The following is a 57,671-nucleotide window of genomic DNA, read 5'->3' on the forward strand; positions in this document are numbered from 1 at the left end:
TGGAACATCCACAGGAACTGATCGACAGCGCCCAGTACCACTGCGACCTGCGCGGCGAATACCTGCCACCGGCCAGCTATAGCCTCGTGGAACAAGTGGAAGGACGCGGCGTTTTCTCTTTCTGCATGTGCCCCGGCGGCATCATCGCGCCGGCAGCCACCGATCCGGGTGAACTGGTAGTCAACGGCTGGTCACCCTCCAAACGGAACAACCCCTACGCTAATTCGGGTATGGTGGTTACCGTTGATGAATCAGACTTCGCGCCTTTTGCCCACCATGGCCCGCTCGCAGCCATGTATTATCAGCAGGCGGTGGAACAACAGGCTTTCCTCGCCGGCGGCGGTCACTTCGTAGCGCCGGCACAACGCATGACCGACTTCGTTAAAGGCAAAGTATCTGCTACACTGCCGGAATGCTCTTACCTGCCCGGTGTAAACAGCACAGACCTCCGCACGGTCCTACCCGCAGCGGTACACCAACGCCTCGCAGGCGCTTTCAAAGCATTCGGCCGTAAAATAAAAGGCTACTATACAGAAAATGCCATCCTCGTGGCCACGGAATCTCGTACCTCCTCACCGGTGAGGATCCCCCGTAACAATGATACACTCGAACATCCGCAACTGACAGGGCTGTATCCCTGCGGTGAAGGCGCCGGTTATGCAGGCGGTATCGTGTCTGCCGCCATGGACGGGGAACGTGTGGCCGCTATGATTGCCTCCAAACTGCAGTAGTCATCATGATGAAAAGCGCGGCGGATTATTCCCGAATAATTGCTAAATTTTCATCATGAACCTACTTGAAGTTAAACACCTGAAAAAATACTATGCCACCCACAAAGCTGTGGATGATATCAGCTTCGAGATCCCCCAAGGCAGCATATTCGGCTTACTAGGTCCCAACGGGGCCGGGAAAACCACGCTGCTACGCATGATCACCGGCATATTCTACCCCGATGAAGGCTCCATTGTACTCAACGGACATCCCTTCGATCCCCAACGCGATACACAGCTGATCGGCTACATGCCGGAAGAAAGAGGGCTGTACAAAAAAATGAAAGTAGGCGAACAAACCCTCTACCTCGCCCGTCTCAAAGGTCTCAGCGAAAAAGAGGCCACAGCGAAAATCAAAAAATGGTTCGATAAATTCGAGATCAACTCCTGGTGGAACAAGCGGGTGGACGAACTCAGTAAAGGCATGCAACAAAAAGTACAGTTTATCTCTACCATCATGCATGACCCTAAACTGCTGATCCTCGATGAACCTTTCTCCGGGCTGGACCCCATCAACTCCAACCTCATCAAACAGGAGATCTTTAACCTCGCCCAGCAAGGTACTACCATCATCTTCTCCACACACCGCATGGAACAGGTGGAGGAAATATGCGATCATATCATGCTGGTCAACAAAGGGCATAAAATACTCGATGGCAGCGTCAAACAAATCAAACAGGACTTTAAACAGGGTCTCTTCCGTATAGGCCTGGGCGTAATGCCTAACGCAGCCCAGATGGCCACCTATCACTTCAAAATTGTGGAAGTGCATGAAAATGCCTTCACGGTAAAAATGAATGAAGACAGCACCACTAATGATATCCTGCTGCACTTCATTCAGCAGAACATTCCCGTGACCTATTTTGAAGAAATATTACCTTCTATCAACGAAGTATTTATCACCCAGGTACAACAAACAGAAAAAGCGCCTGTAACAGCGGCGCAACAACCTGCCTGATCACCCCAGCACCTCGACTATGAACAAGATATGGCTTATCATTAAAAGAGAATTTTTCACCCGCGTCCGGAAACGTTCGTTCCTGATCGTAACACTACTGGTACCGGTGGCTTTCGCTGCCATGATCATCATCCCCATCCTGATGGCGGTAACCGGCAACGAAAGCAAACGTATTGCGGTAGTGGATAAAAGCGGCATTTTTACCAATAAACTGCCCGATAAAAAAGGCATCTACTTCAAATACCTGCCAGAGGCCAATATCGACAGCCTTAAACGCAATTATATTGCGCAGGATTATTCCGGCATTCTCTACATCCCGGAAATTGATATCAACCGGCCAGCCGGATTGGAATACTACAGTAAAGGCCAGGCGGGCATCTCCCTGGAATCAGCGATCAACAATGATATCAACAGCGCCATCGAAAGAAAACGGATGGAGCTGGCCGGCATCGATAAATCCAAGCTGGACGAGCTTCGCTCCAATATCACCGTGGAATTCAAAAGCGGCGATGACGGGAAAAAAGGCAACGCGTGGGTAGCCTATGGCGTAGGTTATGCCAGCGGCTTTATTATCTACATTGTATTGCTGTTGTTCGGCACCTCTGTGATGCGCGGCGTAATGGAAGAAAAAGTAAGCCGTATTGCGGAAGTAATGATTTCCAGCGTAAAACCATTCCAGCTGATGATGGGTAAAATTGTGGGCATCGCCGCCGTGGGACTGCTGCAGTTTCTCATCTGGGGCGTACTGATCAGCGCCATTTATATGATCATACCGCTGTTCTTATCACCGGAAAGCATCCAGGCCGCCAGTCAGGGTAATATGATGGCCCAGGGTAATAATGCCGAAGCGGCGGAAGCCTTCCGCCGTGTAGCCGATGTAGTAGGTAGTATCAACTGGGGGTTATTGTTGTCCTGCTTTGTATTTTATTTCCTCGGCGGTTATCTTTTCTATTCGTCCCTGTTTGCCGCTATCGGCAGCCTGGCCAATGAAGATGCCTCCGATGTACAGCAGCTCACATTCCCTATCACAGTACCTATCATCATTGGTATTATGATTATGATGAAAGCCGTGCATGCTCCGGATAGCTCACTGGCCGTATGGGGCAGTATTATTCCGTTTACTTCGCCGATGGTGATGATGGCACGCCTGCCTTACGGCGTACCAGGTACTGTACCTTACTGGCAACTGGGATTATCTTTTGCCTTGCTGATCGGTGGTTTTATCCTGACAACCTGGGCAGCCGGAAAGATATACCGCACGGGCATCCTGATGTATGGTAAAAAAATTACGCTGAAAGAAGCGATGAAATGGATTGTGAAGAAAGGATAATGACATTTACGGATTTTTTGATTTACGGATTTTGGAATTTAAAATGCAGCGAAGATCACACTATATAACATGTTCTTCGCTGCATTTTAAATTCCAAAATCCGTAAATCAAAAAATCTCTAAATATAATTGTCGCCGCACCGTCTGGAACTCTGTCCAGATATCCGCCACTACTTCAGCGGCTGGTTTAATATCATGAATCAACGCGCTTACCTGGCCTATTTCCAGCTCCCCTTCATCCAGGTTGCCTTCAAACATGCCTGTCTTGGCACGGGCGCGTCCCAGCAGCGTTTGCAGCGTAGCTGGATCAGCCCCTTTATCTTCCGCTATTTTAATAGCTTCATAAAAAGGATTTTTGATCAGCCGTACCGGAGTGAGTTTTTTAAGACTCAGCATGGTATCGCCTTCTTTGGCGTTGATCACCGCTTGTTTAAAATTGATATGGGAAGATGCTTCGGGGGTTGCTACAAAACGGCTGCCTACCTGTACACCCGATGCCCCAAGGGCAAACGCCGCAGCCATAGCTTTTCCGGAAGCAATACCGCCTGCGGCGATGACCGGTATCTGCACTTTCTCACACACTGCCGGTATCAGCACCATCGAAGTAGTTTCCTCCCGGCCGTTGTGGCCACCCGCTTCAAAACCCTCTGCTACTACGGCATCTACGCCGGCAGCTTCACTTTTTTGCGCGAAAGCGGAACTGGATACCACATGCACAACTTTAATACCCGCCGCTTTTAACACCGGTGTCCAGGTTTTGGGATTACCCGCAGAAGTAAACACGATGGGTACTTTTTCTTCCACGATGATGTTCATCAACTGCTCAATATCCGGGTACAGCAGGGGCACATTCACCCCAAAAGGCTTGTTGGTAGCAGCTTTACAACGCTGTATATGATGCTTCAGTACTTCAGGATACATACTGCCTGCGCCAATAAGGCCCAGTCCGCCTGCATTACTCACGGCACTGGCTAAACGCCATCCGCTGGCCCAGATCATGCCGGCCTGTATGATAGGGTATTGTATCCCAAACAAAGTAGAAATCCGGTTCATGCAACGAATATAACATCTTTAACCCAGATCGATCTCTGTGTTATCGCCGATATTCAGGCTTTGGCTAAGTCCCCGGATATTGGCGTCGCTGCCTATCAGTGAAGATTTCAGCACCACTTCATACAGGTTGCTGAAAGACCCGATGATAGAATCTTTGACGATGGAGTAATTGATAACGGTATTATCGCCTACGGCCACATTGGGACCGATGATGGAGTTTTTAATATTACAACCTTCTCCTATACTTACCGGCGGAATGATAATGGTGTTCTCATATGGTAACACCGGATTACTGGCCAGTTTATATTTCTTCAGCAGAATGGCATTTGTTTCCAGCAGGGTGTCTTTACGACCGCAGTCAAACCAGTTAATGACCTTAAATGCATTAAAACGGACACCATGTTCGATCATGCATTCCAGCGCATCGGTGAGCTGAAATTCATCATGCGATTTAATATGATTATCGAGGTTGGCCTGCAAACATTCATACAGCTGCGCACTCTCCTTGATCTTATACAGTCCTACCAAAGCCAGGTTGGACTTGGGGATCTGTGGTTTTTCCACTACCCGGGTAATTTGTCCGGCTTCATTCAGTTCAGCTACGCCGAAGTTACGCGGATCATCTACCTTTTTCAGTCCCAATACGGAATAAGGCGAAGCAATCACTTCTTTAAAATCACATTCACAGATGGTATCGCCCAATACAATCAGCACTTCATCATTGGCTACCACTTCACGGGTCAGCAGGATAGCGTGCCCAGTGCCTTCCCGGCTGTTTTGCTGCACAAAGTGACAGGTCAGCTGCGGGTATTTTTTTTCAACGTAGTGCTGAATTTTTTCACCCAGATAACCTACTACGAAAACGAATTCCGTAATGCCCGCTTCTACCAGCTGATCCACAATAATGCTTAATATGGTCCTGCCGGCTAAAGGGATGAGTGCTTTGGGTTGTGTATATGTATGTGGCCTGAGTTTAGTACCTGCTCCAGCCACCGGTATTATTGCCTTCATGTACGTTGTAGTTAGGATAAGCTCCGAATGCCGCGAAAATAGGACAAATTATGAAGATTTACTGCTTTTGCGATCGATGGATATACGAATTTTAACATGTAAAAACCGAAAATTTGCCAATATGGGAATCCGGAAATCTATGAATTGCATTTGATCAGGAGTTATTTTAAATTTGCACCAAATTTTAAGGCATCATGCAAAGAGACCAGCAAATATTTGATATTATCCGCCAGGAATTGGAGCGTCAGCGCCATGGCATTGAATTGATCGCATCTGAAAACTTTACCAGCTTGCAGGTAATGCAGGCCATGGGTAATGTGATGACGAATAAATATGCCGAAGGCTACCCTGGCAAAAGATACTACGCAGGCTGCGAAATCGTGGACCAGAGCGAGCAACTGGCTATTGACAGGGCTAAACAAATATTTGGTGCGGCTTATGCCAACGTACAACCACACTCCGGCGCACAGGCCAATGCTGCTGTTATGCTGGCTATCCTGCAACCCGGTGATAAAATCCTTGGCCTGGACCTGAGCATGGGCGGCCACCTCACCCACGGTTCCGCTGTAAACTACTCCGGTAAACTGTATGAACCTCATTTCTACGGTGTTAACAGAGAAACCGGCCTCGTAGAATACGATAAAATGGAAGAAATCGCCAACCGCGAAAAACCCAAACTGATTGTTTGTGGCGCTTCCGCTTACAGCCGCGACTGGGATTATAAACGTATCCGCGAAATCGCTGACCAGGTAGGCGCTTTCGTACTGGCTGATATTGCACACCCCGCCGGCCTCATCGCCAAAGGACTGCTCAATTCACCATTTGAACATTGCCATTTCGTTACCACTACTACCCATAAAACACTGCGTGGTCCCCGCGGCGGTATGATCATGATGGGTAAAGATTTCGAAAATCCGTTTGGCCTGAAAACACCAAAAGGTGAAATCCGCCTCATGAGCTCCCTCATTGATACCGCTGTATTCCCTGGTATCCAGGGCGGTCCGCTCGAACACGTGATCGCAGCCAAAGCAGTGTCCTTCTTCGAGATCCTGTCTGACGAATACGATGTATACGCCAAACAAATGCTGAAAAACTCACAGTCTATGGCGAAAAGCTTCGTTAACAGAGGTTATCAGATCATCAGCGGCGGTACAGACAACCACCTCATGCTGATTGACCTGCGCAACAAAAACATCTCCGGTAAAAAAGCAGAACAAACACTGGTAAAAGCAGAAATCACCGCCAATAAAAACATGGTGCCTTTTGATGATAAATCTGCCTTCATCACTTCCGGTATCCGTGTAGGTGTTCCTGCCATCACCACCCGTGGCCTGAAAGAAGGTCATATGGAGCAAATCGTTGACTGGATCGATCAACTGCTCATGGATGCGGATAACGACGCCCTGATCGCTAAAATCAAAGGCGAAGTGCATGGTTTCATGCAGCAGTTCCCACTGTATCCTGAAATGTAGTCTCACGCAAAGGCGCAAAGCAGCAAAGACGCAAAGATTATATAAGCGAATATAAGAAAGCAAAGGAGCGAAGATCAACTATTGGTCTTCGCTCCTTTGCTTTCTTAATAACCCTAATAAAAATCTTTGCGCCTTTGCTGCTTTGCGCCTTTGCGAGAACCCTCCGCAAATTTTTTTTTGTTTTATTCCCGGAATTTGTACTTTTATAGTGTACTAGGTAAGTAGTACACTAAAACACATTCCATGATTAACATCCAATCCCTGAAATTCAGCTACCGCCAAAACAGGCCCCTGTTCGAGGATCTCAGTCTCCATCTGGAAGCCGGCCATATATATGGCCTCCTCGGTAAAAATGGCGCCGGTAAGTCCACCCTGCTCAAACAGATAGCCGGACTGCTGTTCCCCGACGGGGGGTCCTGTGAGGTAATGGGTTATAAAGCCTCCCGAAGACAGCCGGCCTTCCTCCGGGAAATATTCCTGGTACCGGAAGAATTCTACCTGCCCAAGGTGAGCATTCGTCATTATGTAATTGCCAATGCTCCTTTTTATCCACGTTTCGATGAGCAGGCCTTTTACAGCTACCTGAAAGAATTTGCCATCCCGCAGAACCAACAGCTGACTAACATGTCTTATGGTCAGAAGAAAAAAGTAATCATCAGTTTCGCCCTGGCCACCAACACCAAAGTACTGATCATGGACGAGCCTACCAACGGCCTCGATATCCCCTCCAAGAGCCAGTTCCGTAAAGTGATGGCCGCTGCTGTTACAGACGATAAGTGTATGGTTATCTCCACCCACCAGGTAAGGGATCTCGATAACCTCATCGATAGCATCGTCATCATCGACGATCACAAAATCATTTTTAACCAGGACGTAGGCACGGTAACGGATAAACTGAGTTTTAAAATGCTGGCCCAGCTGGACGACCGCATGCCGGTATTGTATGCAGACAGCAGCCTGCGCGGGCATGCCGTTATCCTGAAAAATGAAGGCACAGAACAAAGCAAAATAGACATGGAATTGTTGTTCAACGCCATCCTCTCCAACCGCCAACCCATTCAAGAACTTTTTAACTGATCAAACACATGCAACCTAATAACGTCCTGGATTTCCCCCGCCTGGGCTATTATTTCCGCCATCATCTGCTGGCATCCTGGAAAACATACCTGCTGGGTATTCTGTCTATCTTTGGCTTGCTGATGGCTATCCCCACGCTGATGCTGGTGACCGACAACGCCCCCCATCAACTCGACGATGTGATCGGCTTCTATTATTTTGGTCTTTTTTTCGGCGGGCTTTTATTTACCAGCATGGCTTTCAGCGATTTCTCCGCCAAAGAAAAAGGTATTCATTTTATGATGCTGCCAGCTTCGCAGTTTGAAAAATTTATTACTGTTTTCCTGATCACCACCATTGGTTACCTGGTAGTATTTCACCTCGCCGCCTATGCTGCACTGGTGTTCATGCAACAGACCTGCATCATACGGAACGGGACCCCGTTAGAAATGAACTGGCAGTTCGCCGAGGGAGGCACCATCTATATTTATTTCGCTTATATATTTCTGCATGCCGTATTTATGCTGGGCGCCGTATCCTTTTCACGCCTGGCTTTCATTAAAACGCTGGTCACCCTGCTGCTCTGCCTGTTGGGATTATACCTGCTGAATACCCTCTTTGTATGGATACTGTTTGGCAGCGCTACCGACCAGCCTTTTCAAAACCTGCCCTTTGCCCTGGTAGGCACCCGTGGCGGTAAGTTTGGTACCGATGTGTATGTTATTTCAGAAAAGATGATATATGGCTATGCCTTCATTGCCAAATATCTGCTGGCGCCCTGTATCTGGACCATTGCCTATTTCCGGTTAAAAGACAAGGAAATCTAAAACTTTGCGAGATGGAATTCAAAGACTCACAAGCCATATACCTGCAGATAGCAGATTACATATGTGAACAAGTGCTGTTGAACAAATGGCAGCCGGAAGAGCGTATCCCATCCGTCAGGGAACTGGCCGTTCAGCTGGAAGTCAACCCTAACACCGTTATGCGCACCTGTGAACTGCTGCAACAACAGGAAATCATCTACAATAAAAGAGGTATCGGTTATTTTATCAGTAACGATGCTGTGAAAAAAATCAGGCAGTTTAAAAAAGATTCGTTTATCACCAACGAACTACCCAGCCTGTTCCGCAGCATGTACCTGCTTGAAATTGATATAGATGAACTGAAACCGTATTACGAAAAATTCAAAAAATCTAATTTCAAATAACATGAAAACCAGCAAAAAACTATTCTTCGGCTTCCTGGGTCTGCTCGTGTTATGGATGCTGGGCACCGATATTGTGCTGCGTGCCAATTACAGCAAAGGCATTACCAACTCCAATATGGGAGGCCATAAAACAGTTCCGCTTGTCACCATGACACTGCAACCGTTCCAGGTTATCAAAATAGCGTCTGTCAGCGGCAAACCTATTAACGATACGTTGTTTGAAACACGCGTAGAGCAAATAGGCACACCCCGTAACGGCGCTACCAACAAGACTGAAATCCGCAGTACATGGGCCACCGGCGGCATCAATTTCAAACCCGGTAATCAATACACGCTCGTCAAATCAACGGACGATAGTATATTGATCAGTTACACTGCCGATACCCTGGTACTCACGCTGATCAAATCCGGTAAGCTGGATCTGCAGGCGCCTGCCCTTAAAGCCATTATCGCACCATCTGCCCACCTGTGGATCAACGATATAAAGGCTCCTTCGCTGACCGTTGTTACCGGCCCGTATGTAGAAACCCATTTCAACAAAACACAAATTGGCACCTTTTCTTTCGCCGGTGGTCAACAAAATTCGCTCTACATCGAGGATTCAAAAATGGATAGTGTGAACATCACGCTGGGTAAAGAGAGCAGCCTGAACTTTAATGGCGACTATCAACGCGGAAGTATACAGGTAGACAGTCTCCGGGAAATCCATCTTTCCGACAAAGTACTGCAAAAAATAAAATCCATCAGATAACTAACGTTAAAGATTATACGTTTTTACGACTTTACAGTTTCATACTCCGGGGAAGATTTTCCACTCATCCTCTTTTGTCATCACTATAGCTCAGGACTTTCGTCCCGGGTATTAAAATAAAAAACGTCCTGATATTCATCAGGACGTTCTTGTATGTAGTCATAAAACAACATCAGAATTGTGTGGCCAGGTAAGCCATGGTACCCATGCCTATTTCAATGGCTCTTTCGTCTACATCGAAGGTAGGCGTATGTACACCGGAGGTAATACCTCTTTCCTTATTGCCAGTTCCCAGGCGGAAAAAGCAGGCCGGTACAATCTGCGAATAGAAAGCAAAATCTTCTGCTCCCATGCGCAGTTCAGTATCTTCCACATGCTCCTTGCCGAGGAAATCCTCCGCCAGGTGCCGTGCCTTGGCCGTTACCGCTTCATTGTTGTACAACGTAGGATAACCCACCAATATATCTATTTCAATTTCCGCACCTGTCGCTTCCGCAATACCGGCCGCCTGTTTACGGATCAGGTCATGCGCTTTAAAACGCCAGGTTTCGTCCATCGCCCGGAAAGTTCCCATCAGTTTCACTTCGCTGGGGATCACATTGGTGGTGAAGCCGCCGTTGAAAGCGCAGATAGACAATACAGAAGGTGAAAACGGATTGTTGTTGCGGGAAATCACCTGTTGCAGGCTCACTACCAGCTGAGAAGCCACCAGGATGGTATCTACCGTCAGGTGTGGCTGCGCGGCGTGCCCGCCTTTACTTTTAATAGTGACATAGATTTCATCTGCACTGGCCATATACTTGCCGGCACAGAATCCCAGCTGACCGGTTTCCATGGAAGGATGCACATGCAGTCCCAGGATCGCGTCCGGGCGTGGGTTTTCCAGCGCGCCTTCTTCAATCATGATACTGGCTCCGCCGGGATGTTTCTCTTCCCCGGGCTGAAATAGTATTTTAACAGTGCCTTCCAGTTCTTCTTTCAGCTCATGCAATATTTTGGTAGCGCCCAGTACCACGGTAGTGTGTACATCGTGGCCGCAGGCGTGCATAATGCCGTTATTCAAAGATTTGTACGACACATCGTTGGCCTCGGTGATCGGCAGCGCATCCATGTCTGCCCGGAGTGCGATAGTTTTGGAAGCAGGATTTTTGCCTTCAATAAGGGCAATAATACCGGTGCCGGCGATGCCGGCTTTATAAGGCACGCCAAATTTATCCAGTTGCTGCTGAATAAATTCGGAGGTTTTATGTTCCTGAAAAGATAATTCGGGATGGGAGTGAATATGACGCCTGATATCTATAAACGCAGGTGCATAGGCTTTTGCCAGCTCTTTAATACGGTTCTTCATTCGACAGTTCTTTATCCGGTGACACGTTGATGATGGCTGGAACGACAAATACGCCGCCAGAGAAGAGGTTGGACAGCTTGTCGCGCAACTCGCTGGCTTCTTCGCGGGTTTTGAAATCGCCTACGCGCACTTTAAAATAGGGGGCCTGGTAATCCAGGTAAGTCCGGTAATCGTTGTACAACTGCATAACCCGGGCTTTAGCTTCATTGGCATCGCCGCGTTTGTTGGTGGAGATCACCTGTACCCGGAAACCGGACTGGTTGCGGATAGCGAGGGTGTTGATGTAGATCTGTTTTTTGATCAGCACGTCCAACCGGCTGTCTTTGATCACCTTTACCGAACCATTACCGGACATCGTGTAATCCTGTCCCATGGCCCAGCTACTTCCCAACAGGCAGCAAACCAGGATGAATAGTTTTTGCATGAATACTGTATAATTAAAAATTAATAATCTGCATGAGCCGTGTCCTCACCGCCTTCCTTCATAATATTAACGCTGGCGCTGGCCCCTATGCGGGTGGCGCCGGCATCTATCAGCTCCTTCGCAAAGGCAAAGGTACGAATACCGCCGGATGCTTTGATCTGGATATTATCGGGCAGGTTGGCTCTCATCAGTTTCACGGCTTCTACGGTAGCGCCCTTTTCTGCATATCCGGTGGAAGTTTTCATAAAATCAACCCCGTATTTGCTGTAGAGCTGGCAACATTTGACGATCTCTTCTTCCAATAATATGCCACTTTCAATGATCACCTTGATCACTTTTTTCTTCTCCCGAACGATATACATCAGGTTGGCGATCTCTTTTTCCAGGTATTCCCAATCGTTGTTTTTAAGTGCAGAGATATTGATCACCATATCCAGCTCGTCGGCGCCATCTACAATAGCCAGTACCGCTTCAGCTACCTTGGCTTCAATAGCGGAATAACCGAAGGGGAATCCGATCACGGTGGCCACTTTGGTATTGGTAGCGCCCAGGAACTGTTTGGCTACTTTCACATAAGGAGGGGGCACACAGGCTGCCGCAAAATCGTATTCCACACATTCCATGCACAGCTTTTTTATATCCTCAAGCGTAGTGGCAGGCTTTAAAATCGTATGGTCAATGTATCTGTTTATCTTCATGAGATTTGCATAAAGTCGAAGCCAAAAATAAACAATTACCAGTTGAGAACCGGCAAAAATAAAGCGGATTACGTATTTCACATTAAAGAATGCTACATCCGTAATCCGCTTCGATATGTTGTAAAATCAACTATTACAGGTCTTTACCGTGGCAGTTTTTGAATTTCTTGCCACTACCGCAGGGGCAGAGATCATTGCGGCCCACTTTCGGGCCTACTCTTACCGGCTCCTGTTTTTCTTCCGGTATTTCATATTCAGGAGCAGCCTGATGACCGTTGTGCTGTTCCACGATATCTTCATGAGAAGCGCGCATACGGCTCATATCAGTCTTCTCTTCATAACCTTCGCGGATCTGCTCTTCCTGGGGAGCGCCGTCCTGGTCCTGGCTGCCGGGGATACCGCACTTGCACAGGAAGGAAACGATATCACGGCTGGTTTCACCATCCATCTGTTTAAACAGTTTGAAGGCTTCCAGTTTATAGATCAGCAACGGATCTTTTTGTTCGTACACGGCGCCCTGAACAGATTGTTTCAGTTCGTCCATGGCACGCAGGTGTTCTTTCCAGGCTTCATCGATGAGTGCCAGGGTGATGCTGCGTTCCAGCGCATTCACCGTTTCATGGCCTTTGGTTTCTACGATCTTTTTCAGGTTGGCCAGTACATTGATACCTTTTTTACCATCCGTAAACGGAATGGAGATATTTTCGATCTGGTGTCCTTGTTCCTGGTAGATACGTTCTATCACCGGCAGGGTGTTGTCGGTAATGAGTTTTACTTTGGCCTGGTACCCTTCGGTGGCCTGGTGGTACAGTCTGGAGGCCAGTGTAGGCACATCTGTACGGGCCAGTTCATCCTGGGATACGTTAGGCTCCATACCGAAGTTGAGGATGGAATCCATCTCAAATGCTTCGTAGTCGCCGGTTTCTTTGTGAGAAACCACCATATTTTCCGCTACGTCGAAGAAGGCGTTGTCGATATCGATCGCCAGGCGTTCGCCGAACAGGGCGTGGTTACGTTTAGCGTAGATAACGGTACGCTGTTTATTCATTACGTCATCGTATTCGAGCAGGCGTTTACGAATGCCGAAGTTGTTTTCTTCCACTTTTTTCTGGGCTCTTTCGATGGAACGGGTGATCATGCTATGCTGAATCACTTCACCTTCTTTGTAACCCATACGGTCCATCAGGCCAGCGATACGGTCGGAACCGAACATACGCATCAGGTCATCTTCCAGGGATACGAAGAACTGGGAAGAACCCGGATCACCCTGACGACCGGCACGGCCACGCAGCTGTCTGTCCACACGGCGGCTTTCATGTCTTTCCGTACCGATGATAGCCAGACCACCCGCATCTTTTACGCCGGGGCCCAGTTTAATGTCGGTACCACGACCGGCCATGTTGGTAGCGATGGTAACTGCGCCGGCCAGACCTGCTTCTGCTACGATCTGTGCTTCACGGGCGTGCTGTTTCGCGTTCAATACGTTATGCGGCACTTTCTCGAAAGTCAGCATTTTGCTCAGCAGCTCGGATACTTCTACGGAGGTAGTACCTACCAGTACCGGGCGGCCTTTCGACTGCATTTGCTTGATTTCTTCGATAACAGCCTTATACTTATCTCTTTTGGTTTTGTATACCAGGTCTTCCGCGTCACCACGGGAGATAGGCAGGTTGGTGGGGATGGTTACCACATCCAGTTTGTAGATTTCCCAGAACTCGCCCGCCTCTGTAGAAGCCGTACCGGTCATACCGGCCAGCTTGTGATACATACGGAAATAGTTCTGCAGGGTGATGGTAGCGAAGGTTTGGGTGGCGGCTTCCACTTTCACGTTTTCCTTGGCTTCAATCGCCTGGTGCAGACCGTCGGAGTAACGGCGGCCATCCAGGATACGGCCGGTTTGTTCGTCTACGATCTTCACTTTACCCTCCATTACCACATATTCCACGTCTTTATCGAACAGGGTATATGCTTTCAGCAGTTGTTGCACGGAGTGGATACGGTCTGACTTCTGGGCGTAGTCCTGCAGCATGGCTTCCTTGCGCTGCAGTTTTTCTTCCGGCGTTACTGCCATTTTTTCAATTTCCGCCAGTTCGGACCCTACATCCGGCATCACGAAGAAGTTAGGATCTTCGCCGCCTTGTGTGATCAGGCCGATACCTTTTTCAGTCAGGTCAACGCTGTTTTGTTTTTCTTCTATCGCGAAGAACAGGCCTTCGTCTACTTTTGGCATTTCGCGTTGCTGGTCTGCCAGGTAGTAGTTTTCAGCTTTCTGTAATAATACTTTGATACCGGGTTCGCTGAGGTATTTGATCAGCGCACTGCTTTTCGGTAAGCCTCTCCAGGCGCGCATCAGGGCCAGACCTCCGGTTTTCGGGTCGTCTTTACCTTCAGCAATCAGTTTTTTAGCTTCCTGGAGGTACTGGGTTACCGCTTTTTTCTGCATGTCTACCAGGTACTGGATGCGGGGTTTCAGGGCGTGGAACTCCTGTTCCTCACCGCGGGGAATAGGACCGGAGATGATGAGCGGAGTACGCGCATCGTCAATCAGTACGCTATCCACCTCATCCACCATGGCGAAGTGGTGTTTGCGTTGCACCATTTCATCCGGGCTGTGTACCATGTTATCACGGAGGTAGTCGAAACCGAATTCGTTGTTGGTACCGTAGGTGATATCTGCCAGGTAGGCATTACGGCGGTCCGGTGTATTGGGTTGGTGTTTATCGATACAGTCTACGGTGATGTCGAGGAATTCAAACAGGGGGCCGTTCCATTCGGAGTCACGGCGTGCCAGGTAGTCGTTCACGGTTACAATGTGCACCCCCTGGCCTGCGAGGGCGTTGAGGTAGGCGGGGAGGGTAGATACCAGTGTTTTACCTTCACCGGTGGCCATTTCAGCGATTTTACCCTGGTGCAGTACTGTACCACCAATCAGCTGTACATCGTAATGTACCATGTTCCAGGTCACTTCAGTGCCGGCGGCTTTCCAGGTATTTTTCCAGGTAGCCTTGTCACCGTCGATGGTTACATAATCATTTCTCACAGCCAGCTGGCGGTCCAGGTTGGTCGCAGTAACCGTGAGGGTAGGATTGGTGGAAAAACGGCGGGCCGTTTCTTTTACCACGGCAAAAGCTTCTGGCAGAATGGCTTTGAGCACCACTTCCAGTTGTTTGTCGCGGTCTTTTTTCAGGATATCTATTTCCTGGTAAATGGCATCTTTTTCAGTTATATCAACTACGGCTTCAGCCGCTTCTTTTTTTTCTGCTATTTCTTTGTCGATGGCCGCCAGATGGGCGCTGATGCGTTCGCGGAATTCCTGGGTTTTATGACGCAGATCGTCGATAGGCAGGGATTGCAGCTTTCCGTACTCTTCATTGATCTGCTGCACTATTGGAGTGACAGATTTGATATCTCTGTCTGATTTATTTCCTCCAAAAAGTTTTGTTAAAAAACCTAACATGTTAAATGTTTAATTACGAATTACAATTAGTTTCTACCATCTCCCCGCCCCCGCTGAAGCTATGTCAGTTGGTTTTTTCCTTTCAACCAGCCTGTGGCACGGAAGCTGCGGGCGGAGTGTTGGATAGACGGAGAGTATCAGTTACTCAAATATTATGCTTGGCAAGCAGAACTGTCAAGCTGTCAGTTTTGTTGTAGCCGCTTGGTCAAGAGGGGTAAAATTAGGAATAAATTCGGGGAAATGAAGGGTTTTAAACGGGAATTCCGGGGATAAATTGAGAATAACGGACTTACAGGGAGTATATAGGGAAACTCCCTGCAAATCCGTCACATAAAGGGTTTTATCTTTCGCGATAGACCAGGTCCACAATTTTGCCCAGGCCGGTATGAATGGCGGTAAGCTGCATTTGTTCGTTTCTGGCAGGGATGCTGTAAATACGGATAGTACCATTTTCTGTATCCGGTTTAGCCGGATCATAGCTACCCACTATCAGGGAGTTGGACAGGTTAATGTAAAAATCTTTCCCATAGGAACTGAACAACGGGCATTTTAACACACTTATTTTTTCTCCGCCCAAATCAGCCATCAGGAAAGCTTTTTTGACAAAAGGGTCATATTCGTATATACGGCCACCAGCGGCATACAGCACGTAACCCAGCTGGTTACTGACAGCGAAGACCGTCGCCTTATCCAGTTCCGGCGCATTGATCATTTCCATGCTGAAAACCTGTTTGATACCACTGGCGATATTGATAACATAGGTGTAAAACTTGCCGGCTTTATCTTTCAGAATAGCATAAACATCTCCCGTGTTATAGTTGGTATAGGACATGTATACCATATCTTTCCCGGTATTATAGGAAAATGCGGTGCCCTCTACCAGGCTGCTGCAATTGGTACCAAACATCGGGTCATGAGCCACAAACCGCTGTTTGTCCTGGTCGTACAACAGTGCTGAATAATAACCGCAAGCCACAAAAGGCGCTGCTTTAAACGGCGTTTTTTCTTCATTGACATAATTGATCGGCGTGCCAAAAGCCGAAGCGCCCATTGTCATATTCCGGTGAAAGACGCGGTTATCCGCTATAATATAATCCACGCCGGTGGCAGGTTGCTGATTGTGAAAATAATCCGGTTTAAAATCTGTGCCTACCGGCGCCATTATTTCATACCGGATATTGTAGGTGTTTTTCCAGGTAAAACTTTCCCCGTCAATTCGCTCCAGTCCTTCGCCGGAAAGGAGATATAACTGGTTGTTATTACCCGAACGATAGGCAAATGTCAGCCGTTTCGGTTGATGACGCACGGGCATCCCGGCGTTGGTGAAAGCCAGTACGTCCTTGATCAGCCGGTCTTCATTTCCCAGGCGGCTCACCATATCCAGGCGGGTTTCACCCTTTACATCGCAAAGCGCCACCCAGCCCTGGTAAACAGCCGACTGCACGACGAGTTTAAAGCGCTTAAACCATTCTACACCGGTCTGTTTATCTTTTACGCCATAATAACAATCATATGGCGCCGGTCTTAACTTCAGGGGCAGCGCCAGATTCCGGCTCTTTCCGATCACCACCAGCGGGTCTTCCTGGGGCAGGCGGGCAGTGTTTACTACCGCTGCCTCCCAACGATAAGTGTAACGGCTGGTGTCAACACTTTCCTCCGTGGCAAACAACTGCGGCGTTATACGAAGCGTATCCCCGTACAACACTGCATATTCGTTATTGATGTTGGTGATACTATCCACCTGGTTAATAGCATGATAGTCGTAGTTACCCTGGTCTTTATAGCAGGCGGTAAAACAAAGGCTCAGGAAAACCCCGCCCAATAACGTTTGAATATGTTTAGTTTTCATTCTATTCATTTTTACTGCATGTATTTACCTAATTTCATCAGTGTACCGTCATCTTCCTGTACAGGCGTACCGGCAGCTTCCATGTCTTTCAGGTATGTTTTCAGGTAGTTGGCATAGAACCTGGTTGCGCCGGGATCAGCACTCCCTATTTTGTTGTACAGGTCCTGTATGGATAACTCCAGCAGCTCGCCCATCAGCAACATTTTTTTGGAGGTAAATGGTCCGTAAAAATCCTCGTACCATCCCTTATCCGGTATATTCAGTTTATTATCTACAATAATCACATGCCTCAGCAGTGAGGTAAACCGGTTATTGTTTTTGTCTTTTACCAATAGCTGCAGGCGGGTTTGGAAGTCGTTGTTGGGCTCCAGTTGCAGGGTAATGGAAAAAGTGCGTTTAGACATGTCCTCCGTTTTGTGCATGACCACCGGGAGATAACAGCTAACACTGTCTGCCGGAACCGCCAGTTTAGCCGGCAGCTCAAAATGTTTGTGAAGTACGGCGGCATTGGCAGCGGTATCAACCACCCGGTAGCTCACGTTTCTTTCGCGGCCTGCAGGTTTTCCCAGCGCTGCGATTTTCAGATACATCGTAGTATCCGTTGTACGGGGCGTGTAGGCAAACGTAACGATCGTAGTATCGTAAGTAACATAATCCCTTACCACAGAAAAATAAATATCATCACTCGTGGTATAGGTGGGTATTTCCGCTTTGCGGCAGGATGCCATGAGTAGCAACATGGCTGCTGTTCCGGCGATATATCGAAGGTGGCTGATCATAACAAATAGATTAAACTAGTTTCTGAATCGGGATTCATCCAACGGAATAGGCAGTACATACTTTTCTTTACCCATCGTAATGGTTCCGCTACCGGTACCACCGGGAATACTGGCAGTAGCATTCCGTTTGTAATAGAAAAACATTTGTCCTTCTCCATAAAACTCCCGTTTGTAATCTTTGAGTAATTCTGCTGTAATGCCGGCAGTAGCCGGTGCATCGCCGATACCGCGGCCACGGCGTACAGCATTCAGGTATTCCAGGCCTGATGCCGGGTCGGGTGCACTTTCAGCAGCAATGAAATACATCTCCGACATACGGATCAACGGTATCAGGTTACGGAAACGGAGATTGGTATTCTCCACATCGGCATATTTGAAAAAACAGCGATAATTTTTAAGGTTGGAACCGGGCACCAGCCAGGTATTACCATAGCGGTAATCGTTGGTATTACTTTCAAACTCGCTGGTCAGGCGGCCCTGAACGGCCGTCAGAATTTCTGCATCGGACAGCGACGGGTCGAAATACGACTTGTATTTATTAATTCGTCTGCTATCCTGCAACGCAAACAGCAGTTCGGGAGCAAACACCCTGTCGGCATTACGGGCATCCTGCACAGCGCCCAGCTTCACGAAAGGCAATATAGCGCCGGCCCTCGTTATTACATCAGTAGCATTTTTCAACGCGCTGATTTTATCTCCCCGGTATAAACATACCCGCGCCTTCAATCCTTTAACGGCAAAATAGTTCAACCGGAGGTTACGAAAACTCCAGGCGATCCCTTCATCACTGGTTGCGTTCCCCAGGGTATAACCATCCTTTATCAGGTCATCGGTCAACAAAGCCTCTGCGGCATCGAGGTCAGCCAGCACTTTTCCGATGAAAACATTTCCTCTGAGATAATCCTCATAATTGGTGGTAAAGGAACTATAATAAGGCAGGCTGAGCGCTGTTGAATCCAGCTTGTAAACGGGGCCGAATAAACGAAACAGGTCAAAGTGGATCATCGCCCTTAACGCCAGTGCTTCCCCTTTTACCCATGCATAATGCTTGCCTGTAAACACTTCTTTTTTCTGGTCGATGACCGACAAAATTTTGTTGACATTGGCCACCATCTTATACATATTACCCCAGGTATTGCCGAAAAGCGTCTGTATTTCCGGATCGGGATATTGATAGGATGCGATTTTGTAATATTTATGGCCGCCGCCAACGTTATACCGCTGACCAAGAATTTCGACCATTTGCATGGTGACCTGTCCGCCATAAGTGGCGCTGTCCGTCATATTCAGGTACACGCCGTTCAGCGCGCTTAAAAAACCGGTTTCATTTTCCAGCAGAGTGGTTTCAATTACCTTGTCGCGGGGCTTTACATCCAGCCATTTTTTGCAGGAAGAACCGGTAACAGCCGCCAGTATTAATATGCCAAAGAGTATGCGCTTTTTCATTTTTTTCTTTCATTGGGTTATTAGAATCCGGCACTTACAGAGAAAGAGACCGTATTGGCAAATGGATAATCTATACCACGCTCCCGTTTGATGCTGGAAATGCGGAAGATATCGTTCATATAGGCATTCAATCGCAGATAGGACATACGCCAGCGTTTTATCACGCCATTGGTAAATTCATATCCCATGTTGATAGATTCGCCGGCCAACACATTCTCACGTTGCACAAAGCGGGAGGTCATGGGTGGAATAGCTGCCTGTAATGCACCCGGATTAACGACCAACTGAATGGCCCTGTATCTGGCGATGTCGCCCGGCTGTTTCCACCGATCATACAAAGCGCGGCGGTCCTGGTTCAGCAGGATTTCGTTGGAGTTAATATTCTCCACCTTGTCATAGAGTGCATTGTTAAATACATCGGCGCCCAAACGATACCGGAGATAAATACCCAGGGTAAAACCTTTGTAGCTGAAATTGGTACCGGCAATGCCTTCCAGCTTCGGACGGGAATCACCTACTACCACTTCGTCATCTGCATCATAATTAAATGTCAGGGAACCATCTTTTTTAATCAGTACTTCCTTTCCGGTACCGGGGTCAATACCTGCGGAACGCACCGCCCAGATAGCCGTAGGGCTACCGCCATCATAATAACGCTCCAGATTTTTGCTGCGGTTCTGTTTATTGAGGGCATCCAGCCTGTTGGCCATATTATCGAAGCGGGCATTTTCCCGCTTCGCGGAGAAGTTAATGCTCCAGTTGATCCGCTCCTGTGGTTTATACCAGGGCGAAACGCTGAACATAAAATTATAACCATTGCCTACCTGCTTGCCCAGATTGGTTAGATAGACGCTGGTACCCACCGAAGACGGCAGGTTGATCTGCGCTACCAGCGGATCGGTAATACGATTATACACATCAATATTCAACCTTAACCGGTTGTCCAGTAATATCACATCCGCTCCAATATTTTTGTCGAGCGTTTTCTGCCACAACAGGTTCGGATTGCCAAAGCCATCGATGATGGCCCCTATACCAAAATCGTTGACCGTATTGGTATTATAACGGTAAGTAGTAAACGATTGATAGGTAGAGAAGTTCTGGTTACCCGGCGTACCGATAGAACCTCTTAATTTCAGGAAATTAATCCAGCTTACTTCCTGTAGCATCGCCTCTTTATGCAGGTTCCAGGATAAACCTACAGACCAGGAAGTGGTGAAGAAATTATTGGAACCAAATACGGAAGAACCGTCCAGGCGATAGTTTACATCAGCCATATAGCGTCCATCCAACATATACCCGGCATTCAGATAGGCGCTGGTACTACGGGTGGTAGCTTCTATGGAAGAAGATTTACCTCCGGCCGGATAACCGGCGGCAAAGGCTGGTGAAGATATTCCCGGTGGTAAACCAATTACGCCGTAGCCATCACCGGTATTGCGGAACTGTTGAAGTTTCCAGCCTCCTACAGCATTGATCTGATGGCGCTCATTGATCAGTTTACCATAAATGGCAGTCAGTTCACCGTCATAGTTTAAAGTGGCAGTCCGGTTAGAAGTGAAACTCCCTCTTTCTGTGGGCACTTTTTTCGCAAACATAGTGTTACGGGCATCTGTAAAGATCTCCTGTTTGCTATCCTCTTTTGTAATGCCCAAACGGCCTCTTACCCGGAAATCGCGGTTCATTTCCCATTCCGCCATAAAGTTGTTGACAACGGAGAAATTGCGCGTCGCGTCAAAATTGCCCAGGGAAGCGTTCCACAACGGATTGGTGGTAGTGTCTGCACCTGTTGCCCCATTGACCCTTCTTTCGAGATAAGGTTGCAGATTGCCGTTTTCATCACGCTTGCGATAATAGGGGCTGGCTTGTGCAAACGCCTGAAAAGAGCCATAGGTCGATTCATTGGCGGTAAAGAAGTTGATAGAAAGGTTATTATTAAAGCTAAGCCTGTTTTTACGGTATACCAGCTTAATGTTGGCGCCACCGATATCACGGCCGGAGCCCTTCATCACACCGTTGATTTTTTTATAATTAAGGCCGGCGCTATAACGCATCTGGTTATCACCTCCTTCTATATAAAGGGAATGCCCGGTAGTGAATCCGGTGCGCAGTGGTTCGCTGAGCCAGTAGGTATTTACGCCCCTTTGTACTTCCGCCAACCGCTCGTTATACGCCTGATCAAGCTCTTTTTGTCTTACCTGGTCCGTAGTCCAACCCTGAAGCATGCTAAATCTCCCGGATACCCGTTCAAACTCCAGCTTTTCCGCCGCATCCATGAGGTTATAATCGTGCAGGTCGGGAATAGTTACGCTGTTATCGGTAGTATAGTATACCCGCAGTTCACCTGGTTTTGGTTTTTTGGTTTCAATAACGATTACCCCGTTGGCCGCTTTGGAACCGTAGATAGCAGTAGATGCCGCATCTTTCAGGATGGTCACGCTTTCCACGCGGTTGATGTCCAGGTCGATGATGGTACGCAGGTTGGTTTCAAAACCATCGAGGATAAACAGCGGTTGGTTAGGATCTGTACCAAATTGTTCTTTCAACCCGAGCACGCTGGTTTTGCCGCGTATCTCCAGGTTGGGCATCACGTTGGGGTTGGACCCCATCAGGTTATTTTCAAATACGGTAAAGGAAGGATCGAGGGAGCGAAGGCTCTGTACGATGTTCTGGTTACCGATTTGTTTCAGTTCTTTAGCGGTGTACGTAGAAGCAGAACCGGTGAAACTTTCTTTGGTACGTTCATAGATACCCGTTACCACCACCTCTTTGATCTTTGAAGCGTCTTCATCGAGCACAATGCTGGAAGCGCCGTTCACCGGCATTTCCACGGTTTTATAGCCTACGAAGCTAACCACCAGTATGTCTTTCGGACTAACTGCAATGTCAAATTTTCCGGCAGCATCCGTATGGGTACCGTGTGCTTTGCCTTTCACGCGGACGGTAACGCCGGGTATCTGTTGCATATTACCCTTGCTGTCGCGTAAGGATACCCTGCCGCGTACGCGGATGTTCTGTTCCTGTTGCTCCTGGCGGATAACAACAGCAGCGGACAAAGCTTTGCCGGGAGTGCTTTTCACAATTACCTGGTTGCCCACCACCGCATATTGCACACCATCATTAAAGAGATTGTGCAATACATTTTTCAGCACCACGCCGTTAGCCTGTATGCTCACGACCTGGGCTTTGTTGATCTGGCTGCCATCGTACACGAAGTTCAGATTGGTTTGTTTTTCGATCTCTGACAGTACTACAGCTATAGGTTGGTTGTTGGCTTTCACAGTTACTTTCCGGTTCAGCGGGAAGGTATCCTGTGCTCTTACCGGCCATGCCGACAGGAGAATAGCAGCCATGACCAGGGGGCGGGACATACGCATCCCGCAACGGGTAATACCCCGTAGATAATTTTTACTCATGGTTAAGGCGTTTTAGCTTTTAGCTAAAGCATTTTGGTTGGTAATAATGGTGTTGATGTGCTAGCGTCTTGCGGGCAAGTGCACATATATTGTGTCGTTCAGTTGTTCAAATTGATAATCATATAAAGCAGTCAGTGTTTGTAATATATCGGGTAATGTTTTGTTGTTGAAGTTGGCATTCAGCTTGCGTTCGCGGCTGATATTAGTATCCAGTACCATGGTTACCCCATAAGCGGCGGAGAGGGCCTCGCATACTGCCTGCAGGGAAGTATCGGAAAATTGCAGTTCCCGGGTGCGCCATGCCAGCTGGTTGTTACTGGCGGAGGTATCCACCTTTATTTCCCCGGTATTGATGTTGCAGGAAGCTCCCTGGCCCGCCTGCAGGCGGAGGGAATGTTGCTGATGTGCCACGGCGACGCTGCCGGACAGCACATACACCTGTATAGTAGTATTGATCGCCTTCACATTGAAGGAGGTACCCAGCACACGGATTTGTGCCGGGCCGCTCTTGACAGTAAAGGGATACGTAGGATTAGTGGCGATGTCAAAAAATGCTTCTCCCGCTATCAGCTCCACTTGCCGCTCTTTTCCTTTGAAAGCAACCGGGTATTTGACTGCTGCATGTTTGTTCAGGTACACTTTGGAACCGTCCGCCAGTAATACAGAATCCGGCTGGCCGGTGGTGGTTTTGGAGATCCACTGTATCCGTTGACGGGAATATTGCCACCAGCCGGCAGCGACGGCCATCAGCAATACAGCAGCAGCGGCCGGCCACCAGCGACGGCGACTGCCAGCCGGAAGCGGCGCCACCGGAATGGCAGCAGGAGTTTGGTCCAGCAGTTGCAGGAACCGTGCAGTAGCAGCCGCCGCATCTGCTTCTTCAAAAAAAGCAGCATGGGGCGCCTGTTCCCATAACAGGCTTACCTGCCGGTATAATTCGGCGTGACTGGCATCTTCCGCCAGCCAGGCAGTCAGCTGGGCCTGCAGTGCAGGGTCCTCCGGTGATTGCAGGCACGAGAGGATAAATGAATAATGATCGGTTGGTTTGGTCATCTTACGAAAAAGGACGCACTTTAAGCTGAGACAAACCAGCAAAAACCTACCCCCAAAAGAAATTTAAAAATTTTGAGATTTTGAGATCTTTAAATTGAGAAAAGCCACAGTACGAGCTTTAGCCTGTCTGAAGACAGCAATGGTTTTTCCGGACGGTCCAGTAATGCTGCTTTGAGTTGACGGAGAGCGATGGTCATCTGATTTTCCACCGTTTTGACTGACAGTTCCAATTCCCTTGCTATTTCTGCATTTTTAAGCCCCTGGTAGCGGCTTAATTTGAAGACGCGCCGGCACTGCTCCGGCAAACGCTCCACGGCATAGTGTATTCGTTCACGCAACTCCTGTTCTTCCAGGAAGGTGCAAAGATAGCTTTCTTCCTGCAAATGCCGGATAGCATCGTGATGATTTTCGAGCAGGCGATGACGTTGTAAATGATTGATACATTGGTTAATGACAGCCCTGTACAGGTAGCTTTTCAGCGCAGCAGCATGTTCCAGGGCAAACTCTTTCTCCCATAGACGGAGAAAAACGTCCTGGACCACCTCTTCGGCCTGCTCTCTTTCTCCCAGGTATTTCCGGGCGGTGGCGAACAATAAAGGGTAAAAATGCTCATATACCCGGGCAAACACCGCACGGTCTCTGGATTGCAAGCCCTGCAACACCTCTTCGCTGTATAACCCGCTAATCATATAAAAGTAAATGTCAGAAAGGCATAAGTGGGAGCTAAGATAACCTATTACAGGGCGAAAAGGAAATTTTCAAAAAAAATGCCGTTCCCGTACCCAAAAGATTAAAATATGCAAATACTTTTTATAAATTTAATGGCTTTTAAGCCGTTATTATTAATTTATAAATTTCCACGTTATGACGAACCAGATACAGCCGGTGAGCTGTTTGTCCGTGATTGTAATGTCAGGGCTCTCCTCCGGAGCGCTACCGTTTTCCACTCCGACCAGTGATAGCCGGGAATGCTTTGATGACCGCCATTACAACCGGTCATTCACGCTTCACTGCTAACATCAGATCCGGGAAACATGCATGCAGATTAAATGTTATGGACGGTACCGGAATATTGTCTGTTGCTGCTATCTTGCCTGTTAATCCGGCGCAGCCCAGGCACAAACGCGATTTGAAACTAAAACCAAGAACCTAAACAATATTTTGAAGATGAACCGTAAGTTAAGAATGGGGATGATCGGCGGTGGAAAAGATGCCTTTATTGGCGCTATTCACCGTATTGCCGCCAATATGGACGGCCTTATAGAGCTGGTAGCCGGTGCGCTCAGCATCAACAATGAAGTAGCCGTGGAATCCGGTAAAATGCTGTTCCTTGATCCGGAACGCACCTACCTCGACTTTAAAACCATGCTTCAGAAAGAAGCCGCCATGCCGGCCGATAAACGTCTCGATTTCGTGACGATCGTGACCCCTAACTTCGCTCACTTTGAACCCGCCATGATGGCGCTGGACCTGGGCTTTAACGTGGTGATCGAAAAACCGATCACCTTCTCCCTGGAGGAAGCCAAACAACTGCAGGCGAAGGTAGAAGCTACTGGTCTCACCCTGCTGCTCACCCACACCTACACCGGCTACCCTATGGTAAAACAGGCCCGCCAGATGGTGAAAGACGGCGCATTGGGCAAAATCCGCAAAGTATGGGTAGAATACCCCCAGGGCTGGCTCAGCAAACTGAGTGAGCGGGAAGGCAACGCCCAGGCTGCCTGGAGAACAGATCCTAAAAAATCCGGTAAAGCCGGCGCTATGGGCGATATCGGTACCCATGCCGCTAACCTGGCTGAATATATCAGCGGTGCTAAAATTGAAAAACTGTGCGCCGACCTGAATATCATGGTTCCAGGCCGCGCCCTGGACGACGATGGCGCTGTATTGCTCCGCTTCGACAATGGCGCTGCAGGCGTACTGATGGCCTCCCAGGTAGCTGCCGGCGAGGAAAACGCCCTGAAAATCCGCCTATACGGAGAAAAAGGCGGCCTCGAATGGGCACAACAAGAACCCAATACCCTGCTGGTAAAATGGCTCGACAAACCCACTGAAATTTATCGCGCTGGTGGTGGTTACACTTTCCAGTCCAGCTACATGACCCACAACACCCGTACTCCGGGCGGGCATCCGGAAGGATACCTGGAAGCATTCGGTAACCTGTACCGCAACTTCGCTCAAACCCTCTCCGCCAAAATTGACGGCGTACAGCCGTCACCGGAGTCGCTCGACTTCCCCAGTGTGGCAGACGGCGTACGGGGTATGGCGTTTATCGACAATGTGGTACGCTCTGCACAAAGCGACACCAAATGGACTAACTTCGACATTTAATATACCATCTCTAACAAGCACGATTATATGAAAACGATCAAAGGTCCTGGTATATTCCTGGCGCAATTCATGGGAGATGAAGCGCCTTTCAACAGTCTGAAAAGCATCTGCGAATGGGCTGCCTCCATCGGTTTCAAAGGCGTACAGATCCCCAGCTGGGACCCGCGCCTGATAGACCTGCAAAAGGCGGCAGAAAGTAAAACCTACGCAGACGAGATAAAAGGCATCGTGAACGCTGCCGGCCTGGAAATCACGGAACTGAGCACGCACCTGCAAGGGCAGCTGGTAGCCGTGAATCCTGCTTTCTCTGAGATGTTTGACGGCTTTGCACCCGCACAATACCACAACAATATACAGGCACGTACAGAATGGGCCGTTAACCAGCTGAAATACGCTGCCAAAGCCAGCCGCAACCTGGGCCTTAATGCACACGCCACTTTCAGCGGCGCGCTGCTCTGGGCCCCCGCCATGTACCCCTGGCCACAACGGCCGGCAGGGCTGGTGGAAGCCGGCTTTGCAGAACTGGCCAAACGGTGGCTGCCTATCCTCAACGAGTTCGACGCCAATGGAGTAGACCTCTGTTACGAAATACATCCGGGTGAGGACCTGCATGACGGCGCCAGCTACGAACGTTTCCTGGAAGCTACCGGCAACCATGCCCGGGCTTGCCTCCTGTACGATCCCAGCCACTTTGTGCTGCAATGCCTCAACTACCTGGAATATATCGATATTTACCACGAGCGAATAAAAGCCTTCCACGTAAAAGACGCGGAATTTAATCCTACCGGACGCTCCGGCGTATACGGCGGATTCCAGGCCTGGATAGACCGTCCCGGCAGGTTCCGTTCCCTCGGCGATGGACAGGTGGACTTTAAATCCGTATTCAGTAAACTCACCCAATACGATTTTGCCGGTTGGGCCGTTATGGAATGGGAATGCTGTATGAAACATCCGGAAGACGGTGCCCGTGAAGGTGCTCCGTTTATTAAAAACCACATCATCCGCGTCACCGAAAAAGCCTTCGACGACTTCGCCGGCGCCGCTACTGATGACGCGTTCAACAAACGGATCATCGGGATTTAGGGATTTACGGATTTTGGGATTTACGGATTTACGGATTTTGGGGATTGGGGGATTTAACCTGATGCACAGGTCAATATCAATAAGACAAGCTATCAGATGAATGTGCAAAACATATTCATCTACCGAAAAAAATAACACAGACGGTAAACATAAATAACAAACACCGGTCAAATCAATAAATAACAAAATAAAAAAATAACAAAATGAAAAAGAGGTATCTGGCACCGTTTGTAATGAGCGCGCTGTTTTTTGCAGCTTGCGGCGGAGGTGATAAAAAAGCAGAAACAACTGACAAAACCACCCACGAAAACAGTGCCGTAGACAATTCCATGGTATCTCCGGGTGCAGACAAACCGGCCAGCAAAGGAGAACAATTAATGGCGCAGAGCGATTGCAAAACCTGCCACAAAGAGGAAATAAAAGTGATTGGGCCCGCGCTGAAAGACATCGCAGGCAAATATCCCAACACTCCTGAAAACGTGGATAAACTGTCTGATAAAATCATCAAAGGCGGTTCCGGTAACTGGGGTGAAGTGGCCATGCTCCCGCATCCAAATATCTCTAAAGACGATGCAAAGGAAATGGTACAGTACATCCTGTCCATCGGAAAATAATGGCTTTTCCATCATCATTCAATCATAGTAAATGAAAAAAATCATCATCGGAGCCTTTATGCTCGGTGCTATCACCAGCGCCACTGCGGTAAAGGCCCAGAAAGTAAATAGCCTCTCTGCCAAAGAGAAAAAAGAAGGATGGCAGCTGCTGTTCGATGGTAAAACCACCACCGGATGGCATACCTACCTGAAAGATGCTGTCAGCCCCGCCTGGAAGGTGGTAGATGGCGCACTCGAGTTTGATGTAGACGCCAAAAAAGCCGGCGCTCCCGGCGGTGACATCGTTACCAACGGCGAATACGAAAACTACGAGCTGAGTATCGATTGGAAAATCTCCGAAGGCGGTAACAGCGGCATCATCTTCAGCGTACATGAAGATCCTGAATTCTCCGCTACTTATCTCACCGGTCCTGAAATGCAGGTGCTCGATGATGATAAACATCCCGACGGTAAAATCAATAAACACAATGCCGGCGACCTCTATGATCTGATCAAATCTTCCCAAAAAGCGGTTAAACCCGTGGGAGAATGGAATACCGCCAAAATTGTGAAAAAAGATGGTCATCTTACCCTCTGGCTCAACGGCGTAAAAACCGTGGAAACAACCATGGGTACCCCTGAATGGGATGCACTGGTAGCCAACAGTAAGTTTAAAGGCTGGAAAGGCTTCGGTAAATACGCCAAAGGCCATATAGCCCTCCAGGACCACGGCAACAAAGTATGGTACCGTAATATCAAAATAAAAGTGCTGTAATCTTTTCGAATACGATTTTTTCAGACAAAGACGTAAGGCAGCAAAGAAAAAATTACTTTTTCCCTGTCATGCGTCTTTGTTGCTTTTTGGATGCTAATCACCACGAACATGAAGACAATTACCGTGTTTATTACACTGCTGCTGGCAGCCACCCTCTGTGCGCAGGCCGGCAAAAAACCGAAAGTCAAAAAAGTATTGGTCTTTTCCAAAACCAAAGGCTTCCGGCATGACTGTATTCCCGTTGCCAAAGCGGCTATCATGCAACTGGGCAAAGATAACGGCTTTGAAGTGGATACCACCGAAGATGCCAGCGCCTTTACCAGCGCTAACCTGAAAAAATACGCCGCCGTTATTTTCAGTTGCACTACCGGCGATGTGCTGGACAGCGCCCAACAGGTGGCCTTCCAGGGTTACATCCACAAAGGCGGTGGCTGGATGGGCATACACGCCGCCACCGATACGGAATACGACTGGCCATGGTACAACAAACTGGCCGGCGCCTGGTTTTTCAGTCATCCGAAACAACAACAAGCCACCCTTCGCATCACCGATCATAACCATCCCGCTACCCGTCATCTGCCGGATGAATGGGTCCGCAAAGATGAATGGTATAACTTCAAAGACCTGAACCCCGACGTGCATGTGCTCATCAAAATAGATGAATCCACCTATGAAGGCGGTAAGAACGGCGATAACCACCCTATGTGCTGGTATCATGACTTTGAAGGCGGCCGCGCTTTCTATACCGAAATGGGCCATACCAAAGAATCTTATCAGGACCCGGCATACCTGCAACACCTGCTGGGCGGGATTCAATATACTATGGGTATCAAAAATGCTAACTAAGACACAATGAAAAAAATCATTTCCCTCTTCCTGTTGCTGGCGCTGATTGTCACGGCAGGTTGTAACAAATCGCGCCCCGGACAACCCAAAGTGCTGGTATTTACCAAAACCACCGCCTTCCGTCACGCTTCCATTCCGGCCGGCATCGCCGCCATTCAGAAGCTGGGCCAGGAAAACGGCTTTGTAGTAGACACCACAGAAAACGCCGACCGCTTTAATGAAGACTCCCTGCAGCAATATGCTGCCGTGATCTTCCTGAACACTACCGGCGATGTGCTTTCCACCGCACAGGAAGCCGATTTTGAAAGATATATCCAGGCCGGCGGCGGTTATGTAGGCATACACGCCGCTACCGATACAGAATACGAATGGGGCTGGTACAACCACCTCGCCGGCGCCTATTTCCTGAGCCATCCTGCCGGTACACATAAAGCAACCGTGAACGTGGTGAATAAATCATTCCCCGCTACCGCCGGACTGCCCGACAAATTTGAGCACACCGACGAATGGTATAACTTCAAAAAAAGAGATACCACCACCACCGTGCTCATGAAAGTAGATGAAAAAACATATGAAGGTGGTACTATGAACAATGACCACCCGGTAAGCTGGTATCATGAATACGACGGCGGACGCGCCTTCTACACGGCGCTGGGGCATACCAACGAATGTTACACCGACAGCCTGTTCCTCAAACATGTACTGGGCGGTATCCAATACGCCATCGGTAAAAACCTGGTGCTGGATTATAGCAAAGCCACCACGCTACGCACGCCGGATGAAAACCGTTTCACCAAAAACGTACTTACCTCCGGTCAGTTTTTTGAACCTACCGAAATGACCATCCTGCCGACCCTCGATATCCTTGTGGCACAACGGCGCGGAGAACTGATGTTATACAAACAGGCGGATAAAACCCTTACCCAGGTTGGTTTTCTGAAGGTGTATCATAAAACGGACGTTCCTAATGTGAATGCAGAAGAAGGTTTCCTTGGCCTTGCTGCCGATCCGGATTATAAAGACAATCATTTTATCTATGTGATGTATTCTCCCATAGATACTTCTGTCAACCGCTTGTCCCGCTTTAAGTTTGAAAACAACCAGCTGGACATGTCTTCTGAAAAAGTGATCCTGCAGTTTTATTCCCAGCGCAACATCTGCTGCCATACCGGCGGCTCTATTGCCTTCGGACCGGATAAACTGTTGTATGTATCCACCGGTGACAACACTACTCCTTTTGATGAAGCAGGACAACCCTACGTGAGCAAAGGTTACGGTCCTACAGACGACCGCCCCGGCCACGAACAATACGATGGCCGCCGATCTTCCGCTAATACCAATGACCTGCGCGGTAAAATCCTGCGTATCAAAGTAGCCGCCGACGGCAGTTACAGCATCCCTGAAGGAAACCTTTTCCCGAAAGGCACCGCCAACACCCGCCCGGAAATATACGCCATGGGTACCCGCAACCCCTACCGTATCTCCATTGACAGGAAGACCGGTTTTCTCTATTGGGGTGAAGTTGGTCCGGATGCCAATGCCGATGATCCGAACCGTGGACCGCGTGGATACGATGAAGTAAACCAGGCTAAAAAGCCCGGTAACTATGGTTATCCCCTGTTCATCGCCGACAACAAACCGTACCACGCCTATAACTACGCCACAGGCGAAGCTGGTCCGGCCTATGACCCGAAAAAACCGATCAACAACTCCCGTAATAATACCGGTCTGAAAGAACTACCACCAGCAGTACCCGCCTTTATCTGGTACCCCTACGGCAAGTCCGATGAATTCCCCATCGTGGGCAGTGGTGGCCGTAATGCAGAAGCAGGCCCGGTTTACTACAGTGAATTTTATCCGAAAGAAACCCGTTTCCCGGATTATTACAATGGTAAACTATTCATCTACGACTGGATCCGTGGCTGGATCATGGCGGTTACCATGGATAAAAACGGAGATTTCTCCAAGATGGAACGTTTTATGCCCGGTACCAAACTCAATGCGCCTATTGACATGGAAATGGGTCCTGATGGCCGTTTGTACGTACTGGAATACGGTAATGGCTGGTTCAGCAAAAACCCGGATGCCGCACTCGCCCGTATCGATTACAACGGTGGCAACCGCGCACCCAAAGCTGAAATACACACCACCCAACTGACCGGCGCCCTGCCGTTTAAAGTGAAGCTCTCCGCTGAAGGCTCTGTAGATCCCGATGGCGACAAACTCACTTACCTCTGGTATTTCGGCAATGGTACCAAAAAAGAAACCACTGAACCTTCCGTGGAAGTAACTTACACTACCGCCGGCGAATACAACGCCTATGTAGAAGTACAGGATGGCAAAGGTGGCAGCACCAGGAGTAAAGAGATAGCGCTGTATGCAGGCAATGAAACGCCGCAGGTGACGATCGCGCTGCAAGGCAACCAGATGTTCTACTTCCCCGGCAAACAAGTTCGTTATACCGTTAACGTTAGCGACAAGGAAGATGGTAACAGCGCCGACGGCAAACTGGATGCCAGCAATATCTTCGTTAAGGCCGATTATATCCAGGGCAGCGATAAAGCCGCCTCTCCACAGGGTCACCAGATTATTACCGGCGCCATCGCAGGAAAAAATATCATGGAGGTATCCGACTGTAAGACCTGTCACAAACCCGATGAAAAATCCATCGGCCCATCTTTCAAACAGATCACGGAGAAATATAAAAACGATCCCGCAGCACCGGATGCCTTAGCTAAAAAGATCATCAACGGCGGCGGCGGCGTATGGGGCGAAACAGCCATGTCGGCCCACCCCGGCCTCTCCAACGGTGAAGCGCATCAACTGGTGGAATACATTTTCTCCCTGGGCGGCAACGCTCCTAAAGTAGCATCCCTGCCCGTTACCGGCAGCCTGAACCCCACCCTGGGCAACGAGCTGAAAGATAACGGCGTATTACTGCTGCTCGCCAGCTACACCGACAAAGGCGCCGCCGGCATTAAACCCATTACCGGCACCGCTGCCGTGCAACTGCTCAACCCTGCCTTACCGGCAGCCGGCTACAGCAAAGCGGATGGCGTTTCTACCTTTGAAGTAAACGGCATGAAACTGCTGATTCCCGCTACCGCTAATAGCTGGGTAGTATACAATGATCTCGATCTTACTACCGTCAATGGCATCGATGTTACCTACCTGGTACAAGACCCGCAACAACAGGGCTTTGTAGTAGAAGCATTCCTCGATAACGCCAACGGTACCCGTTTGGGTGAAACCACTATCGGTCCCGGCGCACAGGCGAAAGTGCCGAATAAAGCCGGTATCAGCTTTGCACCGGTTACGGATGGTAAAAAACATCATCTCTATTTCAAAATCAAACCTACTGATCCGGGTAAACAGGTGCCGCTGGGCATCGCTTCGTTTACACTACGGGGTTAGTATAAAACATAAAAGCCGGAGAAAATTTTCTCCGGCTTTTCTATGATTTTACAGTATTCGTGCATTAACTGCGAGGACGCAGGAAGACGAGCGGTGGAGGGTCCAGCACAACACTACCTTTTCTCCAGTTAGGTAAGGATGAGTAAGGATATTGTTTATAAAACGTCTCGTTTTCCCGTTCTATCTTTTGTCCATGATCACAATCCGTGCATTGGACATATATTACCCAAAAGAAAGGAGTGCTGATTACTGTCTTACCGTTCCGCATCTCTGGCTTCCATTGTCCTTTGCCAAGCGCCATAACTCGTCTGATTTCCTGTTCCAGCAATGAAGAAGTGCTTTCATGTATTTTTAAGCTATCAGGATCACCGTTCCTGTTAATCACGAAAGAAAATAACACGCGAACCGGCCGATCTGTGCTGTCCATCACCTCATGATAAAGCGATCGCATGTTAACATGTTTCGAGAAAAAAATCTTGGGAAGCTGACCATTATTCAATGATGCTTTACTGTCTTGTCCCAGGACTGATATAGCCGCACATATACAGTAAGCAATTATGACGAGTTTTTTCATATACCATATTATAATTTAGTGACAAGCAGTTCCCGTGGCACCTGCTAAGTTATATTTTTCCTGATTATTAACTCCCGCAATATTATCTTTTTGAGCTTGAGTTAAATTAGCATAAGAAGGAGTACCTTGAAGCCCACCCCAAGCGAGTGCAGTAGCTCTATCCAGCGTCATACCAGGATACATGCTTGTCAGTGCATTTGCTAATGTTCCAATATAAAGTTCCGCCATTAATTCATGGTGAACATCTGCTACCCCCATCGTCGTGAGAGCATCAGCCATTTGCAACATATCATTGGTATAACCTGGATTAACGTTTTTACGATAAAACATCATTGTGTTGATATATACATGTAGAAATTCATGCATCATCGTAACTACCTTATACTCCTGAGTAGACGTAGAAAGCATGGAGTTAATCTCAATAACTATTTCTGCTCCCGAGCCTGAATATGAATTATAACCAGTTTGACCATCTATATTTGCAGCAAGATTCTTCATTTCAAAAGATACATTCGATTCAAAACCGGGCAAATCAAACATTTCATTTAATAGTTGCGTAAATCCCTGCGTCTGTGGAATATTCTCCATTACATCTTTAGCAGCCTCAAAACAGGGTGGCAACGCAGGCTGCGGTTCCACAGGTCCACCAGGCCCCGGATCGATAGGCACGCAAAAAGCAGGATCACACATGCAATCGTATGGATTCAGATCACAGGGATTAGGATTATTGGGATCATCACAAAAAGTAGGATCACATTCGCATGTAAAAGGGTTAGTAGCGCACGGATCAGGTTCGCACCAGCTTGGATCACAGGCACACATATCAAAACATCCGCTTGAAGGATCACATATACTACATTCATACTCTGGTAAACACTCCCCATATGTTTGAAGGTTCATATTATTGGCGATTTCGCCCTTAAACCCTTGTTTCTTCGCTGGCACATCTACCGATAACTCATCCACTTTTACGGCACGGCTGGTAGAACCTGTTAACCATACCTGAACGAAACCCGCTTGAGGCGCCTTATCTTTTATCTCAATTGTCCGGCCTTTTCTAAATAATCCGGATGCAATATCTTTTGATTGAGATGCAATCAGATTCGTATCCCGGTCATAAAAGTAATACTGAACCCGGGTCTTTCCGGAATACCGCAGGTTCATTAAATCAGGTGCAGACAAGGCCAGCCCCATGCCCGCAGCAGGTAACAGTATACTATTTTTATGTTTTATTCCTTTTATACTATAAAGATTGGTATGTTGTCCCAATACGAAGGTAGTAGCACCCACACCTACCGCTTTTAAAAAGCCCGACCTTAATTTACGATTTCGGGGATAAGATAATGAACCACGAATCTCCACCTCATCGCCCTGCTCTAATGGTATTAAAGAAGACTTCATTAATAAGGGACCACGTTGTGTTTCAACAGCTACATCTGTTACAGGGAAAGCTATTTTTGTAGTACCGTGAGAACCGGATAACCTGGAAGATGTAATTGGATTATCCTGAGAGAATCCAGGTAAACAAAAAAACAAAAACGGAATCAGATATAAAAATTTCATGGAGGAATAGGGATGGGTATAGACAATCTGGATAACAGATAAATATAATATTTTTTCTCAAAAAACAATATTTTATACCTTACGGAAAAGAAAAAATTTCATGAAATCCCTCCAGTACCTATTGCTCATTTGTTGTATCTTTTTTTATGCGGAAACCTATGGGCAGTTGGACAACCCCGTCACCCCAAGGCTTATGATCACCGCCAATGATATGGCGGATATCCGGCAAGCTATCAAGGACAGCACCTGGAAATTATCAAGTTGGCAAATACTGAAAGATCAGGCCGATAAATTCCTGCATGAAAATGTTGAACTTCCTCCGCGGGGAGGTAACTGGGAGCAATATTATATATCTCCTAATGGTGAACATGAACTGAAAAGAGGGGACCAAACAGGAGACTGGCAATGGGAACATATTGATCCCGTTACGGGTATCAAATATAAGGGAGATACCTCCAGTTTGTCTACAGACCTGGATGGCGTGGTGATTGCATTGATTCACGACACCTGGTCCCTGGGTGTTTTACAACTTGGCCTGGCTTACCAAATCAGCAAAAACGAAAAGTACGCCACCAAAGCAAAAGAGATCTTATTGGCATATGCAAAATTATATCCGAAACTACCTATCAGAAGCCGTAGTAAGGATGGACAGGTAACGCTAAATGGCAAAGCCAAAATACATGTACAAAACCTTAATGAATCTATATGGCTGGTGAACATGGTGCAAGGCGCAGATTTAATATGGGAAAAACTGGATAAAAACGAACAGCAGAATATACTTAACAACATTTTTTATCCGGCGGTACAGATTATTCAGGATGCCCCCACAGAAGTATTCAATATTCAGTGCTGGAAAAATACCGCTATCGGATTGGTCGGCTTTCTCGCCAACGACACCTTACTCATTCATCAGGCTATTAACGACCCTGTCAGCGGCTATTTGACACAAGTAAAAAAAGGTATCACAAGAGAAGGCCTTTGGTTCGAAAGATCTGTAAGCTATCACTTTTATACCCTTACGGCCCTTTGTCAGCTTGCACAAGCTGCGCTAAACAACGGCTACCCCATCGATATCCGGCCATTATGGAAAATGTTTAACGGACCATTATATATCGCTACCAGTGGATTTGTATTACCAGCCTTCAATGACTCCAGAGCGCTTTCCCTCCATACGGTAGATTACCTCTATGAATGGGCTTATTCCCATTATGATGACAATAAATATGAACCAATACTTAGCAATCCTCAACGTGGTAAATTTACCAACGTAGGTCCCTTCTTTACAGGATGGGCCCTATTATATGGAAAGGTATCTTTACCCATAAAGACAGCCGATATATTACCCATCACCAGCAAAAACCTTCCGGAAACCGGTATTGGAATGCTATCGAAAGGTGGTGGCAAAAACAACCTTACACTTTACCTTAAGTACGATCCTTATGTGAATACACATACACACTATGATGAACTCAATTTTGGCATCTTCAAAGGTAGTGAACCTGTAGCCGTAATAGCCGGTGTAAAAAATTATGCATCCAGGCTCGGTTGGAATTGGTATAAAACAACCATCTCTCACAACAGCTTTTTGCTAAATGAAGTCATGCAGGAAAAATCAGAGGGCCAATGTCTGGCCTTCGGCCGGGAAAATCAGGTTGACTACATGATAACAAGAACTACCAACGCTTATGATTCCATTTGTTTTACCAGAACTGCTATGGTACTATCTACCGATCTGGCACTCATCATAGACCAATTCGAGACCTCTCGCGCTCCTCAACTACTTGATATCATGTACCATCAGGCAGGGAAATGGAAAGAAATACCAGTAAGCCAACCGATGAAATTACCTCGTATTAAAGGATACCAGGAAATCAGTCAAACAAACATTGCCAACGGTTTACAGACAACTAACCTATCTACGACCCTCTCCTCAGGCAGAGAAGTCATGGTTTCACTGGCAAGTAATGCGCCATTGGATATTATTACCGGATATGGAAAGGAAAGTACAACCGTCGAAAAAGTGCCTGTAGCCATATTCCGATCTAAAACCAACAGTATAATTGTCGCATGGTGTATAGCCACCAATGGTTCAAAGGTAAAACTCGATATCCAATCACTTAATAATCAGGCGGGAGAGGCCATTCCCTCATCGAAAGCCGCAGCGCTCAATATCGAGGGTGCGCAAAAAAACTGGCGCATTATGCTCAATCCAGACAAACTAAAGGCCCAACTTAACAATCAATTTTCAGATAAAGAAATCTCCATTGAGACAATAACAAAGTAAATTCCTGGTATAAAAAGAAGGGAACCTCCAAAGTTCCCTTCTTTTTTTATCGTGTCAATAACCGTTTTCCATTTACTCCTCACTACATATCTTGCACCCTATTACCAACTACCCTGTCTAAACGATGCGCCGCATATTGTTGCTGATAGCTATTATGTCAACTCTTACACGCTATGCATAGTACATCAGAGCCTTCGTCCGCCAGTAAGCCCTATAGCCCTTTCTCAGAAGAAGACACAGCAATGACAGTGAGCAAAAAATACGCTGGTTCCTCCAACAAGCATTACCATAAATAAAAAAGGCCCTGCAAGCAACGCAGGGCCTCACTTGTATGCATTCGAACGGTCACTTTTTCGGTTTGGCTCCCATATAAAATACCAGATCCCCACCATCCATTATCTCCTGGTGAGTGATATACAGCCGGTCCAGCGGCTTGCCATTTAGTACCACTTTCTGTACGTACACATTTTTATCGCCCTGGTTTTTTACGTCGATGACAAATGTTCTGCCGTTCTCCAGCTGCAAGGTGGCTTTGTCAACGGCAGGGCTTCCCAGGGAGTACTGGTCTGAGCCCGGACATACGGGGTAAAAGCCGAGTGAGCTGAAAATGTACCAGGCGCTCATCTGGCCGCAGTCGTCGTTACCGCCCAGGCCATCAGGGCCGGGATGGTACATTTTTTTGAGGATCATGCGTATCCGTTCCTGAGTTTTCCACGGATAGCCGGTCCAGTTATACAGGTATGCCACATGGTGAGAAGGCTCATTGCCATGTACATAGTTGCCGATAATACCATCGCGGGTGATGTCTTCCGTTTCCGCGAAGTATTTGTCCGGCAGGTCCATCGTGAACAGCGAATCAAGGTGTTGCGTAAACTGTTTTTTGCCGCCCATCATGGCGATCATATCGTCCGGGTTATGCGGCACATAAAGACTGTAATTCCAGGCGTTGCCTTCAATGAAGCCCTGGTCATGGGTTTGCAGTGGGTCAAAAGCTGCTTTAAATGTACCGTCGTTCAGGCGTGGCCGCATGAAGCCGGATGTTTTATCGTATACATTTTTATAGTTGGAAGCACGTTTGATGAACTCATTATAAATGTCCGTTTTACCCAGCTTTTTAGCTACCTGTGCAATACACCAGTCGTCGTAGGCATATTCCAGTGTTTTGGAAACGGAGGAGCCGTTTTTATCTTCCGGTACATATCCCATGTCCATGTAGTACCCCAGCCCGTCGTAGTTACGATGCCTGGCGGTGGTTACGCAGGCTTCCAGGGCTTTTTCCGCATCGAAGGGAGCGTTGCCTTTCATGATGGCGTCCGCAATTACGGATACGCTGTGATAACCGATCATACACCAGTTTTCATTGGCATAGTGCGACCATACCGGCAACATGCGCTGCACACTTTGTTCGTAGTGATGCAACATGGATTGTACCATATCGGCATTACGTTTAGGCTGTATCATGTTAAAAAGCGGATGTAATGCGCGGTAGGTGTCCCACAGGGAAAAAGTAGTATAGTTCGTATATCCGTTGGCGGTATAATTGTTCTGATCCAGTCCACGGTACTGTCCATCTACATCCATATAGGTAGTGGGATTGATAAATGCGTGGTACATAGCGGTGTAGAAGTTTTCCTTCTCTTCGCGGCTATTGGAGCGGATCTGTATTTTGTTGAGTTCCTTTGCCCACAGTGCCTGGCCTTCGCGTTTTACCTGGTCGAAATCCCAACCGGGTATTTCTGTTTCCAGGTTTTTAAGGGCGCCGGTTGTGCTGACCGGAGAGATAGCAAATTTTATTTTAATTTTTTCCCCGGCGGTGGTATTAAAATCGAAATAGGCCCGTATCTGGCGGCCGGCCATTTCCGGGAAATTTTTTGTTTGATCGAACTTACGGTAAAAACCTTTGTATACATCATTGGCGTAGTTACGGTGACCGTATTCCTTAAACGGTTTAGAAAACACCATAGCGAAATAGACGGTCCGCGTACGCGCCCAGCCGCTGGTTTGGCGGTATCCGGTGATGAGGGTATCGTTTTCTACCCGTACAAAAGTCCACACGTTTTTATTAGGATAGTTATAAATACCGGACATCAGGTCCAGGATAATATGCGACTGATCGGAAGCGGGGAAAGTATATTGGTGAAAACCCACGCGATTGCTCGCTGTAAGCTCGGCGAGGATATTATCATCTTCCAGCTTCACTTTATAATACGCAGGCTCCGCTACTTCCGTGCTATGCGAAAACCGGCTGCGGTAGCCGCTTTCCGGACGATCTGCCGTACCGGGGTTCAACTGCAACGCACCGGTAGTAGGCATAATCAGAAAATCTCCCAGATCGGAGTGACCGGTGCCGCTGAAATGTGTATGACTAAACCCAACAATGGTTTTGTCTTCGTATTGATACCCTGCGCAGTATTTATATACATCCGGGTTGTATTTGCCGTTCATCTCGTAAGAGAGCGTGTCTGTTTCAGGGCTGAGTTGCACCGCGCCGAAAGGCACGGTAGCACCGGGATAGGTATGTCCCATCCGTTGTGTACCGGTAATAGGTTTCACGTAGGAAAGCACATTCTCTTGTGCCCGGAGGGTACCACAGATACAGCAAAGTATCGATAAGAAAATAAACCTGTTGGTCATCGGTATCAGTTTAAACGTTGTCTGGAAAATGTTTACATCCCGAAGATTCGGGATGAATTATTTACAGTGAACAATGAAATTCTTCTATGTCATAATTATTTATTGGCAGTGGAATAAGAGTAAGGGTAGGCAGCAGGCTGCGTACCTCTTGTTTTCTCCGGTGTAGCGCCCATTTTGAAAACCAGTTTACCACCTTTTTGCAGGTCCTGGTGGCTGATCCAGTTTTTCGTATAGGGCTGACCGTTGAGAGATGCCTGTTGTACGTACAGGTTTTGGGCACTGTTACCGGGAGCTTCGATCACCATCTTTTTACCATCTTCCAATGTCATGGTGAGTTTGGCAAACAGGGGAGTACCTAATACATACTGCTGGGTACCGGGGCATACCGGGTAGAATCCCATTGCTGAGAACACGTACCAGGCGGAGGTTTGACCGTTATCTTCATCGCCGCAGTAACCATCAGGCGTAGCTTTATACAGCCGCTCCATTACCTGGCGTATCCAGTACTGGGTTTTCCAGGGCTGGCCGGCGTAGTTATAGAGGTAAATCATATGCTGGATAGGCTGGTTACCGTGTGCATACTGTCCCATGTTCATGATCTGCATTTCGCGGATTTCATGGATAACAGTGCCGTAATAGCTTTCATCATATACCGGTGGCATTTTGAAAACGGAATCCAGCATGTTGGCAAAAGCCGCACGGCCCCCCATCAGGTCTGCCAGTCCTTGTACATCGTGGAATACAGACCAGGTGTAGTGCCAGCTGTTACCTTCTGTAAAGGCATCTCCCCATTTGAAAGGATTGAACGGCGTTTGGAAACGGCCATCTTTATTTTTACCACGCATCAGTTTTGTTTCCGGATCAAAGAGATTCCGGTAGTTCTGGGAGCGTTTGGCAAAACGGGCGATTTCTTCTTTAGGTCTGTTCAGCGCTTTGGCCAACTCGTAAATGGTGAAGTCGTCGTAGGCGTATTCCAGTGTACGGGCAGCGTTTTCATTCACTTCTACATCGTAGGGCACATAACCCAGTTCATTGTAGTATTTCACGCCTTTGCGGCCTACAGAAGAAAGCGGGCCTTCGTGTTCGGTGTTTTTCAGAATCGCTTCATACAGGGTGTTGATATCATAACCACGGATACCTTTGAGGTAAGCGTCGGCAATGAGTGAGGCGGAGTTGGAGCCGATCATACAATCACGGTGACCGGGACTGGCCCATTCAGGCAGCCAGCCGCTTTCTTTGTAAGCGTTGGCCAGGCCTTCCATGATATGTGCGCTCAGGGAAGGATACATCAGGGTGAAGAACGGATGTACCGCACGGAAAGTGTCCCAGAAGCCGTTATCGGTGAACATGTAGCCGGGCAGCACTTGTCCGTTGAACGGGCTATAATGCACCACTTCATTTTTAGCATTGATTTCATAGAATTTGCGGGGGAACAGCATGGTCCGGTACAGGGAAGAATAGAAAGTGCTTACCTGTTCGGAAGTACCGCCTTCCACCGAGAGGCGGCCCAGTTCTTTGTTCCAGCTGTCTTTCGCTTTTTGACGGGTAATGTCAAAGCCATCTTTACCTACTTCACGTTGCAGGTTCAGTTCTGCCTGTTCAAAGCCGATGAAGGAAGAAGCCGTTCTGGCCACTACCTGTTCGCCTTTTTTTGTTTTGAAGCCTACTACGGCGCCGGCATGGTCTGCCTGGAGTTCCAGCTGATCCTTCAGCAGGGTGGAGTCGCGCCAGGCTTTAGCCACCGTAAATGGTTTATCAAAATAAATAACAAAATAGTTTTTGAAATTGGCTGGTACACCACCGCTGTTTTTGGTAGTATAACCAATGATCTTTTGTTCTTTAGGTATTATTTTGATGTAGGACCCCTTATCAAAAGCGTCTACAACCACAAAAGCACTGTCGCTCGCCGGGAAGGTAAAACGCAGCTGGGCGGCGCGTTCAGTGGGAGTGATCTCTGTCGTTACGTCCGGATCTGCGAGGTATACGCTGTAGTAATAGGGTTTAGCCACTTCCGTTTTATGGGAGAACCAGCTGGCCCTTTTATGTTGATCGAAATTCACACTGCTGCTCACCGGCATGATGGCAAACTGGCCATAGTCGTTGATCCAGGGAGAAGGCTGGTGTGTTTGTTTGAAACCCCTGATTTTATCGGCGGTATATTGATAGGCCCATCCATCACCCATCCTACCGGTTTGCGGCATCCAAAAGTTCATCCCCCAGGGCAGGGCGATAGCAGGATAGGTGTTACCGTTCGAGAGACTTACTTTAGAATCGGTACCCATCAGGGTATTGACCCATTCCACCGGTTCTGCCACTTTGTATACTGTCTGGCTTTGAGCGCCATGCAGGCATAATAAGGCAGCTGCCAGCATTCCAACTTTTTTCATGTTAGCGTTGTTTCTTGGTAAGTCAATACCTGTGGGCCAAAGCATAGGGAAAGTTATCAGGCAACACTGATGAAAATCCCCGCATCGCCGGCTGGTATTGTCTTACGTGCAATTATTAGAAAAATCGATTTAGCATCAATACAGAAAAAAAAGAATTCCTTGAATCCTTTCCTGTTTTCCGGAGCCTAATGTACATTTTTTTATTTTTTTATTTGAATATTTAATTATTTAGGAAGCTGCTTAGGAATAAACAGTTCCTGCATAACCAAATAGTTAATAACTAAATAACAAAATAGTCAAAATATTTACGCGGAGCCCCGTATGATAAATCTTCCCGGCAGCTCCACCGCCGGCTCCTTTATAGGCGTGGGCTTTTTACCTAACTGCTGCATCAGCATGGCAATGGCGGTCTTCGCGATTCCTTCGATAGGCTGCTCTATCACCGAAATACCGGGCGGATAAAGGCGGAAAATATCATGGTCGTCGAAACAAATCACCGACAGATCATCGGGCATCCGGAGCCCCAGACGGGCAATAGCCTCCAGTCCCAGGATACCGAGATAATTGGTGGCAAAAAATATCGCTTCAATATCAGGATTGCTTTCAATAAACTGCTGCATTTCCTGCAGGGAATCTTCCCGGAACTTATGATACTTGAGGTGCAACACATGTTTCTTACGCAGCGGCAGTTTGTGTTCTTTCATGGCAGACACATAGCCGCGCAGGCGCTCCTGTAACTGGATCAGTTTCACATCTACCGTTACAAAAGCGATACGGGTAAAACCCTTGCTGATCAGGTGTTTCATTCCTTGCTGCACACCCCCGAAATTATCAATCAGCACATAAGGCGCCTTGATAGACGGAAAGTAGCTATCCATCAGCACGACCGGCTTATGATGCTGTACCAGCTGCTGTATCTCCTTTTCCATGCCCGGCGCAGGGGTAATCAGATAACCGTCTACCATCTGCCGGCCCAGCATGCGGATCAGTTCTCCACCTTTCTGGGCATTGTTTTCCGTACTGCAATACACCACATTGTAGCCCATCAGCTCTGCTTCCGTTTCGATGGTTTTAGCGAGACTGGCAAAGAAGCTGCCGGAGATACTTTCCACAATGAGACCCAGGGTTTTAGACTGACCGGTGCGCAGGTTAACGGCCACCCGGTGAGGCTCATAACCCGACTTTTCCACTACCTGAATAATTTTGGCCGCGACTTCATCGCGTATCCGCATCTGCTTCCCTTTCCCGTTAAGTACAAAAGATACCGTGGAAGGTGCCACACCGGCCATTTTGGCAACATCCTTAAGCGTTAGTCTCTTCATTCGTGCTTGTTAATTTGATTGGTTTTCTGTTTACATCTCCCCTTATGATTACAGGTTTGGTCGCCGGATACGTCGGGGATGCAACGGCACGGAAATTACAAAAAACTGTTAAAACATTACAAACTACCCGCAAATTGGCTATCTTACAACAGCGCGGTCGGGCATGTGGATACTATCAGCCTGTAATATGCGTTATTCTTTTATTAAACATACATAAGTACCGGCGTGACAGCCAACTTACAACTGGTATTGTAGCCAACTTAGTTTTTACATAACTATATGAAGCAACTCACCCATCTTACTGATCCTGTTTACGTCAAACCGGCCCACGAAACAGTTTTCGACAGGCTTTTCAAGTCCATGATCCGCGATGAGCGTGATCTTCCCTTCGTATACCTTACCTTGAAAATTACCTTCACGCTGTGGCCGCTCGCTATCCTGATGTACTGGCCTGGTGTGAACAACTGGTTATGGTGGGCCGCTGCTATCGCTTATCAATTTTTCAACAATATCACTTTCAAAGGACCTTTTGGCCTGATGCTTCATTGTACCAGCCACCGCGCCTTCTTTGAAAAAAAATACGGTTTTCTCAACAACTATCTCCCCTGGGCAATAGGGCCGCTGTTTGGTCAAACGCCGGAATCCTACTACTCTCACCATATTGGCATGCACCATCCGGAGAACAATATGCCGGATGATGACAGCAGTACCATGATGTACCAACGCGATTCTTTCCGGGGATTCCTGCACTACCTCTGGTCATTTGTGACTTTTGGCGTGTATGATACAGCCAAATACCATATCCGCAAAAAAAGGAATAAACTGATGGTGAAACTGGTCCGTGGCGAAATGTTATTCATCGGCGCCTGTGTAGGTCTTTCCTTTATCAACTTCCCCGCTACGTTTGTCGTGTTCATCCTGCCTTTTATCATCTCCCGTATTATTATGATGGTGGGCAACTGGGCACAACATGCCTTTATCGACGCAGAAGATCCGGATAACTGCTACAAAAACAGTATTACCTGTATCAATACCAAATACAACCATAAATGCTGGAATGATGGTTATCATATCAGTCACCACGTAAAACCCAGCATGCACTGGACCGAGCACCCGGTATATTTCCGTAAAACGCTGGATGAGTATATCAGCAACGATGCCATCGTATTTGATGGTATTCACTTCCTGCATGTATGGTTGTGGTTGATGACCAAACGATATGACCTGCTGGCCAAACATTTTGTCAATATCGGCGATCGTTTCCAGTCAGACGCAGAAATCATTTCTTTCCTGAAACAACGTACGCTTCGTATCAGTGCTGTGCCGGAGACCGCCGCGGCAGCCGCTGCCTAATATATTGATATTTACTTATTTGATAAGGCCTGAAATCAGTGCTGATTTCAGGCCTTATTTCTTTAATACCCGGTGTTTTCCTCCTTGATGGGATGAAAAATTAACACTTTATAACATTCATATCCTGCCCCATACAGGCATAACTATTATCAAACCCGCCACCACACAGCATTTTGATTTAAAACGAGAAAGTTATGCCATATAATCTTAATGAATATGCTTATCTATAACAATAAGTAACTAAATTTGCGCTCTAACTTTTTTTATTAAAGTAAAAAATATGCGTACTGTTACACTGAAAAGGGTTGTGGTTACCGGCTTGGGAGCACTGACACCTATCGGGAATGATGTAAATACTTTTTGGAGCAATCTGAAGGCAGGCGTGAGCGGCGCCGGTCCCATCACTAAATTTGATACCACAGAGTTCAAAACCAAATTTGCCTGTGAAGTCAAAGGTTTTGATGTGGAAAAATATATCGAGAAGAAAGAGGCCCGCAAAATGGACAACTTCACGCAGTACGCGATGGCAGCTGCACATGAAGCCGTAGCAGACGCCGGCCTTGACAAGGAAGGAATCGACAAAACCAAAATAGGCGTGATCTGGGCTTCCGGTAACGGCGGCATGCTCACGTTCGAAGAACAGATCGTTGAATTCACCCAGGCCAACTTTGTGCCTAAATTCAACCCGTTCTTTATTCCCAAGCTGATTTGTGACATCGCGGCAGGACAGATAGCGATGAAATACGGTTTCATGGGTATCAACTTCTGTACAGTATCTGCCTGCGCATCTTCTACCAGCGGTCTGGTAGACGCATTCAACTACATCCGTCTGGGTAAAGCCAACGCGATTGTGGCCGGCGGTTCTGAAGCACCGGTAACACGCGCCGGTATAGCAGGTTTCAACGCCCTGAAGGCATTGTCTACCCGCAACGAAGATCCGGAACACGCTTCCCGTCCTTTCGATACAGAACGTGATGGTTTCGTGATGGGTGAAGGCGCCGGCGCCATCGTCCTGGAAGAATATGAACACGCTATCGCCAGAGGGGCTACCATCTACGGTGAAATGATCGGCGGTGCTATGACCTGCGACGCTTACCACCTCACCGCCACCCACCCTGAAGGCCTCGGCGCCAGACTGGGTATGGAACAAGCCCTGGAAGATGCCGGCATCACCACCGCCGACGTGGACTATATCAACTCCCACACCACTTCTACACCAGTAGGCGACGTGAGCGAGCTGAAAGCCATCGTTGCCGCCTTCGGTGAACATGCAGAAAAACTCAATATCAGCGCTACCAAATCCATGACCGGCCACCTGTTAGGCGCTGCCGGCGCCATTGAGGCCATCGCTTGTATTAAAGCTACGCAGGAAGATATCATACCTCCCACCATCAACACTACCGTGCTGGGCGAAGGTATCCCTACCAACCTGAACCTCACTCTGGGCAAAGCACAAAGCCGCCCGGTGAACATTGCGATGAGCAATACCTTCGGTTTTGGTGGTCATAATGCCATCGTGGTATTCAAAAAATATAGCAAATAAGCAGGTAACTGCCTGAAAATAGCTGTCAGCGAAGATCTCCTCAGAGAGGTCTTCGCTGCTCTTTTTTTTGCCTGATTCATAATCCGTAATTCGTAATTATGGCGTAGCTTAGTAGTTTAATATTATGGCAAAGAAAAAAGAGAATGTAACCGCTGCCCCCGCTCCGGAAATCACGGCTGATGACCAGATTGAAGTATTTGGCGCACGGGAGCACAACCTGAAAAACCTCGACCTGCAGTTGCCCAAAAATAAGCTGGTTGTCATCACCGGCATCAGCGGAAGTGGAAAATCCTCCCTGGCTTTTGATACTATATACGCTGAAGGACAACGCCGATACATGGAAAGTTTTTCCGCTTATGCCCGCCAGTTCATCGGCGACATGGAAAGACCCGATGTGGATAAAATCACCGGCCTCTCACCGGTCATCTCCATAGAACAAAAAACAACCAACAAAAACCCGCGCTCTACCGTAGGCACCATCACGGAAATCTATGACTTCCTGCGATTGCTCTACGCCCGCGCCGGACAAGCATACTCCTACAATACCAACAAGCGCATGACGCGCTTTTCGGAAGAAGAAATACAGGAGCACATCTTCAAACACTATCCCAAAAAGAAACTCGTGATCCTCGCACCACTGGTGCGCGGCCGTAAAGGGCACTACCGCGAACTGTTTGAACAGGTACGCAAACAGGGCTATCTCAAAGTACGGGTAGACGGCGAAATCCTGGACCTGAAAGAAAGAATGCAGGTGGACCGCTACAAAATACACGACATTGAACTGGTGATAGACCGTATACAGGTACAGGAAGATGCCCGTACCCGTATCAGCCAGAGCGTGCAAAAAGCGCTCACCATGGGTAAAGGCCTGATGTTCGTGATGGACAACGATACCAACAAGGTTAGCCAGTACAGCAAACAGCTGATGTGTGAAGATACCGGCCTTTCCTACGAGGAACCATCACCCAATACCTTCTCCTTTAACTCACCCTATGGCGCCTGCCCCCGCTGTAAAGGTCTCGGTACCATCTACCAGATCGATATGGACGCCGTCATCCCTGATGAAAGCATCTCCATTGAAGCCGGCGGCCTCAAACCATTAGGCGAAGCCAGAGATACTTTCACCTACAAACAGGTACAGCAACTGGCTAAAAAATATAAATTCTCCCTCACCGGCCCTATCTCCGCTATCCCGGAGAAAGCCCGTAACGTGCTGCTGTTTGGTGATGAAAACGGGAAACTGGAGGTTGACCTCTCTTTCGATGAAAGTTCCGATGTCACCAAATACTCCACCGAATTTGAAGGGGTAGTCAACACCGTACGCCGCTATTTCAACGATACCAGCTCCGACCACGTACGCGCCTGGGCTGAGAGCTTCATGGCACTGAATACCTGCCCGGAATGTAACGGCGCCCGGCTTAAAAAAGAAAGTCTCTACTTTAAGGTAGACGAAAAAAACATCTCCGAACTGGGCAATATGGACCTCGACAAGCTGTTACACTGGTTCAGCAACATCGAAGACCGCCTGGAGAAAAAACAAAACGCCATCGCCAAGGATATCCTGAAAGAAATCCGTGAACGCCTGGGATTCCTGCTCAACGTCGGTCTTAACTACCTGACGCTCAACAGGCCTACCCGTACCCTCAGCGGCGGCGAATCGCAACGTATCCGCCTCGCCACACAGATAGGCTCCCAGCTGATGGGTATCACCTATATCCTCGATGAGCCCAGCATCGGCCTGCACCAGCGCGATAATATGCAGCTGATCGACGCCCTCCGCAACCTCCGCGAAATGGGTAACACCGTTATCGTGGTGGAACATGACAAGGATATCATGCTGCATGCCGATCACCTGGTGGATATTGGTCCCGGCGCCGGTAAACACGGTGGCCAGATCATCGCACAAGGCACGCCCAACCAGATATTAAAACTCAATACTCCCACCGCCGGATATCTCAATGGCAAACGCGCTATGGAGATACCAGCCCAACGCCGTAAAGGCAATGGCAACAGCCTCGAACTGAAAGGCGCCACCGGTAATAACCTGAAAAATGTAAACGTGAAACTGCCCCTCGGCACTTTCATCTGCGTAACAGGCGTTTCCGGAAGTGGTAAATCTACCCTTATCAACGAAACCTTATACCCGATACTCTCCAAACATGCCTACGATTCCAAAGCGGTACCCATGCCGTACAAGAGCATTAAAGGCCTGGAACATATCGACAAGGTAATTGAGATAGACCAGTCGCCCATTGGCCGTACCCCCCGCAGCAACCCGGCTACTTATTGCGGTTTCTTTACCGATATTCGTACCCTGTTTGCCTCCGTGCCGGAAGCCAAAATCCGCGGATACAACGCCGGCCGTTTTTCGTTCAACGTAAAAACCGGCCGCTGTGATGTTTGTGAAGGCGGTGGCATGCGTGTCATCGAAATGAACTTCCTGCCCGATGTATACGTACACTGTGAAAAATGTAACGGGCGCCGCTACAACCGCGAAACCCTGGAGATACGCTACAAAGGCAAATCCATCTCCGATGTGCTGGACATGACTGTAGACGAAGCGGTGGAGTTTTTCCAGGCTGTTCCCTGGATACACCGTAAAATCAAAACATTGCAGGATGTGGGATTGGGATATATTACCCTGGGCCAGTCGGCCGTAACCCTCTCCGGTGGTGAAGCTCAGCGGGTTAAACTGGCTACGGAACTGTCTAAAAAGGATACCGGCAAAACTATCTATATCCTCGACGAGCCTACTACTGGCTTACACTTCCAGGATATCGTGCTGTTGCTCAAAGTGTTGAATAAGCTGGTAGACAGAGGCAACACCATTCTGGTGATAGAACACAACCTCGACGTCATCAAAATGGCCGACTACATTGTAGACCTCGGCCCCGAAGGCGGCGGAGGCGGTGGTACCATCCTCTGTACCGGCACACCGGAACAGGTAAGTACCTGCAAAGACAGCCATACCGCCCGCTTCCTCAAAAAGGAGCTGGGAATTTAATATCTTGCCAACCGTAAATCAAAGAATGAGAACGTTATACCAGATATTACTCACCTGCGCCATGCTTACCGGCATGATTGCCTGTGAGAACGAAACCAAGGTGTGTGACCAAACGCTCCGGGCGGACCTGCACGTGCATTTCCAGCGCGATTCCGCTTTTAAAGTGCCCGGCTCCGACACCACTGCACACCTGATACGCGATACCATTATGCCCAAGGTAACGCTATATGCTATTGTTAATGGTGTGGGCAGGGATTCCATCAATAAAAAACAACCGCTGAAAGACATCTTTATGCCGCTTTCTCCTGCGGCAGACAGCAGTGTTTTCTTTCTGAGAGTGGATTCAACCCTTACACCGGACACACTCACGTTCAGGTATAAACGTAACAGGCACTTTATATCACCCGGTTGTGGTTTCGGTTTCTACTTCGACCTGGATACCGCCATCATCACCAAACATACCATCGATTCTGTAGTTATTAACACAAAGGCAGTCACCAGCAGTAATGATACGCACCTTACTTTCTTTTTCTTTAATCAGTAGTATCCTGGTGGGCCTCGCCGCACAGGCGCAAACTCCCGCTAAACCGGCAGCAGCTAAAACGCCTGCTGCCAAAACTGATACTATCCATAAACCGGTGAGGGATACTACCACTATCCTCCCCGTGAAAGACAGCATCATACACCTGCAGGGTGGTCTCCGCATAGGCCTGGACCTGAGCCGGATCGTTACGTCCATTTACTACCCTTATCGTAAAGAAGGCACTGCCGTCGCTGATCTGCGCCTTAAAAGCAACCTGTATGCGGCAGCTGAAGTAGGTTACACCAATACCCCCTTCAGCAACAGCCAGTACACTTATAAAGGCAGTGGCGCCTTTATCACCCTGGGGGTAGACTATAACTTCCTGAAAAAACAATACCCTTCTGAAAAAAATATGTTCTTCGGCGGTATCCGGTATGGGTTCTCCCACCTGACCTATGAAGTACCCAGTTATACCATCAACAGTAGCTATTGGGGTAATAACGAGGACGGCTCTGTCCCTAAAACCAATGTCAACGCCCATTGGGTGGAACTGGTGCTGGGACTCAAAGCGGAAGTGCTCAAAAACTTCTTCCTAAGCTGGAGCCTGCGGCAGCGTGTACTGATCAACAATGTAAAATCGGATGCATTTACGCCTCTTGTTATCCCAGGCTTTGGCAGCGGCTCCAAAAAAGCGGTGTTCGATATGCAGTATACGGTGTCATACCTGTTCCCGCTTTACAAAATAACGGAACATGTAAAGTTGCCGGAGAACAAGAAAAAGAAAAAATAAAACCTTATAAAAAAGCGGGCCTTCATATGTGAAGGCCCGCTTTTTTATAAGGTTCACACGGCATTTACGGCCGCACCATCTCAATATGCGGGATACCGTCTTCCATATAGGTATCACTGGTTTGCTCAAAACCCAGTGACGTATAAAAGCGGTGCAGGTATTGCTGAGCGCTGATTGTAATAGCACCCTTGCCATATATCTCCTCTATAGCTGCAATAGATTTTTCCATCAGCTCCCGGCCGGCGCCGGTGCCCCTCGCCAGCGGAGATGTTACCACCCGGCCTATAGACGCCGCAGTATATTTAATGCCTGGCGCAAATAAACGGGTATACGCCACCAATCGTCCTTCTTCATTGGTTCCCATGACATGCAGCGCTTTCTGATCTGCATAGTCCAGATCCTGGTAGGCACAATGCTGTTCTACAACAAATACCTCGCTGCGTAAATGTAGCACAGCATATAACTCTGCGATCGTTAGCTCTTCAAAAGGTTTAATTTTCCAGTTCATCATTAGCCGGTTTAATATAAAAATACTGGAACCTTTCAATATTCCTGTTATTTTTATAGATGATATTATAGCCTCTTTAGCCCAATCCAGGAAATCATGGAAGAAACAAAACACCCGTTCCTGTCGCTGGAACACATTACCGTCAGGTATCTCGACAAAACACTTTTTAACTCGCTCGACTGGGAAATACAGCCAAACGAACAATGGGCCATCACCGGCCCCAGCGGTTCCGGCAAAACGGCCCTCCTCAACACCATTCTGGGTAAATTCAATATTATTAATGGTGGCATACGCTATCATTTCTACGACCAATGGAGAAAGGAAAACACCGTAACGGACCCGTATTTCAACTATCGTAACCTGATAGCGCTGGTAGGTCACCATCACACGTTCCGGAACCTGTCCAATACCACTACCGACTTCTACTATCAGCAACGGTTCAATAGCATGGATGCCGATAATTCGCCTACTGTCAGCGAATACCTGACTATCACCGAAGTGCCGGACCTGGTGAAACCGTTGAAAATAGCGCCGCTGATGGAAAAACGGCTCATCAAACTGTCGAACGGAGAAACCCGCCGCGTGATGATTGCCCGTGCCCTGCTGCAACAGCCGCAGCTGCTTATGCTCGATAATCCCTACATCGGGCTGGATGTACAAACCCGGAAAGATTTTACGGCCATGATCAACGAAATCATCCGCAATGGCTCCACCGTACTGCTGGCCACCACGCCACAGGAAATGCCCGAACATATTACCCATGTGCTGACACTGGAAAACGGCGCTATCACAGGCAAGTATACACGCAGTGAGTTTGTAAAACTGCCGTTGCCCGTCGTGGCCGACCTGCCGCTACCTGCCATGGAAGCGCAGAAAATAGCCGAAATCGTGCAGCAGCACCAACCGGCCAGCTTCGACACCATCGTCCGCATGGAAGATATCCGGGTAAAATATGGAGAAAATGTGATCCTCGACCAGATCAACTGGACTGTAAAGCCTAATGAAAAATGGGCGCTGCTGGGCCATAACGGCGCCGGTAAGTCCACCCTGCTCAGTCTCATCAACGGAGATAACCCGCAGGCATATGCCAACAAATTATGGTTGTTCGACCGCCGCCGGGGCAGTGGGGAAAGTATCTGGGACATCAAGAAAAAAATCGGTTTCGTATCTCCCGAACTGCATCAATACTTCACCTCCCGCGACAACTGCCTGCAGGTGATCTGCTCCGGTTTTACGGATATTATCGGTAGTACCAAACCCGCCACTCCTGAACAAACAGCCATCGCCAAAGCCTGGATGGAAATACTGGAGATCGATGAACATCAGGCCAACCCATTCAAACAGGTACCGGAAAGTGCACAGCGTCTTTGCCTGCTGGCGAGAGCGCTGGTGAAAAATCCACCTCTGCTGATTTTCGACGAACCTTGCCAGGGGCTGGACCAGCAACAGAAACAACATTTCAAAAAAGTCATCGAAATGCTGTGCGATCACCTTCCCGTAACCCTCATCTATGTAACACATTATGAAGAAGAACTGCCCGATTGTGTAGATAAGTACCTGCGCCTTAGCGGCGGCAAAATGGTCTGATGATCCGATGATTGATTTACGGATTTTGGGATTTACGAATTTGGGAATTTCGCGTAATAAATCTCCGAAATTCCCAAATTCCTAAATCCCAAAATCCGTAAATTAAATATTAAAATATTCAAATACATAAATACAAAAAATAGTTCGATCTTCGCCAGGAATCGTTAATCACCATTAATCCATTCCTGATGCACCCAACAAAACGGCTAGTTGCTGTAGTAGCATTATTTGTTTCCCTGGTAGCGCTGTCGCTGATAAGCGGCTGCCGGACTACCAAAAAAGAGATGAACCCCGGATTCGCGAAGTATATTGACGCCTATACCGCCGGTATTATCTCTAAACAAAGTCCCATCCGCATTCATCTGGCGGGGCAGGTCAATGTAACACATACCCAGAACGAACCGCTGGATAAAGAGGTGTTCGATTTTTCTCCTTCCATCAAAGGGAAATCTTATTGGGTAGATGCTACCACCATCGAATTCAGACCGGACGAGAACCTGCAACCGGGCAAAACCTACCAGGCCAATTTCAAACTGGGTAAAATTATGGAAGTGCCTTCGGACCTGAAATCCTTCGATTTCGAGTTCAAAGTCATCAAACCATCTTTCTCCCTGGACATGAACGGGCTGAAAGCCAGCAGCAACACTACACTCGATAAGATGACATTCACCGGTGTGGTGAACACCGCCGATGTGGAAAACCCACAGGCTATCGAAAAAGTAGTGACTGCCCGGTACAACGGTAAAATATTACCCATTACCTGGCAGCATAACGCCGGCGACCGTACGTCGAAATTCAACGTCGCTAATATCGATCGTGGCAACATCGCACGAAACCTGGAAATCAGCTGGGACGGATCTGCCCTCAAAGTAGACAACAGCGGTAAAAAAACGGTAGAAGTACCGGCCGTGGGCGATTTTAAAGTGCTGGACGTAAAAGCCCTGTCGGACCCTGAACAACACCTGCTGGTGCAGTTCTCAGACCCTGTCAGCGTTGCCCAGAGCCTCGAAGGCCTCATCGGTATCAGCGGCCAGGGCGACCTCCGTTATACCATCGATGGCAGCGAAGTGAAAGTATATTCACCCGTACGCCTCGAAGGCAGCTACAACATCGTGATCAATGAAGGCGTGATTAATATTAACGACAAACGCCTCGGCAAATCCTATGCTTCCAACGTGAATTTCGAAAACACCCTGCCAGCCGTAACGATTCCCGGCAAAGGTGTGATCCTCCCCGAAAGCAATAAACTGGTGATGCCGTTTGAAGCCGTAAACCTGAACGCGGTCGACGTCACTATCATCAAAATATACGAAAACAACGTTCCTCAATACCTGCAACGTAATAACCTCGACGGTGAACAGGAGCTGCGTCGTGTAGGCAAACCCGTAGTACAGAAAACCATCCGCCTGGATACCGATAAATCCGTCAACCTCCACAAGAAAAACCGTTTCTTCCTGGACCTGGATAAAATGCTCCGCACCGAACCAGGCGCTATCTACCGCATCACCATCGGCTTCCGTAAAGCCTATGCCATGACTGCCTGCAGTGAAGAGAAAAAAACCGATGCAAAAGAAGGCGAGGAAGGCAGTGAAGAAGAATACAGCGACGACTACTACGACGGCGCCGAAGGGAAAGTAGATGAAGACGACAATTTCTGGGGCCGCTACGACGCCTACTATCCTTATGGATACAACTGGAACCGTCGCGAAGATCCTTGCTCCAACTCCTACTACAATAAAGAAAGATGGGCATCCCGCAACGTTATCAGCTCCAACCTGGGCCTGATTGCCAAAAGAGGCAACAATAACAGCATGGTAGTGGCGGTAACGGATATACGCGATACCAAACCGCTCACCGGCGTTGAACTGGAACTGCTGGACTTCCAGAACCAGGTCATCTTCAAAACCAAGAGCGATGGGGAAGGACTGGCTACCTTCGACCTGAAACGTAAGCCATACCTGCTGATCGCTAAAAAAGACAATGAAAGAGGCTACCTGAAACTCGACGACGGCAACTCCCTGCCACTGAGCCGTTTTGATGTACAGGGCGAAGAAATACAAAGCGGTATCAAAGGTTTCCTCTATGGAGAAAGAGGCGTATGGCGCCCGGGCGATTCTATCTACCTGACATTTATGCTGGAAGATAAAGACAAAAAAATCCCTGCCGACCACCCGGTTACCCTGGAGCTGTACAACCCTAAAGGCCAGCTGTACAAACGTATCAATCAACATGAAAGCCTGAACGGTTTCTATAGCTTCGCTACCGCCACACAGCCCGATGATCCTACCGGCAGCTGGGTAGCGAAAGTAAAAGTAGGCGGCGCCACTTTCCAGAAAAACGTACGCATTGAAACCGTGAAGCCTAACAGGCTGAAAATAAAAATAGACTTCGGTAACAATACCGCCTTGTCTAAAACCGGTACCACCGGCACCCTGTCGGCTATGTGGATGTTCGGCGCCACTGCCCAACACCTCAAAGCCAAAGTAGATGTGTCGCTGGTAAAAGCAGGTACCAGCTTCAAAAAATTCAGCGACTACACCTTCGATGATCCGGTAGGACATTTTGAAACCGAAAACAAAACCATCTTCGAAGGTCCGCTCAGCGAAACAGGCACCGCCCCTGTCAGAGCCGATATACAACTCGGTAAACTGGCGCCCGGACAGCTGAAAGCCAACTTCGAAGTAAAAGTATTTGAACCCGGCGGCGATTTCAGTATCGACCACTTCTCGATGCCATACAATCCGTTCACTTCCTACGTAGGCTTGCGGATGCCTCAGGGCGACCGCACCACGGGCATGCTGCTCACTGATGAAGCCCACACCGTGGACATTGTGGACGTAGACGAAAACGGTAACCTCCTCTCCGGTAGCCGCGAAGTACAGGTAGAGCTGTACAAAGTACGCTGGAGATGGTGGTGGGATGGAAATGATGACAGCGAATACTCCAATTTCACGCAGGATAACTACAACCAGCTGTTGTCCAAAGAAACCATTACCGTTAACAATGGTAAAGGCCAATGGGCACTGCGTATCAACCAGCCGGACTGGGGCCGTTACCTCGTTCGTGTGAAAGACCTGCAAAGCGGGCATACCAGCGGGAAGTCTGTGTATATCGACTGGCCGGGATGGTCGCAGCGTATGCAGAAAGAAAACCCTGCAGAAGCGTCTATGCTGGTGTTTACCTCCGACAAACAACACTACAAGGCAGGTGAAGACGTCAACCTTACCATCCCCAGCAGCGCCGGTGGCAGAGGCCTGATCAGCATTGAATCAGGCAGCAAGGTGCTCAAAACCTTCTGGGTGAATACCCAACAGGGCCAAACCACCTTCCGCTTCAAGGCGGAGAAAAACATGACGCCTAATATATACGTCAACGTTACCCTGCTGCAGCCACATGCACAAACGATCAACGATCTCCCGATCCGTATGTATGGTACCATCCCCATCACCGTGGAAGATCCGGGTACCATCCTGAAACCGGTGATTACGATGGCCGACAAGCTGAAACCGGAATCAGAAGCGACGATTGCCGTCAGCGAAAGCAGCGGCAAACCGATGACCTATACCATTGCCATTGTAGACGAAGGATTGCTGGACCTTACCCGGTTCAAGACTCCGGACCCGCACAGCGTCTTCTATGCAAGAGAAGCACTCGGTGTTAAAACATGGGACCTGTACGACTACGTGGTAGGCGCTTATGGCTCCGACCTGGAACGTATCCTGAGCATCGGTGGTGACGAAGGCCTGAATAAAAATGCCGGCGCCGCCAAAGCGAACCGCTTCAAACCCGTGGTGAAATTCATGGGCCCCTTCTATCTCAAAGGCGGTCAGAAACAAACACATAAATTCAAACTGCCTCCTTATATCGGTTCCGTAAAAGCGATGGTCGTAGCCGGACAGGAAGGCGCTTACGGTTTTGCTGAAAAAGCCGTAGCCGTGAAGAAACCGCTGATGCTGCTCACCACGGCGCCTCGTGTACTGGGCCCTACCGAAACTATACAGGTACCGGTTACCGTATTCGGCCTCGAACCCAATGTACGCTCCGCCAATGTGACCATCAGCACCAGTCCGCTCCTGGAAGTTGTAGGCGAAAGCACCAAAACCGTTACGTTCCCGCAACCAGGTGAACAAATGGTATACTTCGACGTAAAAGTGAAACCGCAGACCGGCATTGCCAAAATCAAGGTAACCGCCAGCAGCGGCGCTGAAAGAGCGGAAGAAAACATTGAAATGGATGTTCGTAACCCGAACCCGGTGATCACTAACGTGATGGACCATACGCTGGAACACGGCGCTAACTGGAGCACGGCCTTCAGTCCTGTGGGTATGGCCGGCACCAACACCGGCGTGCTGGAAGTTTCCACCATCCCGGCGCTCAACCTGGGCAAACGCCTGCAGTTCCTCATCAGCTACCCGCACGGTTGTATCGAACAAACCACTTCCGGCGTGTTCCCGCAACTGGCACTCAATCAACTAAT

Annotated in this window: 41 protein-coding genes (2 of these 41 running past the window's edge); 23 read left to right on the top strand and 18 right to left on the bottom strand. The window is 48.2% G+C overall.

Annotation, left to right across the window (positions count from 1 at the left end):
* The 3 genes in view from ICL07_RS11810 to ICL07_RS11820 are tightly spaced (at most 55 nt apart) and all read left to right on the top strand, a layout consistent with a single transcriptional unit that may run on beyond the window.
* Positions 1–731 carry the 3' portion of an NAD(P)/FAD-dependent oxidoreductase gene (locus ICL07_RS11810; protein WP_188088099.1) on the top strand. It extends 832 nt beyond the left edge of the window, so only the last 731 of its 1,563 coding nucleotides appear in the window; the start codon falls outside the window, past its left edge; it ends in the stop codon at positions 729–731.
* A gap of 55 nt (positions 732–786) precedes the next feature.
* Positions 787–1,728, top strand: coding sequence for an ABC transporter ATP-binding protein (locus ICL07_RS11815; RefSeq protein ID WP_188088100.1), 942 nt, complete (start codon positions 787–789; stop codon positions 1,726–1,728).
* A 19-nt stretch (positions 1,729–1,747) separates the two neighbouring features.
* Positions 1,748–3,058 (top strand): ABC transporter permease, encoded by a 1,311-nt coding sequence (locus ICL07_RS11820; RefSeq protein ID WP_188088101.1) that lies wholly within the window; start codon positions 1,748–1,750, stop codon positions 3,056–3,058.
* 107 nt (positions 3,059–3,165) lie between these two features.
* Here the strand turns inward: ICL07_RS11820 and ICL07_RS11825 are convergent, their stop codons facing one another.
* Positions 3,166–4,110 (bottom strand): NAD(P)H-dependent flavin oxidoreductase, encoded by a 945-nt coding sequence (locus ICL07_RS11825; RefSeq protein WP_188088102.1) that lies wholly within the window; start codon positions 4,108–4,110, stop codon positions 3,166–3,168.
* Between the two features lie 18 nt (positions 4,111–4,128).
* The gene (locus tag ICL07_RS11830) at positions 4,129–5,121 is read right to left on the bottom strand and encodes a sugar phosphate nucleotidyltransferase (protein ID WP_188088103.1); all 993 of its coding nucleotides are present in this window, start codon (positions 5,119–5,121) and stop codon (positions 4,129–4,131) included.
* Positions 5,122–5,315: 194 nt separating this feature from the next.
* On the opposite strand from ICL07_RS11830, the gene ICL07_RS11835 reads away from it, so the two are divergent.
* From ICL07_RS11835 to ICL07_RS11855, 5 genes are all read left to right on the top strand, one after another.
* Complete coding sequence (locus ICL07_RS11835) at positions 5,316–6,593, top strand: serine hydroxymethyltransferase (RefSeq protein WP_188088104.1); 1,278 nt, start codon at positions 5,316–5,318, stop codon at positions 6,591–6,593.
* A gap of 243 nt (positions 6,594–6,836) precedes the next feature.
* On the top strand, positions 6,837–7,670 hold the full coding sequence (locus ICL07_RS11840; RefSeq protein WP_188088105.1) for an ABC transporter ATP-binding protein: 834 nt from the start codon (positions 6,837–6,839) through the stop codon (positions 7,668–7,670).
* Positions 7,671–7,678: 8 nt separating this feature from the next.
* Entirely contained in the window at positions 7,679–8,476 is a 798-nt protein-coding gene (locus tag ICL07_RS11845) for a hypothetical protein (protein ID WP_188088106.1), read from the top strand.
* 11 nt (positions 8,477–8,487) lie between these two features.
* Positions 8,488–8,859: a GntR family transcriptional regulator gene (locus ICL07_RS11850; RefSeq protein ID WP_188088107.1), complete on the top strand. Its 372-nt coding sequence runs from the start codon at positions 8,488–8,490 to the stop codon at positions 8,857–8,859.
* 1 nt (position 8,860) lies between these two features.
* Positions 8,861–9,610 (top strand): hypothetical protein, encoded by a 750-nt coding sequence (locus ICL07_RS11855; protein ID WP_188088108.1) that lies wholly within the window; start codon positions 8,861–8,863, stop codon positions 9,608–9,610.
* A 172-nt stretch (positions 9,611–9,782) separates the two neighbouring features.
* Here the strand turns inward: ICL07_RS11855 and ICL07_RS11860 are convergent, their stop codons facing one another.
* From ICL07_RS11860 to ICL07_RS11905, 10 genes are all read right to left on the bottom strand, one after another.
* Positions 9,783–10,958, bottom strand: a complete 1,176-nt coding sequence (locus tag ICL07_RS11860) for a M20 metallopeptidase family protein (protein ID WP_188088109.1) — start codon at positions 10,956–10,958, stop codon at positions 9,783–9,785.
* Positions 10,942–11,382: an SPOR domain-containing protein gene (locus tag ICL07_RS11865; RefSeq protein ID WP_188088110.1), complete on the bottom strand. Its 441-nt coding sequence runs from the start codon at positions 11,380–11,382 to the stop codon at positions 10,942–10,944. The genes ICL07_RS11860 and ICL07_RS11865 overlap by 17 nt, the downstream gene beginning before the upstream one ends.
* Before the next feature lie 20 nt (positions 11,383–11,402).
* Entirely contained in the window at positions 11,403–12,080 is a 678-nt protein-coding gene (deoC, locus tag ICL07_RS11870; RefSeq protein WP_188088111.1) for a deoxyribose-phosphate aldolase, read from the bottom strand.
* A gap of 133 nt (positions 12,081–12,213) precedes the next feature.
* Positions 12,214–15,537 carry a preprotein translocase subunit SecA gene (secA, locus tag ICL07_RS11875; RefSeq protein ID WP_188088112.1) on the bottom strand — a complete coding sequence of 1,108 codons (3,324 nt, stop codon included), beginning with the start codon at positions 15,535–15,537 and terminating at the stop codon, positions 12,214–12,216.
* A 340-nt stretch (positions 15,538–15,877) separates the two neighbouring features.
* Positions 15,878–17,386: a PKD-like family lipoprotein gene (locus tag ICL07_RS11880; RefSeq protein WP_188088113.1), complete on the bottom strand. Its 1,509-nt coding sequence runs from the start codon at positions 17,384–17,386 to the stop codon at positions 15,878–15,880.
* 11 nt (positions 17,387–17,397) lie between these two features.
* Complete coding sequence (locus tag ICL07_RS11885; RefSeq protein ID WP_188088114.1) at positions 17,398–18,165, bottom strand: DUF4843 domain-containing protein; 768 nt, start codon at positions 18,163–18,165, stop codon at positions 17,398–17,400.
* Between the two features lie 15 nt (positions 18,166–18,180).
* On the bottom strand, positions 18,181–19,611 hold the full coding sequence (locus tag ICL07_RS11890; protein WP_188088115.1) for a RagB/SusD family nutrient uptake outer membrane protein: 1,431 nt from the start codon (positions 19,609–19,611) through the stop codon (positions 18,181–18,183).
* 20 nt (positions 19,612–19,631) lie between these two features.
* Entirely contained in the window at positions 19,632–23,027 is a 3,396-nt protein-coding gene (locus ICL07_RS11895) for a SusC/RagA family TonB-linked outer membrane protein (protein ID WP_188088116.1), read from the bottom strand.
* Positions 23,028–23,087: 60 nt separating this feature from the next.
* Positions 23,088–24,080: a FecR family protein gene (locus ICL07_RS11900; protein ID WP_188088117.1), complete on the bottom strand. Its 993-nt coding sequence runs from the start codon at positions 24,078–24,080 to the stop codon at positions 23,088–23,090.
* Positions 24,081–24,169: 89 nt separating this feature from the next.
* On the bottom strand, positions 24,170–24,769 hold the full coding sequence (locus tag ICL07_RS11905; RefSeq protein WP_188088118.1) for an RNA polymerase sigma-70 factor: 600 nt from the start codon (positions 24,767–24,769) through the stop codon (positions 24,170–24,172).
* A 175-nt stretch (positions 24,770–24,944) separates the two neighbouring features.
* Here ICL07_RS11905 and ICL07_RS11910 point away from each other — a divergent pair, with 175 nt between their 5' ends.
* From ICL07_RS11910 to ICL07_RS11940, 7 genes are all read left to right on the top strand, one after another.
* Positions 24,945–25,097: a hypothetical protein gene (locus ICL07_RS11910; protein ID WP_188088119.1), complete on the top strand. Its 153-nt coding sequence runs from the start codon at positions 24,945–24,947 to the stop codon at positions 25,095–25,097.
* 150 nt (positions 25,098–25,247) lie between these two features.
* A complete protein-coding gene (locus tag ICL07_RS11915) occupies positions 25,248–26,411 on the top strand; it encodes a Gfo/Idh/MocA family protein (protein ID WP_188088120.1) in 1,164 nt (387 codons plus the stop codon).
* 27 nt (positions 26,412–26,438) lie between these two features.
* On the top strand, positions 26,439–27,494 hold the full coding sequence (locus ICL07_RS11920) for a sugar phosphate isomerase/epimerase family protein (RefSeq protein WP_188088121.1): 1,056 nt from the start codon (positions 26,439–26,441) through the stop codon (positions 27,492–27,494).
* A 203-nt stretch (positions 27,495–27,697) separates the two neighbouring features.
* Positions 27,698–28,108: a c-type cytochrome gene (locus ICL07_RS11925; protein WP_188088122.1), complete on the top strand. Its 411-nt coding sequence runs from the start codon at positions 27,698–27,700 to the stop codon at positions 28,106–28,108.
* A gap of 31 nt (positions 28,109–28,139) precedes the next feature.
* Positions 28,140–28,862, top strand: coding sequence for a 3-keto-disaccharide hydrolase (locus ICL07_RS11930; RefSeq protein WP_188088123.1), 723 nt, complete (start codon positions 28,140–28,142; stop codon positions 28,860–28,862).
* Between the two features lie 108 nt (positions 28,863–28,970).
* Positions 28,971–29,708 (top strand): ThuA domain-containing protein, encoded by a 738-nt coding sequence (locus ICL07_RS11935; RefSeq protein ID WP_188088124.1) that lies wholly within the window; start codon positions 28,971–28,973, stop codon positions 29,706–29,708.
* 6 nt (positions 29,709–29,714) lie between these two features.
* A complete protein-coding gene (locus ICL07_RS11940) occupies positions 29,715–33,122 on the top strand; it encodes a ThuA domain-containing protein (protein ID WP_188088125.1) in 3,408 nt (1,135 codons plus the stop codon).
* 64 nt (positions 33,123–33,186) lie between these two features.
* Here ICL07_RS11940 and ICL07_RS11945 read toward each other — a convergent pair whose 3' ends face one another.
* Together ICL07_RS11945 and ICL07_RS11950 are read right to left on the bottom strand one after the other, a co-directional pair.
* On the bottom strand, positions 33,187–33,696 hold the full coding sequence (locus tag ICL07_RS11945; RefSeq protein WP_188088126.1) for an energy transducer TonB: 510 nt from the start codon (positions 33,694–33,696) through the stop codon (positions 33,187–33,189).
* A 15-nt stretch (positions 33,697–33,711) separates the two neighbouring features.
* Positions 33,712–35,259, bottom strand: a complete 1,548-nt coding sequence (locus ICL07_RS11950) for a hypothetical protein (protein WP_188088127.1) — start codon at positions 35,257–35,259, stop codon at positions 33,712–33,714.
* Positions 35,260–35,452: 193 nt separating this feature from the next.
* On the opposite strand from ICL07_RS11950, the gene ICL07_RS11955 reads away from it, so the two are divergent.
* Positions 35,453–37,543, top strand: a complete 2,091-nt coding sequence (locus tag ICL07_RS11955; protein ID WP_188088128.1) for an alginate lyase family protein — start codon at positions 35,453–35,455, stop codon at positions 37,541–37,543.
* Between the two features lie 345 nt (positions 37,544–37,888).
* Here the strand turns inward: ICL07_RS11955 and ICL07_RS11960 are convergent, their stop codons facing one another.
* The 3 genes from ICL07_RS11960 to ICL07_RS11970 all read right to left on the bottom strand — a co-directional run bounded on the left by ICL07_RS11960 (position 37,889) and on the right by ICL07_RS11970 (position 43,886).
* Entirely contained in the window at positions 37,889–40,231 is a 2,343-nt protein-coding gene (locus ICL07_RS11960; protein ID WP_343071039.1) for a GH92 family glycosyl hydrolase, read from the bottom strand.
* Between the two features lie 41 nt (positions 40,232–40,272).
* On the bottom strand, positions 40,273–42,564 hold the full coding sequence (locus ICL07_RS11965; protein ID WP_188088130.1) for a GH92 family glycosyl hydrolase: 2,292 nt from the start codon (positions 42,562–42,564) through the stop codon (positions 40,273–40,275).
* A 305-nt stretch (positions 42,565–42,869) separates the two neighbouring features.
* Positions 42,870–43,886: a LacI family DNA-binding transcriptional regulator gene (locus ICL07_RS11970; RefSeq protein ID WP_188088131.1), complete on the bottom strand. Its 1,017-nt coding sequence runs from the start codon at positions 43,884–43,886 to the stop codon at positions 42,870–42,872.
* A gap of 279 nt (positions 43,887–44,165) precedes the next feature.
* Between ICL07_RS11970 and ICL07_RS11975 the strand changes: the two genes are divergently transcribed.
* From ICL07_RS11975 to ICL07_RS11995, 5 genes are all read left to right on the top strand, one after another.
* Entirely contained in the window at positions 44,166–45,239 is a 1,074-nt protein-coding gene (locus ICL07_RS11975; protein ID WP_188088132.1) for a fatty acid desaturase family protein, read from the top strand.
* A gap of 280 nt (positions 45,240–45,519) precedes the next feature.
* Positions 45,520–46,782, top strand: coding sequence for a beta-ketoacyl-ACP synthase II (fabF, locus tag ICL07_RS11980; RefSeq protein WP_188088133.1), 1,263 nt, complete (start codon positions 45,520–45,522; stop codon positions 46,780–46,782).
* 124 nt (positions 46,783–46,906) lie between these two features.
* On the top strand, positions 46,907–49,786 hold the full coding sequence (uvrA, locus tag ICL07_RS11985) for an excinuclease ABC subunit UvrA (RefSeq protein ID WP_188088134.1): 2,880 nt from the start codon (positions 46,907–46,909) through the stop codon (positions 49,784–49,786).
* 25 nt (positions 49,787–49,811) lie between these two features.
* Entirely contained in the window at positions 49,812–50,330 is a 519-nt protein-coding gene (locus ICL07_RS11990) for a DUF6452 family protein (RefSeq protein WP_188088135.1), read from the top strand.
* Positions 50,293–51,099: a DUF6048 family protein gene (locus ICL07_RS11995; protein WP_188088136.1), complete on the top strand. Its 807-nt coding sequence runs from the start codon at positions 50,293–50,295 to the stop codon at positions 51,097–51,099. Before ICL07_RS11990 ends, ICL07_RS11995 begins: the two co-directional genes overlap by 38 nt.
* A 64-nt stretch (positions 51,100–51,163) precedes the next feature.
* Here the strand turns inward: ICL07_RS11995 and ICL07_RS12000 are convergent, their stop codons facing one another.
* Positions 51,164–51,610 carry a GNAT family N-acetyltransferase gene (locus ICL07_RS12000; RefSeq protein WP_188088137.1) on the bottom strand — a complete coding sequence of 149 codons (447 nt, stop codon included), beginning with the start codon at positions 51,608–51,610 and terminating at the stop codon, positions 51,164–51,166.
* Between the two features lie 93 nt (positions 51,611–51,703).
* On the opposite strand from ICL07_RS12000, the gene ICL07_RS12005 reads away from it, so the two are divergent.
* Together ICL07_RS12005 and ICL07_RS12010 are read left to right on the top strand one after the other, a co-directional pair.
* Positions 51,704–53,194 (top strand): ATP-binding cassette domain-containing protein, encoded by a 1,491-nt coding sequence (locus tag ICL07_RS12005; RefSeq protein WP_188088138.1) that lies wholly within the window; start codon positions 51,704–51,706, stop codon positions 53,192–53,194.
* Positions 53,195–53,382: 188 nt separating this feature from the next.
* On the top strand, positions 53,383–57,671 hold the 5' portion of the coding sequence (locus tag ICL07_RS12010; RefSeq protein WP_188088139.1) for an alpha-2-macroglobulin family protein. It continues 1,306 nt past the right edge of the window; only the first 4,289 of its 5,595 coding nucleotides appear in the window; the start codon lies at positions 53,383–53,385; its stop codon lies off the right edge, out of view.

The organism is Chitinophaga qingshengii, assembly GCF_014529935.1.
Taxonomy (GTDB): domain Bacteria; phylum Bacteroidota; class Bacteroidia; order Chitinophagales; family Chitinophagaceae; genus Chitinophaga; species Chitinophaga qingshengii.

Excerpts from the sequence above, each read along its gene's own strand:
- ICL07_RS11815 (WP_188088100.1), top strand. The coding sequence starts at position 787 with ATGAACCTACTTGAAGTTAAACACCTGAAAAAATACTATGCCACCCAC.
- ICL07_RS11820 (WP_188088101.1), top strand. The coding sequence starts at position 1,748 with ATGAACAAGATATGGCTTATCATTAAAAGAGAATTTTTCACCCGCGTC.
- ICL07_RS11825 (WP_188088102.1), bottom strand. The coding sequence starts at position 4,110 with ATGAACCGGATTTCTACTTTGTTTGGGATACAATACCCTATCATACAG.
- ICL07_RS11830 (WP_188088103.1), bottom strand. The coding sequence starts at position 5,121 with ATGAAGGCAATAATACCGGTGGCTGGAGCAGGTACTAAACTCAGGCCA.
- ICL07_RS11835 (WP_188088104.1), top strand. The coding sequence starts at position 5,316 with ATGCAAAGAGACCAGCAAATATTTGATATTATCCGCCAGGAATTGGAG.
- ICL07_RS11840 (WP_188088105.1), top strand. The coding sequence starts at position 6,837 with ATGATTAACATCCAATCCCTGAAATTCAGCTACCGCCAAAACAGGCCC.
- ICL07_RS11845 (WP_188088106.1), top strand. The coding sequence starts at position 7,679 with ATGCAACCTAATAACGTCCTGGATTTCCCCCGCCTGGGCTATTATTTC.
- ICL07_RS11850 (WP_188088107.1), top strand. The coding sequence starts at position 8,488 with ATGGAATTCAAAGACTCACAAGCCATATACCTGCAGATAGCAGATTAC.
- ICL07_RS11855 (WP_188088108.1), top strand. The coding sequence starts at position 8,861 with ATGAAAACCAGCAAAAAACTATTCTTCGGCTTCCTGGGTCTGCTCGTG.
- ICL07_RS11860 (WP_188088109.1), bottom strand. The coding sequence starts at position 10,958 with ATGAAGAACCGTATTAAAGAGCTGGCAAAAGCCTATGCACCTGCGTTT.
- ICL07_RS11865 (WP_188088110.1), bottom strand. The coding sequence starts at position 11,382 with ATGCAAAAACTATTCATCCTGGTTTGCTGCCTGTTGGGAAGTAGCTGG.
- deoC (WP_188088111.1), bottom strand. The coding sequence starts at position 12,080 with ATGAAGATAAACAGATACATTGACCATACGATTTTAAAGCCTGCCACT.
- secA (WP_188088112.1), bottom strand. The coding sequence starts at position 15,537 with ATGTTAGGTTTTTTAACAAAACTTTTTGGAGGAAATAAATCAGACAGA.
- ICL07_RS11880 (WP_188088113.1), bottom strand. The coding sequence starts at position 17,386 with ATGAAAACTAAACATATTCAAACGTTATTGGGCGGGGTTTTCCTGAGC.
- ICL07_RS11885 (WP_188088114.1), bottom strand. The coding sequence starts at position 18,165 with ATGATCAGCCACCTTCGATATATCGCCGGAACAGCAGCCATGTTGCTA.
- ICL07_RS11890 (WP_188088115.1), bottom strand. The coding sequence starts at position 19,611 with ATGAAAAAGCGCATACTCTTTGGCATATTAATACTGGCGGCTGTTACC.
- ICL07_RS11895 (WP_188088116.1), bottom strand. The coding sequence starts at position 23,027 with ATGAGTAAAAATTATCTACGGGGTATTACCCGTTGCGGGATGCGTATG.
- ICL07_RS11900 (WP_188088117.1), bottom strand. The coding sequence starts at position 24,080 with ATGACCAAACCAACCGATCATTATTCATTTATCCTCTCGTGCCTGCAA.
- ICL07_RS11905 (WP_188088118.1), bottom strand. The coding sequence starts at position 24,769 with ATGATTAGCGGGTTATACAGCGAAGAGGTGTTGCAGGGCTTGCAATCC.
- ICL07_RS11910 (WP_188088119.1), top strand. The coding sequence starts at position 24,945 with ATGACGAACCAGATACAGCCGGTGAGCTGTTTGTCCGTGATTGTAATG.
- ICL07_RS11915 (WP_188088120.1), top strand. The coding sequence starts at position 25,248 with ATGAACCGTAAGTTAAGAATGGGGATGATCGGCGGTGGAAAAGATGCC.
- ICL07_RS11920 (WP_188088121.1), top strand. The coding sequence starts at position 26,439 with ATGAAAACGATCAAAGGTCCTGGTATATTCCTGGCGCAATTCATGGGA.
- ICL07_RS11925 (WP_188088122.1), top strand. The coding sequence starts at position 27,698 with ATGAAAAAGAGGTATCTGGCACCGTTTGTAATGAGCGCGCTGTTTTTT.
- ICL07_RS11930 (WP_188088123.1), top strand. The coding sequence starts at position 28,140 with ATGAAAAAAATCATCATCGGAGCCTTTATGCTCGGTGCTATCACCAGC.
- ICL07_RS11935 (WP_188088124.1), top strand. The coding sequence starts at position 28,971 with ATGAAGACAATTACCGTGTTTATTACACTGCTGCTGGCAGCCACCCTC.
- ICL07_RS11940 (WP_188088125.1), top strand. The coding sequence starts at position 29,715 with ATGAAAAAAATCATTTCCCTCTTCCTGTTGCTGGCGCTGATTGTCACG.
- ICL07_RS11945 (WP_188088126.1), bottom strand. The coding sequence starts at position 33,696 with ATGAAAAAACTCGTCATAATTGCTTACTGTATATGTGCGGCTATATCA.
- ICL07_RS11950 (WP_188088127.1), bottom strand. The coding sequence starts at position 35,259 with ATGAAATTTTTATATCTGATTCCGTTTTTGTTTTTTTGTTTACCTGGA.
- ICL07_RS11955 (WP_188088128.1), top strand. The coding sequence starts at position 35,453 with ATGATCACCGCCAATGATATGGCGGATATCCGGCAAGCTATCAAGGAC.
- ICL07_RS11965 (WP_188088130.1), bottom strand. The coding sequence starts at position 42,564 with ATGAAAAAAGTTGGAATGCTGGCAGCTGCCTTATTATGCCTGCATGGC.
- ICL07_RS11970 (WP_188088131.1), bottom strand. The coding sequence starts at position 43,886 with ATGAAGAGACTAACGCTTAAGGATGTTGCCAAAATGGCCGGTGTGGCA.
- ICL07_RS11975 (WP_188088132.1), top strand. The coding sequence starts at position 44,166 with ATGAAGCAACTCACCCATCTTACTGATCCTGTTTACGTCAAACCGGCC.
- fabF (WP_188088133.1), top strand. The coding sequence starts at position 45,520 with ATGCGTACTGTTACACTGAAAAGGGTTGTGGTTACCGGCTTGGGAGCA.
- uvrA (WP_188088134.1), top strand. The coding sequence starts at position 46,907 with ATGGCAAAGAAAAAAGAGAATGTAACCGCTGCCCCCGCTCCGGAAATC.
- ICL07_RS11990 (WP_188088135.1), top strand. The coding sequence starts at position 49,812 with ATGAGAACGTTATACCAGATATTACTCACCTGCGCCATGCTTACCGGC.
- ICL07_RS11995 (WP_188088136.1), top strand. The coding sequence starts at position 50,293 with ATGATACGCACCTTACTTTCTTTTTCTTTAATCAGTAGTATCCTGGTG.
- ICL07_RS12000 (WP_188088137.1), bottom strand. The coding sequence starts at position 51,610 with ATGATGAACTGGAAAATTAAACCTTTTGAAGAGCTAACGATCGCAGAG.
- ICL07_RS12005 (WP_188088138.1), top strand. The coding sequence starts at position 51,704 with ATGGAAGAAACAAAACACCCGTTCCTGTCGCTGGAACACATTACCGTC.